Raw genomic sequence first — 57,337 nt, forward strand, 5'->3', positions numbered from 1 at the left:
CCGCAGTACTGACGCGCGTATCCAGACCACTGATCGCCGTCGTGTTGTCCGTGATGCCCGTTTCAGCCGTACCCATGCGGGTGTCCAAGCCGCTGATCGCGGTGGCGTTGGTCTTGATCTCCGTTTCCGCAGTACCGATGCGCGTATCCAGACCGGTGATCGCCGTCGCGTTATTCGCGAGATCAATCTTGTTCTGCGTGGCCGCCTTATCCAGCGCCGCGAGGCCATCGCCGACCGTCGCTACTGCCGTGCCCTGGACCGTGTATTTGGGCCCCGTCACCGCTCCCGTAGCCGATTCGATCGTTGCACCGCCGCCCAGCGCCGCGACCACAGGTGAAAGCTGGCCCACGGTTACAGCGTCGCTCGTCTCCGTGCCGCTCGCCACGTTGACGATCTGGCGGGTACCGATTGCCCCTCCTCCGACGGACAGCGAATTGGCACGGTTGGCCACCGCCCCCTGGCCCAGTGCAACGCTGCCCGCAGCCGTAACCTGGGCGTCAGCGCCCAACGCCACGCCCGACGAAACCGAAACCGACGACGAGTTGCCGATCGAAATGGACCGGGCGCCGTCAACCTTCGCGGCTTCACCGATCGAAATCGAAGCGGCTCCCTTCGTACTTGTAGCTGCGCCAATGGAAATAGAGGAATAGTCCGCACCCAACACGCCCACCGTTGTTGCTCCCGCGCCAATCGCGATATCTCCTGCTGCGGCTGCAGACGCGGTGCTGCTCGACCCACTGTTCACTTTTATCCTTGTGTCGTCCAGGGCGGCGAATGTGCTGATTCCTGCCGCGCGGGTCTCCACAGGCGAACTCTGGACTGGCGTCGAAACGTTGGCCACGTTATCGTCCTGCGCGTACAGGGCGTCGGCCGACAAGCCGCTCGCCGCCATGCCGTTCGCTGCCAGCAACATCTGAGCCGCCTGCATATCCGACGCCGTGTTCTGCCGCTGCCGTTCCTCGGCAACAAGCGCCGCCGTCAGGGACGTGTCGTCCGAGGCGACGGATTCGGTAAGAGTGAGTGGCGCCTCGCCGGCTACGTCCTGAGCCAGCGCTGGCACGAACATCGAAGACATACCGATCGCGACGACTGCGGCCAGTGCGCGAGCACTCTTCGACTTTCCGCGCGATTTCGCATACTCAGCGACTGCGGTCCATGTGTTCGTCGCCGCGTTCCAAATAACTCGATAAGCCTTGTTCATGTCTGCTCCAAAGATAAAGAATCCATGGAACAAGTTTACGATTTGAAAGTTTTTTGAGATACGAGACGCGTCCGAATTAAAAGCCTTTGATAGATAGGACGAGTCCGAAAACAGATCTCATACCTGTCGAACAGCGCTGTCCAACGCCGGGTGGGCCTGGACAAGCTCCAAGAAACGGGTGAGCAGCTCGTTCAGGGCAAGGCAGGCTTTGCGGTTGAGCTCGAGCGCCACTGCTTCCGAAGAGCGGGCCGTCGCGCACGAAAAGCGCGCCCTGCGTGAAATCGACCTGGAGCGCAGCACCCGCCAAAAGAGCGAGAAGCAGGTTGAAGAACTGCGCGCGCAACTCCAGGCAGTCCAGGGTCAACTGAAAGACGCCGCCGTACACCACGCCGAGGAGCTTGCCTCTCTGCGTACCGAACTCAGACTGTCGCAGCAGCATGCGCAGAGCGCCGCGAAACAGCATCTGGCGATAACTGATGAGCTGACACGCACTCGATCGCTATTGCAGGATGCGCAGCAACGGGCCGCACGGGCCGAAGCCGAACTTCAGACCACCAACCGGCGCATCAATGAACCGAAAAAGACGCCGGCAGGACGCGCTGCACCGAAACAGAAGCCGACGTGACGGCGTGACGCCGGCGCAACGAGAAACGAATTGTTCAGGGCCGACGAATTAGCCACGAGTATTGATCGCACCGCAATAAAAATGAGACGTGTCTGATTTCCAGATGAGTTGCCGGCGGGTATCGTTCCCAGCTTCTTCAGGATGGAGGTTCCCGTGCGGAAACATCAAGATGTATCGGATGCTCAATGGCAAGCTGTGGAAACGCTCTTCCGAAACTTCAGAGCGCGGAAAGATCCGCGCGGACGGCCTTCGCATAGCCCACGAACAGTGCTAAATGCCGTGTTGTGGGTTCTGACATCCGGCCGCGCCTGGGCAACGCTGCCAAAGCATTACCCTGACTACCGCACATGCCACCGTCACTTTAAAGCCTAGTATGACTCGGGTGTTCTACGAGAGGCACTACGGGGGCTCTTCGGCGTGGAGGGCATAGCGGTGTACGAGGCAATGACATCGCGGATGCAGACTGCGCGCAGTGACAGGGCTCAGGTGCATGACTTCGGAGTAGGCATTCCAGTAACCTGTACGACCGAAGGCACGCGTTTCATCAGAATATGAGCTCCTTGAGCTCAGGCTGAAATGGCAGGCCACGACTAAGCAAAGCGGCGGACCGAAGTTCGCCCCCTTGGTGAAGTCACCCTCCCGGCGGGAGGACGCACCATCACTTCTGCAGCTGGCAAGAACCGATACGCCATGCTAAGGATGCCTACGCGTGACTCATTTTCCACCCTCGGTTCATTCAGTTCTTGCGGTTCTGCGTTGGCCACCGCTGCGCGGTCGCGGATAAGTTTTTCCCCCTCTTCTCGATAAACCTGAATGCAAAAGAATTCGCCTTCCGGCAATCTTCCGCCATTGTTCGCTCCATCGCGGCGATGGTTCATTTTCGGGTCCGCAGCCGTTGCCGCGGCCGGCCTGGTCGGCCTAGTCCGTCACGGCAGTGTGCCAGGACTGGCCGGTGCTTATGCGCAAAGCGCGAGCGCCAACGAGGCGGATTTCGCGGCATTCATGCGTCTGTCTCAGTACTTGACCGGCAAGACTTCGCTCGATGTCGAAATTGGTCACGCAATCTTCGCGGGCCTCGTCGACGGCGATCCGAAGTTTGCCCAGCAGGTTGCGCGGCTCAACGACTTTGTCGCCAGTTCGAAGACGCCCGCCAACGGCCTGCAGCAGGTGCTCGACAGCAGCCAGCCCGCGCTCGCCAGCGTGCCGAAGCGGGTGATGCCCGCGTGGTATCTCGGCGTGGTCGGCACCGGCACGAAAGCGCGCACGGTCGCCTATGAACAGGCCCTGATGTACCCCCCAATCGCCGACGTCATCGTGATGCCAAGCTACGCGCGCGGCGTACCCGGCTACTGGGCGCAGCCGCCCCGCCTCTCCCATTCCTGATCCAGTCTGAACAGCCATGCCATTGAATAACTCTGCCGACGTCGTGATCGTCGGCGCCGGGATTGCCGCCGGACAGATCGCGCAGAAGCTCGCGAAAGCCGGCATCGACGTCCTGATGCTCGAGGCCGGCCCGCGCATCGAGCGCTGGCGCATCGTCGAGAACTATCGCAACAGCCCGTTCAAGTCCGATTTCCAGTCGCCGTATCCGCCGACCGAACACGCTCCCCATCCGCAGTATTCGCCGAACAACGACTACCTCGTGCAGCGCGGCCCCGAGCCGTACAAGGCCGGCTATCTGCGCATGGTGGGCGGCACGACCTGGCACTGGTCCGCGCAATCGTGGCGTCTGCTGCCCAACGACATGAAGCTCAAATCGATGTATGGCGTGGGCCGTGACTGGCCGATCAGCTATGACGACCTCGAACCGTACTACTACGAAGCCGAAGTCGAGATGGGCGTAGGCGGTCCTGATGAAGGGCTGGGTTCGCCGCGCTCGAAGCCCTACCCACACCCCGCGTTGCCGTTATCCGATTTCGACCAGCGCTTCAAGGAGGTCGTCGAAGCGGCCGGCTACAAACACGTAACCGAACCGGCTGCGCGCAACACCGCGCCGTTCGATGGCCGTCCCGCATGCTGCGGCAACAGCAACTGCATGCCGATCTGTCCGATCGAAGCGCAATACACCGGTGAAACAGCAATTCGCAAGGCCGAAGCGGCCAAGGCACGCTTGCTGCCGAATGCCGTGGTCTACCGGATCGAGCACGATGAAAACGCTCAGATCGTGGCGGTGCATTACAAAGATCCGAACGGCACGTCGCACCGCGTGACGGGCAAGATTTTCGTGCTCGCGTCAAACGCGATCGAAACGCCGAAGCTGATGCTGATCTCGAAGAGCGACAAGTTCGCCAACGGCATCGGCAACAGCTCGGACCAGGTGGGTCGCAACCTGATGGACCACCCCGGCACGACCGTCACGTTCGTCTCCGCCGAGCCAATGTGGCCAGGCCGCGGACCGATGCGCCTAAGCTGCATCAACAACCTGCGCGACGGCCCGACGCGCTCCGAATACTCCGCGATGAAAATCAACGTGGGCAACTATTCGCCGATGCGCGCGGTAACGGATTACCTGCTCGGCAAGGGCATCTACGGCGCCGAGCTCGACGAGAAGATCCGCGAATACTGCTCGCGCTGGGTTGTCGTGAACAGCTTCTTCGACATCCTGCCGGACCCGGAGAACCGCATCACCGCGAGCACCGAGTTCAAGGACAAGATGGGCATTGCACGCCCAGAGGTGCACTACCGCATCGACGACTACATCAACAAGGCGGCGAAAGTCGCGCGCGGGCACTACGCGAACATCGCGAACCTGTTCGGCGGTACCGAAGTGCGTTTCGACGATAAGTACTTCAACAACAACCACATCATGGGCACGCTGATCATGGGCGACGACCCGCGCGACTCCGTGGTCGACAAGGATCTGCGTTCGCACGATCACCGCAATCTCTTCATTGCGTCGAGCGGCACGATGGCAAGCGCCGGCACGGTCAACTGCACGTTGACGCTGTGTGCGCTGTCCATGCGGTTGGCCGATAAGTTGATCGATGAAATGAAGCATGCGTGAGGCGCGGGCAATGAAAAACACACAACCTCAGCGCCGCTTTGCTGCGCTCCTGAAGTGGCTGCAGGCCGCCGCGCTTGCAAATCTCGCGCTGTCCGGCCTCGCACATGCGGACGACACCGCTCTCATCAAACACGGCGAATATCTTGCGCGCGCGGCAGACTGCATCGCCTGCCACACGTCGAACAAGTCGCAACCGTTCGCCGGCGGCGTACCGTTCAACCTGCCGTTCGGCACGATCTATTCGACCAACATCACGTCGGACAATAGGCACGGCATCGGCGCCTTGAGCGACGCGGACTTTATCAGCGCCGTGCGTGAAGGCAAGTCGAAGGACGGCAAGCGTCTGTATCCGGCCATGCCGTATACGTCGTACACGCAGATGACCGACGCGGACATCCTCGCGATCCGAGCCTATCTGCGCACGATCGCGCCGATCGCGAAACCCGCGCCGGAGAACACCCTGTCGTTCCCGTTCAACCAGCGTTGGGCGATGGTGTTCTGGAATCTGTTCAACTTCAGCTCGGGCCGCTTTCATCCCGACACGACGAAAAGCGCGGAGTGGAACCGCGGCGCGTACCTGGTCGGCGCACTCGAACACTGCCAGGAATGCCATACGCCGCGCAACTTCATGCAAGGCCTGTCGAGCAAGTCGCTGGCGGGCGCGCAGCTCGGCAACTGGACCGCGTACAACATCACACCGGCTAAAACCGCCGGGATCGGTGGCTGGACCGACGCCGAACTGATCGCCTATCTGCGCGACGGTGTGGCGCCGGGCAAGGCGAATGCGGCCGGCCCGATGGCAGAAGTCGTCGAGAACAGCACGCGCTTTCTCACACCCGGCGATCTTAAGGCGATGGCGGCTTATCTGCGCAGCGTGCCGGCACAGAACAACGCCGAAACCCAGCCGCGCTTCGCGTATGGCTCACCGATCCAGACTGTCACGCAAATACGCAATCAGGCTCTGACAGTGCTGGGCGGCGGCGGCGTTGCAGACGGTCGCACGTTGTACAACGGCAATTGCGCGAGCTGCCATGGCTGGCAAGGCACCGGTGTGGGCGGCGAGGCGGCGGGCGCGTATCCGGCGTTGCTGCATAACACCGCGGTTGGCGCTTCGACGCCCGACAACCTGACCATGGTCGTCCTGCACGGCGTGAGCCGGCAGACCAATCTGGGCCACGTCGCGATGCCCGCCTTCGCGGATCAGCTGACCGATGCCGAGGTCGCCACGCTGGTGAACTTCGTCTCGACCCAGTTCGGCAATCCCGCCGCCACGACTACCGCCGACAAAGTCGCCAGAATGCGCTGAGCGCGTCACGCAATCAGCGCAAGCATCAGACACAACAGATGAAACAACAAAATACTACCCGCGACGTGCTCCTGAAGACGTTGCTTGCCGCCACCAGCGCGGTGGCGATTCCTGCCTGTGCACAAAGCAGCGTGACGCTGTACGGCGTGGTCGACGATGCGATCGCGTAGGTCAACAACCAGAAAGGACATTGCAACGTTTATCTTCAGCAGGGCAACCTGTATTCATCGAAATTCGGTCTGAAAGGTACGGCGCGAAATCTGAATTTAGAACTTGTCTGATGTTCGTGGCTCGATCTCTCCGGGAAAATTCAAACTTTTGAACCGATCCGGCGCCGGCTGCCCAGGCAGATCGTCGCGCGGCATTGGAGAATGCCATTTAATTACTTTCCGGAGAATCTGCTCGTGCGCCATTGCGACGCCAAACCTGGTCTGTGCCGCCGCGTCGTGTCAGCAGCGTTGCTGTTTTTCGCCTTCGCGCTCGTCCCAGCCACTGCCCGCGCGGCGCACCTGTACGCGTTTGGACAAGGCTCGATCGCGGTGCCATCGAGCGCTCTGCCGGGCACCGTCGTGGCGCGCGACTATTTCACGCCTCAACAGATTTGCGGAAAAAGCGCCTGTGAGGTGACCGACGTCGTACTCAACCCGCGAGGAGCGTTGCAAAGCGCGATCGGCCCGGATATTGAAACGACCGTCTCCGGCTTGTCCACGCGCGTGCTCTTTGACGGCACGCCGGCGACATCCGACACCAGGACGACGATCCGGCAATCCGTGGAAGTCCAGCTGTTCCGGGACGCTCGGACGCCGCAGAACGGCTCGCTGAAGCCGGGCTGGCTCAACTTCTACTATTCCATTAGCACCAAGGCCGGCATCCTGGATCCCAACAAGGGATCCGTCATCTACCTGACCGCGACGACCCAATTCATCAACGGCACCTGCTCGACTCCCGATCAGACCGTCACGATGCCGACCGTTACCGCCAATGATTTCAAAGGCGTCGGTTCGATTGCCGGAGGGAGGATCGTCCAGCTGCAACTGAACAATTGTCCGGCCGGGTTCGCCCGGGTCGGCTATCAGGTCATGCCGCTCGACGGCGCCGTCGACGCAGTGCCGGGGACGATAAAGTTGCGCCCGGGCTCGAGCGCCACCGGCGTCGGCATCCAGCTCTACGACGCGACGAGCGGGCAGCCGTTGCCGTTTCAGAAATCGCAGGCTGTGACGACCTACAACTCGAGCACTGGAGGTTCAGCCACGGTTCCGCTCTTCGCCGCCTATGCGCAAACCGATTCGAGAGTCGGGGGCGGCTCTGTGCAAGCCGCGGTCTCGATCCTGCTCGATTATCAATGACGCGATGGCCGTCGATCCATCCAGTCCGCGTCGATGGCGCCCGACGCGCGGCCCGAAGCCGAGATGTTCTTTACGCTATGTACCTGCATGGTGACGAAATCTAACGCGCGGCAAATGAATCAGGCATTTGCCGCGCGCAAATTGCACCTAAGTTGCTGGTTCAAAGAGACCGAAAAAATTTACGGTTAGATCTTAAACCCCCCTTTATAGGAACAGGAAAGATGACGATGGTTTATCGCGGAATGGACCGTGCCACTCTGGATATGGCATACAACAACACGCAAGCGATCCCCGATTTCGCCGCTGTCTATGCCGATTTCCAGGCGCGCAGCGCACAGTTCTATCAGACGGCCACATGTCGGCGGGACATCCGGTACGGCCGAAACCCACGTCAGCGTTTCGACTGGCTCCCCAGTCAGAAGACCAATGCGCCAACCTGGATCTTCATCCATGGCGGCTACTGGCAGAACTGCAGCAAGGAGGATTTCGCGTTCGTGGCCGAGGGACCGCTCGCACATGGATTCAACGTCGTGCTGGCTGAATACACTCTCGCGCCGCAGGCGTCGATGACACAGATTGTCGACGAAATCGGCAGCCTACTCGACCATCTGGCGGCCGATCTCGACGGGTTGGGAATCAGCCGCGGGCCTGTCTGCCTGAGCGGGCATTCGGCTGGCGGACATCTGAGTGCCGTGCATCGTTCGCACCCTCTGCTCGCGCACGCAATGCCGATCAGTCCATTGGTCGATCTGGAGCCGATCAGCCTTTCGTGGCTGAACGAAAAGCTGAATCTCACGCCGCACGAGATCGACGTGTACAGTCCGTTGCGACACATTGGTAAAGGCGCCCCGATGACCGTCACCGTGGGTGCAGCCGAACTGCCTGAACTCGTGCGGCATGCGAGTGAATATGCGACTGCGGCCCGGAAAGCCGGCGAAACGGTCTGGCACATCGAGGTTGACAACTGCACGCACTTCTCCGTGCTCGAAGATCTGGCACGACCGTCAGGCGTCCAGATTTGCGCACTGGCAAGCGACATGGCCCGCTGAGTCTCCTGCTGTTCGCCGGGGGCACCGCACGTCGGTCTCTCGCGCATGTGCACAAAGCGGCACGCCGTGTGGATGCGCGCGACGATCAGCGTATTGACCTCTTTTGCGGTGCTCGGCCTCGGTTCTTTTACTTTACCTTGGCAATTGCGGCGCGCTGGTGTCGATGTCGGAGAAAACGCGCAAGTAGCCTCTGCGCCGTTATGATGTTTGCGTAGCTCAGGGGCGGCCGGAATTCGTTAATACCTGAAGCTTTGGCTATTCACGAATCCCGGCCAACCCTCTACTCCGGCGACCGGTTCGCCGTCACCGACGCGAAGACCGGCGAAATCCGCGATGCCGAACTGTTATTCGCCGTGCTCGGCGCGGCGAATAACACGTACGCCGAAGCGACCTGGACGCAGCAGTTGTCCGACTGGATCGCTCGCATGTGCGCACGTTCGAATTCCTCGAAGGCGCGCTGGTGGTAAGCCAACCACGTCTCGACGCTCTGATCAAACACGAGTTCGACGTACTGATGACGCGACCAGCGTAGCGTCATCACGAAGAACCACGTCCTGAGCGTGTGACCGGATTCATGCACGAGCGCGAGGCCGGCGCCGAAGTCGACCTGCGCGGCATCGGCCGGCAAGAAGTCCAGAATCGTCGCCTTGCCGCATGCGAACAAGGACTTGGCGGTACTCAAACAATTCGAACCTCCGGTTGGCCATGGGCGCTCCGCTCAAAAAAGAGCGAAGCGTACCCAGTTGGGAAAGTTCGAACCGCGTTCTGCTACACGGTGCAGGTGGCGCCTATACACCGATCATCCTGTGGCGCCATTACGGCGATCATGGACTGGCTCCATTACGCCGATCCTGCGCTCGCGCCTATGCGCCGATCCTGCGCTGGCTCCTATGCGCGATCCGTGACACCGGCTGCTATCATCAGCCAACGCGAGTATCAGGGCCGTAGGCTGCTACCTTTTTCTGCTTTTTCAACTACGGAACCATTACATGACTGTATTTCAGGTGACCGGCGTTCTGTTCGCGGTCGTGGCCATCTTCGGCGTCGTCAACTATCGTTTCATCAAACTGCCTGATACGCTGGGAATTACCGCCGTCGGGCCGGTCACCTGCCTGCTCGTGTCGACAGCAGGCTTCTACTATCCTGCGATGGTCGTTCATGCGCGCAAGATCGTGACCCAGATTGATTTTGCCGATATCGTGTTTCACGGCCTGCTGAGCCTGCTACTGTTCGCGGGCGCACTGCACGTCGATCTGTCGCGTATGCGCACGCAGAGGCGCGCGGTGTTGATGCTGGCCACGATAGGCGTGCTGATCTCCATTGCAGCTGTCGGGCTGGGTTTTTTCTATGTCGCGCAGTGGTTCGGGCATCCGATCAGTCTCCTGTGGTGTCTTGCGTTTGGCGCCCTGATTTCACCCACCGACCCGATTGCTGTGCTCAGCGTGCTCAAGAGCGCAGGCGCGCCGGAGAACCTCGAGACCAAGATCACCGGCGAGGCGCTTTTCAACGACGGCACCGCCGTTGTTGCATTCGTGACACTCGTCGGCCTTGCTACCGGCGAGAGCGAATTTTCGGCCGCGTCCGTTGCGTTCGATCTGTTTCGCGAAGTCGCGGGCGCGCTCATTCTCGGCGCTGGCCTGGGCTTTGGTGCATCACTGCTGCTGCGCGGGATCGACAGTTATCCCGTCGAGATCCTGATCACGCTCGCGCTCGCCACGGGCGGATACAGTCTGGCGGAACTTCTGCATGTGTCGGCACCGCTGGCCGTGGTCATAATGGGCCTGGTGATCGGGAACCATGGCGCGCTGACCTCAATGTCGGAGAAAACCCGCGAGCACCTGTTCAGTTTCTGGGGCCTACTGGATGAGCTTCTCAATCTCATGCTGTTCGGCCTGATCGGGTTGGAGATCATCGCGCTCTCGCTGCATCGGCACATTGTCTGGCTCGGGTTGGCCGCGATCCCCGTCATCCTGATCGCCCGGGGAATCAGCGTCGCCGTACCGCTGCTGGCCCTGCAGAATTTCCGCCGGTTGAACCCGCATTCAGCGACCATCATGACGTGGGGCGGCCTGCGCGGCGGCATCTCGATTGCACTCGCGCTTTCGCTGCCGGAATTTCACGGCCGGGAAATGCTCATTGGCGTAACCTATCTGATTGTCGTGTTCAGTCTGTTGATCCAGGCTACCACGCTGGGACGCCTGGTGAGGCGCTTCTATCCGCGCTAAAGCAGTCCGCGCCGACGTCGCCCCCTCACGTCACCCTCGAACGTACGTTGCAAACCGGATCGAGACCTACCGGTATCTGTTCAAAGCACATCCCTACGCGAAAACCGTCGGCAATTACGAAGCACTGCTGCCGTGAAATGCGGGAACGCCTGAGCGCGACATAACGGCATAACGCATATCAATCTCGTATGCGATCCCCCATGGATCGCATACGTTGGAGGCCCAGCCCTGAACGATCCATTCTGACGACCATCATCCAACAACAGCGGGCCTTAACCCATCCGGTTATATGGAAGTCATGCGCCCTCCGCCCGGAGAGCCTGGATCATGAACGCGGCATCCATGGTTCGCTGCAAGCCGATCCAGATGGTTTTGGCGCCGGGTTCGCCGTCGCTCTTGCGGCCCAGGAAACCACCCAGTGAAGCGATCAGGCGAATCACTTGATTGAGCATGGCTGGCTTCTTTGACGCCCTTGATGCCGAAGCCATCTGCGAAGCGGCAAGCCGCCCTTATATGCGCTTCGTGCCCATCAAGACGCCCGCGCAGCAGAGCGTAATGGTGATCCACCGCATGCGCGCCGGATTCGTCGAAGAACGTACCGCACTCACCAGCCGGCTACGCAGTCTGATAGGCGAGTTTGGTGTGTTCATCCCCCAAGGTATCGAAGTCTTCCGCACCAGGTTCGTTGAAGCGCTCGAGGACGCCTCCAACGAACTCAGTGGTCTTGCACGCACTGCGCTACTGCAGGGCTGGGAACACTGGCAGGCGCTCGACCGGCAGATCACCTCATCGGACGAACAGATCGCCTCACACGCCAAACAGGACAGTCAGGCGCAGCAACTGATGGCCATCGTCGGCGTCGGACCGCTCACCGCGTCCGCAGCAGTTGCCACCATCGTCGACGCCCGGCAGTTCGAGAATGGCCGGCAGATGGCGGCCCGGATCGGCCTGGTTCCGAAACAGGCAAGCAGCCCGCAGACGAATTCGGCCGCCGGCGGAAACCCGCAACCAGTTGAATGTCCGAAGATAGCCGAGACGGAATGCACGCCGCCCTCCCTCCGGCGCGCCGCAATCACGCTCTGACCGGCCCGAGCAGCATTTCCTGGGAGCTTTGCGCGCGTTTCACGACGTCCATGACGCAGCGGATGAACTGCTCGGACGCGCGCGTCAGGATTGCGCCTTCGCGCTGCAGAAGCTGCAATTGCAGCGGCGGATGCGAGCGGACGAAGTCGAGCGTGACGAATTGCCCGGCGATATTAATCGCACCGAGCGCATGCGACGACCACGCGCTGACCACTGCGTCGAAGGTGACCGCGAGGTTGTATAGCAGCGCCTGCGACGTGCAGCGCGTCATTCGGGGGGCGGGCAGGCCATGCTGGCGGAACAGGTCCGCGATGTAGGCTGGATAGATGTCGGTCGTGTCGGCGTGCAGCCATTCCGCATCAGCGAGGTCCGCCATTTTCGTCGCCTTCGCGAGTTCACCGTCGCGCCGGACCGCGAACGCGGCTGGAAACGATAGCAGATCGACGCAGTGAATCGATGCATCGAGGAACGGCTCGCTCGGCGACGCCAGCGCGAAATCCAGCGTGCCCTTGCGCAGGTTGTCGAGCAGCCTGGCGGTCGGCTGCTCGAGAAACTCGACCCGTACCTCCGGGGCTTCGCGGCGGAACTGCGCATACGCGTGCGGCAGGACGGTCAGCGCGGCGAGCGGCATCAGGCCAATGACGATCCTGCCTTCCAGCGCACCTCGCGCCTGCGCCATCTGCTCTTCGGCGCGTGCCAGTTCGGACACGATGAGCCGTGCGCGGCCCAACAGCGAGCGGCCACCCGACGTCAGCGTCACACCGTTGTTGGTGCGCCCGAGCAGCGCGACGCCGATGTCCGCTTCGAGTTCACGGATTGCCTTGGTGATCGCCGGCTGGCTGACGAACAGCACCTTCGCGGCGCCGTTAATGCTGCCGTGATCGGCGACGGCGACGAGGGCGCGGAGCTGATGCAGCTTCATCGACAAGGTAACGACTCCAGGGTAAACGAATATGACCAGCGGTTATTGGGATAAAACTTTATCACTATTTTGTCCCCGATTCGGCCCATAGACTGCATCTCGTCGAATCGCACTGGAAGCCTGACGGGCAGTGTTTTCTGGGATCGCGGTCGCTGACTTTTGCTGGAGAACACGGTGCAGCAGGCAATAAGGATTCCGCGGGAAATTCAGGAACACATTAGCGAATTCGTCGAATTGAGGCGCCGCATTCACGCGCACCCGGAACTGGGCTTCGAGGAGATCGAGACGAGCCGGCTCGTCGCACGGCAGTTGCGCACATGGGGTTATGACGTCACGGAAGGTGTCGGAGGCACCGGCGTGGTCGGCCAGTTGAAGGTCGGCCGAGGCGTGCGCTCGATCGGCATCCGTGCAGACATGGACGCGCTGCCGATCGTCGAGAACACGGGGCTGCCGTATGCGAGTCGCGTTCCTGGCAAGATGCACGCATGCGGGCATGACGGCCATACCGCGATCCTCCTCGCTGCCGCGCATCATCTTGCGCGCACCCGGCGCTTCGACGGCACCCTGAATCTGATTTTCCAACCCGCGGAAGAGGGGCAAGGTGGCGCGCTGCGCATGATGGAAGACGGCCTGTTCGAGCGCTTCCCCTGCGATGGCGTCTATGCCCTGCACAACGCACCGGGATTGCCAGTCGGCGCGTTCGTGGTGCAAAGCGGGCCGATGGCGGCGTCGTCCGACGCCGTGACGATCACGCTGAAAGGCATAGGCGGGCATGCGGCGCGTCCACACGAAAGCCGCGATCCGGTGGTGGCGGCCGCCAGCCTCGTGATGGCGCTGCAGACGATCGTGGCGCGCAATGTGCCCGCCGCAGACACGGCTGTCCTCACGGTGGGCGCGATTCAGGCCGGCGCAGCGCATAACGTCGTGCCTTCGACGGCGCGGGTACTGGTCTCAGTGCGTACCACGCGGCCAGAGATCCAGCAGCAGATTGAGGCGCGCGTACGCGAGATCGTTGAGTTCCAGGCACGTAGCTTCTGCGTCGAGCCAAACATCGATTACCAGCACATCTCCTGCGTGCTGACGAACACGCCAGCGGAAACCGCCTGGGCGCACGCTGCGGCCGCCGACGTCGTCGGCGCCGAAAACGTGCTGCCGCTACCGCCGGGCGAAATGGCCAGCGAGGATTTCTCGTGGATGCTCGAGCGCGTGCCCGGCTGCTACGTCGGCCTCGGCAGTGGGGTGGCGAGCCGCGGCGACTGCCTGCTGCACAACCCGCGCTACGACTTCAACGACGACGCGCTGCCAATCGGCGCCAGCTACTGGGCGCATCTCGTCGAGCGCTATCTCTGCGCATAACCTCCGGCGCGACCGCACGCCCGCGCATCGACGCGGGGCGAGCGGTGCGCCGCCCCCGAAAGCGCGCCGACCGCGGTCCGGTTGGCGTGCGGCTGGAGAACCCCCAGCAGACTAACGAACAGCGTGAACGTATCTCCGCCATGCCATTTTAATGACGTAATCCTAATTAACTGACCGGGCGCGAACCCGACCAGGTAAGCGAGAGCGAGGGGCCGGTCAGGATCAGGCTCCAGAAATCGGAGCACATGTGCGACAAACGCTTTGGGGAGAAGTGAATGAAAAAAGTAGTGGCAGCGATGATTCTGATGACCGCGGGCGCGGCGCACGCGCAGTCGAGCGTGACGCTGACGGGAGTGATCGGCGGCGGGCTCCGGTGGCAGGACGGTGTCAAGGGCGGCTCGCAGTTCGGCTTCGACAACAACAGCGTAACGGCGAACAGCTTCGGGATCCGCGGGAAGGAAGATCTGGGCGGCGGTGTGCAGGCGATTTTCGACCTCGAGAGCGGGTTCTACTCCGGCACGGGTTCACAGTACCTGACAAACACCCTGTTTTCCCAGGCCGCCTACGTCGGCCTGGTGGGCGGCTTCGGCCGCTTGACCTTCGGCCGCCAGTTCAGCGCATTCGAGGATCTCGCGCTGGTGCTCGATCCGAGCCTCGGGCGCGGCAGCGCACCGACTGTGCCCGCCGCGTTCTATGCGACGAATCCGTTCAATTACGACTCACGCTTCAGCAACACCGTGAAATACCGCGCGAAGTTTGGCGGGCTGACGTTCAGTTCCAGCTATTCGCTGGGCGGCGTTGCGAGCGATATACGAGCCGGATCGAGCTGGTCCTTCTCGACGTTGTATCAGTACCAGACGCTGTCGGCCGGCATCAGCTATCAGCACTCCTACAACAGCAATGCTTCACAATGGGCGCAGGCGGTCGAAGCGGGCGGCACCTGGCAACTGGGCGCCGCCCGGCTGTACCTCAACTATATGACGCTCGCCGTCACGGGCGCGTCGGCATTCGCACCGCAGCGGCGCGACAAGATCCCGGCGGGTGGCATTGTTTACCAGGCAACGCCGGCGTTGCAGTTGACCGCCGCGTTCTACGACGATATCGCGGCCAATCTGGGCAACGTATCGGACGCGGGCGGCCACAAGATCACGTCATATCTGATCGCCGAATACTTCTTGTCGAAGCGCACCGAACTCTATGCCGAGGTCGACCACAACGGCTTCTCGGGTGCCTATAAATTTGACCCGGCGAACATAGCGGCATTCAATTTGCGGCCCGGCGCAAGTGGGTCCACGGGCGTCTCGATCGGCGTGCTGACGCAGTTCTGAACGGGCTGCGGGCCCAACATCCAACGCCGGGCCGCGGCGCTACAGAGCCGGCGCGCCCGCGCGACCTGAAACATAGACCGGAGAAACAACGCGATGCATCAAGTCAAATGTCTCAATGTGCTGACGGCCGCCGTGTGCGCGCTCGTCATGACCCACGCCGCAGCCCAAGGGGGCGGGTCGGCGGTTCCCGGCGACATGGGGCAGACCGCCGCGCCGCTCTTCGCTGGTTCGATGCCCGCAAAGGCGCGGCGCGCGGCGAACCGGAAACTCGTGAAGCGTGTCCAGCAGGTGCTGGGCCGGATTCGCAGTTTGAACTCCACGCGCCTCGTCGTGACGGCCGTGGATGGCGCGGTGACGCTGTCGGGTTCCGTGCCGGATCCGAGCCAGATTGGGCTCGCCGAGGAGGCTGCGCGTAAGGTGGACGGCGTGCGGTCCGTGGAGAACCGCATCCGTGTGAGCACGCTGAACTATTGAGCGCGGTTGTTCGACCTGGTGCAGGACAGGCTGGCCTGCGACGGCGGGCCTGTCCTTGTCCGTCAGCGGACGTTCGGCACAACCGGCCAGGCGTGCTGTGCGGGACGCATGGACTCCCAGTGCCGCGCCATTCGCAGGACGCCGAGATCGTCGAAGCGGCGGCCGGCGATCTGCAGGCCGATCGGCAATCCTGATGCAGTGTAGCCGCAGTTGATCGACGCGGCCGGCTGCTCGGACACGTTGTACGGCAACGTGAACAACGTGTCGACGAAAATCTTCCGCTGCGACGGAGAGAAGCACGGCTCTTCGGCGGCAAACGGCGGATGTGCGGCCACGGGCGACAGCACGTAGTCGAACGCGTGCGTGACAGCTACAGTCGCCGCGCGCATCTCAATGATGCGCAGCATTGCCTGGTAAAGGGCCGCGCCGCTGATGTCGCGGCTGTCCTGCGCAGCTTCCCGCAGAATCGGCAGTACCCGCTCGCGATGGGCCTCTGGCAATTCCTTCAGCATCATGTGCATGCGCATCGAGAAGGACGTGACCACCGCTTCGTACATGTCGGGCCTGAGCCAGTTCGGTAGCGGTTCGACGTACGCGCCGGCGTGCTCGAAGGCGCTCGCCGCGTCGCGGATTGCTCGCTCCACTTCCCCGTCGACAGAGTGGCCGCAGCCAGGGTCGAGCCAGAGCCCTATCCGCACGCCGCGCAACGACCGGCTGTCGAGTGTGTTCCAGTCGAGCGAAGCGGGCGGCAGGTTCATGTAGTCGCGCATGTCGGGCTGCGACAGCACGCTCATCATGAGCGCGGCGTCCTCGACGGTGCGCGTCATTGGGCCTGCCACGCGACCTTGGAACGGCGGGTCGATAGGCACGCGGCCAAGGCTCGGCTTGAGGCCAAATATGCCGCAGAAGCTTGATGGAATGCGGATCGAGCCGCCGATATCGGAACCGACGTGCAGCGGGCCGTACCCTGCCGCCGCCGCTGCCCCTGCGCCGGAACTCGACCCGCCCGTGTTCTTCGTCAGGTCCCACGGATTGCGCGTGAGCGGATGGAAACTCGACAGGGCCGCCGCGAGCATGCCGTAGTCGGGCATCGTGGTCTTGGTGACAAACACCGCGCCCGCTTCGCGCAATCGCGCGGCGGGCGGGGCGTCGGCCGTCGCTGGCCGCAACTCGGAAGCGGCGCTGCCGAGCGGAATCGGCACGCCGCGCGTCGCGATGTTTTCTTTGATCGTCACCGGCACACCGTCGAGCGGTCCGAGCGGCGCACCGTCCGCCCAGCGTCGCTCGGATGCGCGAGCCATCACGAGCGCCTGTTCACGATCGAGCGCGTAGGTTGCGTGAATATGCGGCTCCCAGGTCTCGATGCAATCCAGCACGGACTGCGTAGCTTCGACGGGCGAGAGCGTCCGGTCGCGATAGCGGGCGAGCAATGCGGTAGCACTGAGTTCGTTCAGTTTCGTCATGTAGCGTTTCCAGGAGGGAGGGGATGCGGACGGCGCGAGGTTGCGCCGGCGCGATGCGGCGTGCCGCCGTCAGGCTTCGCGGCAGCGCGGATAGAACATCACGGCGACGAGGCTGACCGCCAACGACACGAATACGTACCAGGCGGGCGCGAGCGGACTGCCGGTTTGTGCAATCAGCCAGGTGACGAAGAATTGCGCGGAGCCGCCGAAGATCGTGACGCCGAGGCTGTATATAACCGACATGCCGGTGGCGCGAAATGCCTGCGGCAGCCCTTCGAGCATCAGCGCGCCGCCCGCGCCATAGCCCATCGACATGCAGATGGCGATTGCGACACTCAGCGCAAGAATCAGCGCGACATTGTGCGTCTGCGTCAGGACCAGGAAGGTGGGAAAGATCAGCCCCATGCAGATCAGCACGCTGATGACGGGCAGCGTCTTGCGGCTCTTCATACGGTCACCCAGCCAGCCGAAGCAAGGACCAGTGACGAGGATCGTCGCGCTCGACGCGCACACCGACGCAAACGCCAGGGTACGGGGCATGTGCAGGACCGTCGTCATGTACGTGGGCATGTAGAAGATCATGATGTACATCGATGCGGTCGAGCCCATCATCATCAGTGCACCAAGCGCGACTGTGCGACCGTGTTCGGCGATGAGCCGCCCGGCACGCGGCGGCTCATCGGCGAACACCAGCGTTTCGTCGAGCTGCTGCCGGATCACCCAGCCGACCGGCCCGATTAGCAGGCCAACCAGAAACGGGATGCGCCATCCGTAGCTTTCGAGCTCCGAAGTGGAGAGCGTCGCGGCGAGGACCGCGCCAGTCGCGGCGCCGAGCAACGCCGACGCGCCCTGGCTTGCGCCCTGCCAGCTCACGTAGAAACAGCGCCGGCGCAGCGAGGCTGATTCAAGCAGGAAAGTCGACGCGACGCCGATCTCGCCGCCCGCCGACAGTCCCTGCAACAGACGCCCTACGACCAGCAGGATGGGAGCGGCGATGCCGATCTGCGCGTAGGTCGGTATGAGGCCGATCAACGCAGTGCCGGCCGCCATCAGACCGATCGTGAGCGTCAGTGCCGCCTTGCGTCCGCGGCGATCCGCGTGCAGGCCGATCAGCACCGCGCCGAACGGACGGATGGCAAAGCCCGCACCGAAGGTGGCGAGCGAAAGCAGTAGCGATGCGGTGGGCGATGCGGCGGGAAAGAACAGCTTGCCGATGATGGCCGAGAAGAAGCTGTAGACCGTGAAGTCGTAGACCTCGAGCGCGTTGCCGAGCGAGGTTGCGACAATCGCCCGGTAGCTCGAACGCTTCGGAGCGACGGGATGCGCTTGCGCCAGCGCTGCTTTCGTGAGTTCGGAGGAAGACATATTGACCAGTGCTCGACAAGGGAAACTGCGGTTCCGGGCGGCGCAACGCCATGCAAGCGGAAGGATGCGTTTCGCTACCGGTAGGTGGAGCGATCTTAGGGAGAAAAAAAACACGTCGTGAATCACTTATTCTTATAGCTATAACCGGTGATACGCGTGGGCGCCGCCAACAGGATCGCAGTATGTCCATCATGACCACATGCATGCATCGTCCGCGCAACGGTGCTCACATACGGAAGCCCCGTTGCCTCCTGAAATCTGTTACCGCGGCGACCGCATCCATCAGTTTCTTGTCGAAAAAGCCCCCAAGTTGTGTGGACTTGCTTCCGGTCCACACAGCGCAACCAGGCGTGACACACTTTATTCTCTCGTGACGGACTTGATTCTTTCTGATCACACCAGGTGCCATACAACCGGATCGCCCGAATATTTACTTGACACCTAAACTATCGAAGCCTAAATTACCCCCATAGCGGAATCCACATTGGGGAGCAAGCATGCGCATCGTCTGTATCGGCGGCGGCCCGGCTGGGTTGTACTTCGGCTTGTTGATGAAGGGCCGGAACCCGGCGTATGACGTCACGGTCGTCGAGCGCAATCGCCCGTATGACACGTTCGGCTGGGGCGTCGTCTTCTCCGACCAAACCCTCGGCAACCTGCGCGCCGCGGACGCGCCAAGCGCCGACGCGATCCTCGACGCCTTCAATCACTGGGACGACATCGAGATCCATTTCCGCGGCAAGCAGATTCGCTCGTCGGGTCACGGCTTTTGCGGCATCGGCCGCAAACGTCTGCTGAATATCCTGCAAGCACGCTGCGAAGAACTCGGCGTCAAGCTGGTCTTCGAAACCCAGGTGACAGACGACACCGCCTACCAAGCCGACCTGATCGTCGCTTGCGACGGCGCCAACAGCGCAATCCGCCAGAAGCACGCGGCCACGTATAAGCCGAACGTCGACGTGCGCGACTGCCGCTTCGTCTGGCTCGGCACCAAAAAACTCTTCGACGCCTTCACCTTCGCCTTCGAGGAAACCGAATTCGGCTGGTTCCAGGCGCATGCCTATCGCTTCGACGATCAGACCTCGACTTTCATCGTCGAAACGCCGGAGCGCGTGTGGCGCGCCGCCGGTCTCGACGAGATGAGCAAGGAAGACAGCATCGCCTTCTGCGAAAAACTCTTCGCGAAGTATCTGGACGGCAACGCGCTGCTATCGAACGCAGCGCATCTGCGTGGTTCGTCGCAATGGATCCGCTTCCCGCGCGTCGTCAACGAGGAATGGGTGCATTGGCGCAATAACGCCGACGGCACCCAGACACCGATCGTGTTGATGGGCGACGCGGCCCACACCGCGCATTTCTCGATCGGCTCCGGCACCAAGCTCGCGCTTGAAGATTCGATCGAGCTCGCCAACAGCATCGGCGCCCACCCCGGCGATTTGCCCGCCGCGCTGAAGCACTACACGGACGTGCGCAGCATCGACGTACTGCGTATTCAGAACGCCGCGCGCAATTCGACGGAATGGTTCGAGCATGTCGACCGCTATACGTCATTCGAGCCTGAACAGTTCGCGTATTCGTTGCTCACCCGCTCGCAGCGTATTTCGCACGAGAATCTGCGCGAGCGCGACGCGCGTTACCTCTCCGACTTCGAAGACTGGCTCGCGCGGCGCTCGGGCGTAGAACGCGCACCGGAAAAGCATTCCGTCCCGCCGATGTTCACGCCGTTCAAGCTACGCGGCGTCACATTGAAGAACCGCGTGGTCGTCTCGCCGATGGCGCAATACTCCGCTGAAAACGGCATCGCCGGCGACTATCACCTGATGCATCTCGGCGCTCGCGCGATGGGCGGCGCCGCGCTGGTGATGACGGAAATGACCTGCGTGTCGCCGGAGGCGCGCATCACGCCCGCTTGTCCGGGCATGTATGCGCCGGAACATCTCACCGCATGGAAACGCATCGTCGATCTCGTGCATCGTCAATCGGATGCAAAGATCGGTATCCAGCTCGGCCATTCCGGCGCGAAAGGTTCGACCCGCGTCTCGTGGGAAGGCATCGATCAGCCGCTCGCCGAAGGCAACTGGCCGCTCATCTCCGCATCGCCACAGCAATATCTGCGCGGCGTCAGCCAACACTCGCGCGAAGCGACCCAAGACGATCTGCGCGAGATCGAAGCGCAATTCGTCCGCGCCACGCAAATGGCCAATAAAGCCGGTTTCGATTGGCTCGAACTGCACTGCGCACACGGCTATTTTCTGTCGAGCTTCCTGTCGCCGTTGACCAACCATCGCACCGACGAATACGGCGGTTCGCTGGAAAACCGTCTGCGCTACCCGCTGCAGGTCTTCAAATCGATCCGCGCGGTCTGGCCGCAAGACAAGCCCATTTCGGTGCGCATATCCGCACACGATTGGGTCGACGGCGGCACGACGCCCGACGACGCGGTTGAAATCGCACGCGCGTTCAAGGCAGCGGGCGCGGACATGATCGACGTCTCGTCGGGTCAGGTCAGCAAGGAAGAAAAGCCTGTGTTCGGCCGCATGTTCCAGACGCCCTTCGCGGATCGCGTGCGCAACGAAGCCGGCATCGCGACGATCGCGGTCGGTGCGATCTCCGAAGCCGATCACGTGAACAGCATCATCGCGGCGGGCCGTGCCGATCTCTGCGCGATCGCGCGTCCGCATCTGGCGAATCCGTCGTGGACGTTGAACGAAGCCGCAAAAATCGGCTATTTCGATGTGACGTGGCCCAACCCTTATATGGCGGCAAAGTCGCAACTCGAACGCAATCTCGAACGTGAACGTGCGCAGGCTGCCGCCAATGCGGGCCTGTCGCCACAACAACGCGCGCAACGCGCTGAAGGAACCACGTGAATACGAACACCTCGACGCTGGCAGGACAGCACGCCGTCGTCACCGGCGGCGGCAGCGGCATCGGTGCGGCCGTAGCCGAAGCGCTGCTGCGAGGCGGCGCGCGAGTCACCTTGATGGGCCGCAACCCGCAACGTCTCGATACGCAGCGGGAAAAATTCGCGGCACTGGGTGAGCTCGCGTGCATCAGTGTGGATGTCACCCGCGAAGACTCGGTCGAAAAGGCATTCGCTGAGGCCGGAGCAATCGACATCCTCGTCAACAACGCAGGCCAGGCGCAAGCCGCTCCGTTTGCGCACACCGACATGGCGCTCTGGCAGCGCATGCTCGACGTCAACCTCACGGGCGTATTCCTCGGCACGCGCGCTGCCTTGCCGGGCATGCTCGAACGCGGCCACGGCCGCATCGTCAATGTCGCGAGCACAGCGGGACAGATCGGCTACGCGTACGTCGCCGCTTACTGCGCCGCGAAACACGGCGTGATCGGCCTGACGCGTTCGCTCGCACTGGAAGTCGCGACCCAAGGCGTCACGGTCAACGCGGTGTGTCCCGGCTACACGGAGACCGAACTGCTGCATGCATCGCTCGAACAGATCACCAGCAAGACCTCGCGCACCGAACAGCAGGCACGCGACACGTTGTTGCGCTCGAATCCGCAGCGTCGCTTCGTCAGTCCCGAACAGGTGGCCAACGCCGTGCTCTGGCTCTGCCAACCCGGCTCGGACGCGATCACGGGCCAATCCATTTCCATCTCCGGTGGAGAAGTAATGTGACCAAGTCATCGAACATCAAAAAACTCGCGGCGGCTGAGACTAAACCGCCGCGCAAGGGCATCGCCAAACCTGCGGAGAACGTCGTGGATCTGGAAATGAGCACGGGTGCCGATAGTCACATGGGTTTGCGTTTGTGGCTGCGCATGCTGACCACGACCAACCTCGTGCAAGCCGAACTGCGCAAGCGTCTGCGCAACGAATTCGACACCACGTTGCCGCGTTTCGACCTGATGGCGCAACTCGAACGTCATCCGGAAGGCCTGAAGATGACCGAGTTGTCGCGCCGTTTGATGGTGACGGGCGGCAACGTCACCGGCATCACCGATCAGCTCGAGAAAGAAGGGCTTGTTTCGCGGGATACCGATCCGAACGATCGCCGTTCGATCAGCGTCTGCCTGACGCCCGCCGGCCGCAAGGCGTTCGACAAGATGGCGGTGGCGCACGAGCAATGGGTCGTCGAATTGTTCGGCGGTCTGAGCCTCGATGAAAAATCGCGTACCCATCAGCGCCTCGGCAAGCTCAAGAAACATCTGCTCGACAGTCTGAAAGACTGACCCGCACCGAACCGAGCAACCATCTTGCATGGGACCAGAGTAAGACGCTAAAGCGTCAACTCTGGTCGACACAGGAGACATCCATGACACGATCCAACGCCGACGCGCTACTGGCCGGCAACCGCCTGAAGCTCGCCGGTTACGAGGCGCAGCACTTCGGCTGGTCGGTGGCCGGTACGGTCGCGACGATCACGCTGAACCGGCCCGAGCGCAAGAATCCGCTCACCTTCGAATCGTATGCGGAGTTGCGCGACCTGTTCCGGCAACTTGCGTATGCGACCGACGTAAAAGCCGTGGTGATTCACGGCGCGGGCGAAAACTTCTGCTCAGGCGGCGACGTGCACGACATCATCGCGCCACTGATCGATCTGCCGATGCCGGAACTGCTGCTCTTCACGCGCATGACCGGCGATCTCGTCAAGGCGATGCGGCATTGTCCGCAGCCTGTGATTGCCGCGGTCGACGGCGTCTGTGCCGGCGCGGGCGCGATTCTCGCAATGGCGTCCGACATGCGGCTCGGCACAGCGCGCAGCAAGCTCGCTTTTCTGTTCTCGCGCGTGGGCCTCGCGGGTTGCGACATGGGCGCGTGCGCGATCCTGCCGCGCATCATCGGCCAGGGACGCGCCGCCGAATTGCTTTTCACCGGCCGTTCGGCTAGCGGCGACGAAGGCCATGCCTGGGGTTTTTATAACCGCCTGTGCGAACCGGCGGCGCTCGTTGAAGAAGCACAGAAGCTCGCTTCGGATCTGGTTGCCGGCCCGACTTTCGCACACGGCATCACGAAGAAGATGCTGCATCAGGAATGGAGCATGAGCATCGACGAAGCGATCGAATCCGAAGCGCAAGCGCAGGCAATCTGCATGAGCACGCGCGATTTCGAGCGTGCATACCGCGCGTTTGCCGCGAAGTCGCGTCCGGTCTTCGAAGGAGATTGAGTTGAGCGCCAACGTAGATCTGCACAGTGCGCTGGCGTGGCCGTTTTTCGAGCCGCGTCATCGCGAACTGGCCGCGGGTATCGAAGCATGGTCCCGCACGCATCTCACGCACGTGGAACACGATGACGTCGATGCCACCTGCCGCCACCTCGTCCGCGAACTCGGCGCGGCGGGCTGGCTGAAATACGGCGTCGGCGGCACGGCTTATGGCGGGCATGGCGACACCATCGACACCCGCGCCGTTTGCCTGCTGCGCGAAACGCTGGCGAAGCATTCCGGTCTCGCGGATTTCGCTCTGGCGATGCAAGGGCTCGGTTCAGGGGCGATCTCGCTCGCCGGCACGCATGAGCAAAAGACGCGCTACTTGCCGCGCGTGGCGAACGGCACGGCGATTGCCGCGTTCGCTTTGTCGGAGCCGGAAGCGGGATCGGACGTCGCCGCGATGGCGCTGTCCGCACACGAAGACGGTGACGCCTACGTGCTCGACGGCGACAAGACGTGGATCTCGAACGGCGGCATCGCCGACTTCTACGTAGTGTTCGCCAGAACCGGCGAAGCGCCGGGCGCTCGCGGCATCACCGCGTTCATCGTCGACGCCGACACGCCGGGGCTGGAGATCGCCGAACGCATCGACGTGATCGCGCCGCATCCGCTCGCCCGTCTGCACTTTGCCGGCGCACGCGTGCCGCGCAGCCAGATGCTTGGCGCGCCCGGCGAAGGTTTCAAACTCGCGATGCGTACGCTCGATATTTTCCGCACGTCGGTAGCGGCGGCGTCTTTGGGTTTCGCACGTCATGCGATGGCCGAAGGTCTCGAGCGTGCGTCTTCGCGCAAGATGTTCGGTCAGACGCTCGGCGATTTTCAGCTGACGCAGGCCAAGCTCGCGCAGATGGCGTTGACGATCGACAGCAGCGCCTTGCTGGTCTATCGCGCGGCATGGTTGCGCGATCAGGGCGAGAACGTCACGCGCGAAGCCGCGATGGCGAAGTGGCACGCAACTGAAGGCGCGCAGCAGGTGATCGACGCCGCCGTGCAACTGTTCGGCGGCATGGGCGTGCAGAGCGGCACCGCCGTCGAGATGCTGTATCGCGAGATTCGGGCGTTGCGGATCTATGAAGGCGCGACTGAGGTACAGCAGTTGATTGTCGGCCGCGATCTGCTTAAAGCACACGCCGCTGCTGCGGCAAGGGACAACCCGAACAACAAGGACAACACGAAATGAGCGCGCGATTCGAAAGACCCGTTCGCATCCGCTTCTCGCACTGCGATCCGGCGGGCATCGTGTTCTTTCCGCAATATCTGGTGATGACCAACGCCCTGGTCGAAGACTGGTTCAACGAAGGCCTGCATATCGACTACGCACACATGATCGCGCAACGCCGCGTCGGCCTGCCGATCGTCAAGCTCGATTGCGAGTTTTCGCGGCCGAGCCAGATGGGCGAAACGATCACGCTTTCACTCGCCGTCGCCGCTATTGGACGCCGCTCCATCAGCATCGACATCGTCGGCTATTGCGCCGACGAAACCCGCTTCCGCGCGAAACAGGTGCTCGTGACGACTTCGCTGGAACACGGTACATCGATCGACATTCCCGCCGACATCGCGAGCGCGCTCGCGACGTTCGCCCCACAGCCCGAACCCATCGAGGCGCAACGCTCATGAAAAAAGCTCTTCTCCCCGCCGGTTGGGTCAAGCCGCGCGGTTATGCGAACGGCGTCGCGGCAAGCGGCACGCAAGTGTTCATTGCCGGCCAGATCGGCTGGGACGAGCAGGCGCGCTTTCAGACCACCGACTTCGCCGCCCAGGCCATTCAGGCGCTCAAAAACGTCGTGGCGGTGCTGCGTGAAGCAGGTGGCGAGCCGCGCGATCTGGTGCGCCTCACCTGGTATGTCACCGACAAACGCGAGTATCTGGCATCGCTGAAAGATATCGGCCGCGCATTTCGCGAGCTGATCGGCGACTACGACATCGCGATGAGCGCGGTGCAGGTCGTCGCGTTGATCGAAGACGAAGCCAAGGTCGAAATCGAAGCTACCGCAGTGATTCCCCACTAAGCGCACTTAGCCCGCCGCCCAAGCCAACCGAAGCGCATCAAGCCGGCTCAACACCCGGGAGACCATGATGGAACCGTCAGCACACGTCGATACCTTCGCGCGCGACAATCTTCCGCCGCAGGATCAATGGCCCGTATTCCTGCTCGACAATCCGGACGTTGCCTACCCGGCGCGCTTCAACTGCGCGACGGAATTGCTGGACCGGACCATCGAAGCCGGTCATCGCGATCATCCGGCAATCTGGTCCGAGGTGGACGGCCAGCCTCGCGCCACCACTTACGGCGAATTGCTCGCACTGGTGAATCGCAGCGCGCATGTGCTGGTCGACGAAATGGGTTTGCAACCGGGCAACCGCGTGCTGCTGCGCGGGCCGAACACGCTGCACATGGCGGTGACCGCGCTCGCCGCGCTGAAGGCCGGCCTCGTCGTGGTGCCGACCATGCCGTTGCTGCGCGCGAAAGAACTGAAGCAGATCATCGACAAGGCGCAAGTCGGCGCCGCGCTATGCGACGCGCGTCTAACGGAAGAACTCGCGCGCTGCACCAACCCTCAGGACGAGTTCTATTGCGCGGGCCTCAAACAAACACGCCTGTTCCACGACGACTCCGCCGGTTCGCTGGACACGCTCGCGGCCAACAAGCCGGATCAGTTCACAGCGTGCAACACGGCCGCCGACGACGTCTGTCTGATCGCCTTCACCAGCGGCACCACCGGCGCGCCGAAAGGCTGCATGCACTTTCATCGCGACGTCCTGGCGATGTGCGATCTGTTCCCGCGTCACGTGTTGAAACCGTCATCGAAGGACATCTTTTGCGGCACGCCGCCGCTCGCCTTCACCTTCGGACTCGGCGGGCTGCTGTGCTTTCCGCTGCGCGCCGGCGCGTCGACGGTGCTGATCGAGCGGCTCACGCCCGAGACCTTGTTGCAGACCGTCGAGCGCTTTCACGCGACCATCATGTTCACCGCGCCGACGTTCTACCGACAGATGGCGCCGCTCGTCGCGCACCACGACGTCTCGAGCCTGCAAAAGACGGTGTCGGCGGGAGAAGCGTTGCCGGATTCGACGCGGCTTCTCTGGCACGACGCAACCGGCATCGACATGATCGACGGAATCGGCGGCACCGAGCTGATCCATATTTTCATTTCGTCGCAGGGCGACGAGATTCGTCCGCATGCAATCGGCCGCGCGGTGCCGGGCTACCTCGTACAAGCGGTGGACGACGCGATGCAGCCGGTCCCACCCGGCACGATCGGCAAACTCGCGGTGCGCGGGCCGACCGGCTGCCGCTATCTGGCCGACGAGCGGCAAGCCAGGTTCGTCCGCGACGGCTGGAACCTGCCCGGCGATTCTGTTTATCTGGACGAAGACGGCTACGTGTTCTACCAGGCGCGCGCCGACGACATGATCGTCTCCGCCGGCTACAACATCTCCGGGCCGGAGGTGGAAAGCGTGCTATTGCAGCATGAAGCAGTGGCCGAATGCGGCGTGGTCGGCGTTCCTGACGAAACACGCGGGCAGATCGTCAAGGCGTTCGTGGTGCTGAATCCCGGCTACACGCCGGACGACAAACTGGTCGCGCAGCTGCAGGACTTCGTGAAAAATAACGTGGCGCCGTATAAATATCCGCGCGTCATCGCTTTCACCGACGCGTTGCCGCGCACCGAAACCGGCAAGCTCAAACGCTTTGCGTTGCGTACGATGACGTAGCCCCTCTCTATGACTGGATGCACTATGCCGAAGGCTCGGCGATGAGCGGCAAATACGAGCTTCTGAGCTGAGCGTAGCTGCGCCGCAAAGCCGATGCCGGGCGACCAGGAATTCGTAGTTGTAGCCCGGAACTAGCGGGTGCTAGAGTCGAAAATCTCTATTTCGATCAACGAGTTGCCGACGTCTCGCGACGCAGCGGCGCGTCCGGCGTCCGGTTGAGCATGGCAAAGGAGTCGCCTGCATGACCCATTCCATCCACGGCAGCAAACGCTGGCTGGCGCTGATCGTTCTGTGCATGGGCGTGCTCATGATCGTGCTCGACACGACGATCGTAAACGTGGCGCTGCCGTCGATCGCGGCGGATCTCGGCTTCAGCGAGACCGCGCTGGTTTGGGTGGTCAACGCTTACATGCTGACCTTCGGCGGCTGTCTGCTGCTGGGCGGCCGGCTCGGCGATCTGTACGGGCACCGCAAGCTGTTCCTCGGCGGCATCACGCTGTTCACGCTGGCATCGCTCGCGTGCGGCATGGCGAACTCGCAAGCGGTGCTGGTGTGCGCGCGCGCCGTTCAAGGTTTGGGCGGCGCGATCGTCTCCGCCGTTTCACTGTCGCTCATCATGAATCTGTTCACCGAGCCGGGCGAACGCGCGAAAGCGATGGGCATCTACGGTTTCGTCTGCGCGGGCGGCGGCAGCATCGGCGTATTGCTCGGCGGTCTGCTCACTAACCTGCTGAGCTGGCACTGGATCTTTCTCGTCAATCTGCCTATCGGCATCGCCGTTTACGCGCTATGCGTCGCGCTGTTGCCGTCGGCGCGCGGCCACGCGCACGGCGAACGGCTCGACATCGCCGGCGCGGCGACGGTCACCGTTTCGCTGATGCTGGCCGTGTACGCGGTCGTGAACGGCAATGAAGCAGGCTGGACTTCCACGCAGACGCTCGGCCTGCTGTTCGCGGCAGTGGTGCTGCTCGCCGTGTTTCTCGTGATCGAAGCGCGTGTGCAGCATCCATTGATGCGCTCGGTCTGTTCCGCTTGCGCAATGTCGCGACCGCGAATGTGGTCGGCGTGCTGTGGGCGGCGGCGATGTTCGCGTGGTTCTTCATCTCCGCGCTCTATCTGCAGCGCGTGCTGGGCTACCGGCCATTACAGGTCGGGCTCGCGTTTCTGCCCGCCAATCTGATCATGGGGTTCTTCTCGCTGGGCCTGTCAGCGCGCGTGGTGATGCGCTTCGGTCTGCGTGTGCCGCTCGCCGCCGGGCTGCTGGTCGCGGCGATGGGACTGGCGCTGTTCGCGCGCGCGCCGGTCAACGGCAGCTTCGTGCTCGACGTGCTGCCCGGCATGATCCTGCTCGGCTTCGGCGCGGGCATTGCGTTCAATCCCGTGCTGCTGGCTGCAATGAGCGACGTCGATCCGAGCGATTCGGGCCTTGCGTCCGGGATCGTCAATACATCGTTCATGATGGGCGGCGCACTCGGTCTTGCGGTGCTCGCGAGCCTCGCTGCCGCACGCAGCGGCGCCGCGCAGGCTTCCGAAAACGCGGCGACGGCGCTCAACAGCGGCTATCACGTCGCGTTCCTGTTCGGCGCGATCTTCGCGGCGGCGGCTGGCGTCCTGGGTGGTGTGCTGTTGCGCGCCGGCCAACAGGCAGGCGCAGACGCCCATGGCCAGGACGAGTCGGCACAGGCACATTCGCGGCCCAAGGAGAATAAAGCGGCCACGCAAAACTACTGATCAGCTCGGGGTGCATACAAAATACGAAGGCAGCGTCGCTTGAGCGAGGCTGCACGGCGCCTCGCCGACGGCGCATCGGACATTCTGGCGGTGGCGCTCGACGCCGGATACGGTTCTCACGAGGCATTCACGCGCGCGTTTCGCGAGCAGTTCGGGCTGACGCCCGAAGCGCTGCGCGCGCGGTCATCTCGACAACCTGGCCATCGTGGAGCCGATCAAAATGGACCAAACCCTTCTCACCCATCTGGAACCACCGCGTTTCGAAGACGGCAAACCGTTTCTCGTCGCCGGCCTGAACGAACGCTACACCTGCGACACCAGCACAGCCATTCCATCGCAATGGCAGCGTTTTGGCGACTACTACGGCAAGGTGCCGGCGCAAGTAGGCGGCGTCGCCTACGGCGTAAGCTACAACGCCGACGACTCGGGCAATTTCGATTATCTGTGCGGCGTCGAAGTCAGCGACTTCTCCACACTGCCGGCCGAGTTGAGCCGCGTACGCGTTCCCGCGCAGCGTTACGCGGTGTTCAGCCATCGCGAGCATATCTCGACGATCCGGCGCACCTGGAACACGATCTGGAATCAGTGGCTGCCGGCGTCGGGACATGTGCCCGCCGACGCGCCGAACTTCGAGCGCTACAGCGAGCAGTTCGATCCGGTCAGCGGCATGGGCGGACTCGAAATCTGGTTGCCGTTGAAGGCTTGATTTGCATCTTTGCAGGCCGTCAGTGCCATCACGGCGCCGCACGCGTCGGCGGTCGTCAAAAGCGGGCGGCTGACGGACGGCCGCACCATATCGTTCGCCGCCACCCCAGGCTACGAAAGCTATCGAGGCCTGGGATGGTACGGCGTAGTCGTGCAAGCAGCGCAGGCTTAAGCCTGATCACCCGCTGCTCGACGCGATAACACAACGATGTTGGACCGAACGGGAGAGAACGCGATGACTCTGTTGGCGAGTCATCGCTTTACCAGGCTCAGTGACCAAGACCGCTCCTGGCGATCTGCTGCTCCACGAATTGGGCGAACAGCGTATGCGTACGCGTCGTCGGATGAAGGTCGTCGGCGAACATGTACGTTTGATCGGCATTGGCCGTCACGTAGGTACTCGGCGAGCATAGCAATGCCGTCGCATGGGGCGTTTTCGCAGGGTCGCAGGCGACGCTGGTGTTTGACACGGCGAAGCCATTGGCCTGAAAGTTCGCGATGATCTGATTCACCCATGTATAAGAATCGATCTGGATGACCTTGCCTTGCAGGCCATTGGCCTGCAAGGCAGCGTTCAAGCTATCGTTGAAAATTTGCGATAACTGGGTCAGGTTTGCCCCGCCGTCGGGCGAGGCGATGCCTTTGGGCGATAGTCCGACATTCGGAACATTGATCACCACGACGTGAGTGGCGCCGTTCTGGACGATCTGTCCGACCACTTGAACCAGGGTGGTTGCCGCCGTCTGCACGGTCTGCGCCGCGGCCGGCAGCGCCCCGGCGCGAAGCACGTCGTTCGAGCCAACCCAGACCAGCACCAGTTGATTGGAGCTGAAGTTCCCGTGCACGGCCAGATAGCTCGAAACCTGCTGATTGACGGGCATTTCGATGTTGCCGATCACGTCGGCAAGAAAATCGTACAGGTTTGCGGGCGTCGCCACCGTGGCGCCGCCCTCCGCGTAGCCGAGTCCGCTTTGCGCACTCAATTTACGGGTGATGTCGATCGTAAATGCCGCGCTTAGCGTATCGCCGTAGTATTGCGCGACATCTTGAGTCCACACTTGCCCTGGGTTGGTCGTGAAACGCCCGCCGCCCACCACGCTCGCGATCGGCGCATAGGTCCCGACGTCCGACAGGCTGTCGCCGAACGAGACAACTTGCAGATGAATGCCGCCCGCCGGGGTAGCCGCGCCACTGCCGTTACTCGAGCCGCCTCCATGCCCGCCGCACGCTGTAAGCAGTGCAATTACCACGGCAAGAATTGCAGCACATACCTTGTCATTGATTCCTTGCATAGCTCCTCCCCCGCTCGTCGGCCGGGCAGTTGCACTCACGTGGCGGGCTTATCGCCAGCCTGCATATCGTTCTTGCGTTGAGAGCCTTCGTTAAGCATTGACGATGATCGTCCCGAATTCACGATTCCTGCGGGGGATTGAAGCTGCGCCAGAGCTGCGAAAAATTATCGAAGATGAGTGCGTAGATGCAGCCTGCCTTGCTACAGATTAGCCTACCTAATTTGGGGCGCAAGGACGTAGCGTCACGATTCCGAAGACGCCGCCGCCGCTCAGGCCGCAATTCTGGGGCGCCGTGCTTCTGCAAGCGCATACATGCTCTGACCGCTCTTATGCATGCCCCATGCCACGTCAATAGAGGGGGGACGCCGCGTGATGCACTGGCATCCGTAACGAATTTTTCACACAAATGCGGCTGCCGCGACCTAGTGTGTTTCTGTAGGTGCATCTCTCGGCGGGCGGCAGCAAGCGTTGGTTTTGCGGTGGGGCAAGTCGTTTTCGCACATGGATCATCACAGTGCGAGAGTCATGGTGCCGGTGATGTACAGCCGGCAGTGCAAAGGCGTTTTACCCTTTTTCGCGAGGCACAGAATGAAATCCATTTTCAGACGCCTATCCCGTTTTGTTTCCCAGGGCATCGCAGGCGGCGGCGTCATCGCGCTCACGTGCGCAATCGGCCCAGGCGCCCAGGCGCAAGTGCTCGGCCCGCTCGTCCAGGGTGGCCGCGGGCGATCCATTCAGCGGATGCACTGCCGACCAGGTACACGCGCAGGAGTCCGCATTCGGGAGCGTCCTTTTTCCAGCCACGTCGATCGAGCCATGGGTGACAGCCGAATTCACCCGCCAGATCTCAGGATTGCCGTGAGCGCCACCGGCGGCGAATGGAGGTCGCCGCCCAGTCCTCCGGGACGCGCCTGGTCGGCGACGCCCATCACAATAACGCGCGCGCCCACTCGACCCAAACTTTGACTTGCCCCCTCGCATACACTAGATTCGAACCACGCTACTCGTCGCGGAGCACAAGGAGAACAACCATGACTCCCTGGGAAATCCAAGGCACCGAACTTGTCAACTGCAATTGCTCATACGGTTGCCCGTGCCAATTCAACGCACTGCCGAACAACGGCTTCTGTGAAGCGATGGGCGCCATCTCGATCAGCAACGGTTACTACGGCGACGTGCGACTCGACGACCTCAACATCGCGGTCGTGTTTCAGTGGCCGGGACCGATCCACGAAGGCAAGGGCAAGTGCCAGCCGATCGTCGACGAACGGGCCAGCCCGGAGCAACGCGAAGCCATTCTGAAAATCATGACGGGGCAGGACACCGAGCCGTTCGCCACGATGTTCTCCGTATTCGCATCGACGCTCGAGCAGGCATTCGAGCCGATTTTTACGAAGATCGACTTCGATGTCGATGTCGATGCCAGACGCGGCCGGATTCATGTCGAGGGCGTATTCGACGTCGTCGGCGAACCGATCCGCAATCCGGTGACGGGCGACGAGCATCGCGTTCGAATCGACTTGCCGCACGGCTTCGAATACGAGCTTGCCGAGATCGGCTCCGGCACCAGCCGCTCACACGGAAACATCGCACTGGATCTCAAGGGGACTTACGCGCAGTTCGCGCGACTGCACTTGAATAACAAAGGACCGATCCGGCATCGCGCTGCCGCATGAGCAGCGTCGAAAATTTCCTCGGACGTGAGCGCGTCATCACCGCGCTCGGCATCGTCGCCGTCGTCGCGTTGTCGTGAGCCTACTTGTGGACGGGCGCCGGAATTGGCATGTCCGCGCTCGAGATGACGGCCGTCGCGCTGTTCCCGCATCGACTAACGACCCGTTTGCGCCACTCGGTTAAAGTGCGTGACCGTCCGTTCCCAGGTCGACAGGCGACTCTATTGCTATTCCGCGCCGACGGACTGTGGATCTGCACGACGCCTTAGATCTTCCGTAGTTTCCCCTTTGCTATCTGGCCGCCAGCCGGGTGGCTTCACTACATAGCCATATACCTCGCGTATGGACCGCGCGGATAAGAGATCGCGCCACAACGCGCGCCAGTGTTCGAACTCGATGGTCAGCACGTTATAGGTCATCATCGGCCGGACCAGACCGAAGCGACATGGCACGTCGTGCCTTTCTGCGATGTAGGTATCAAATAGCCGATCGAACACGATAAGCACGCCGCCATAGTTTCCATCAAGGTATTCGATGTTAGAGGCGTGGTGCACGCGGTGTGCGGAAGGCGTGTTAAGAATCCATTCCAGCGGTCCGAGGCGTGGAATCCAGGCTGCGTGCAGCCAGAACTGATAGAGCAGGTTGATCGAGAGCAACGTCAGCACTATCTGCGGCGGCATGCCGAATAGCGGCGCGAGCACGAAGAACATAGTTGAACCGGTAAGACGGCCAGTCCAACCGAAACGGTACGCGGCAGAAAGGTTGAGTTGATTCGGCGAATGGTGGACGGCGTGGTTGCACCAGAACCAACGCGTCCGATGCGCCGCACGGTGGTACCAGTAATAGCAGAACTCCTGACCAACGAAGCACGCCAGCCAACCGCTCCAATGATTCATCGGCAAAGTCCAGAGCCTGTGGCGCCAGAACCAGTTCATTGCATCGCTCCAGAACGCAAGCGGCAGCAACCAGCGCAACGGATACTCACGAACGAGGAAATCGACCGCCGACACTCTGGCCGCCCTCCAGTCGTAGCCGCGCCAGCCGCGTCGGACAGAAAGCACCAGAGCCTCGGCCAATGAGGACACGAGGACCAGGACGACAGCGAATTTGAGTATTGTGAGCAACACAGCCATGGCCGGACCATCCATATGGTGATGCCAGCCAGCGTAGTTTGACGCCCTTTGAGCCGCAATCGAACTGGGACGAGTTGGGCCTGCCGCGGGGCGGATCGGGCGATCTGCGCTATTGCCGGAGGCGTTGCATCAGCGACTCCCGATGCGCCCGGCTGCAAGGCACCTCCATGCCACTGCGCAGAACTACCGTGGCATCGCCTTTCCCCTAAAAGCGGCTTCGTCCTCACCCAACTCCGGTGAGCGTTGGCTATGGTAGTCGCAAAAGTTCATCCGGTCCAGGATGGACTCAGGCCTCCCGTCGACGGTCGGTTAATGAAAAGGCCAAGCCTCTCTCATGGACGAAACGCACGATCAGGGCGTCCAGCGATAAACGGTGATGCTGGAGCCCTTGACGTTGTTCTTCGTGACCACGTACTCGCCCGTTGATCGAAGGTATGCCCTGATGCCGTACATCGAATCAATGGCGCTGCTGGCGTCCACGGTACCGTTACTGGTGTTGACCAGCGTGGCGTCGAGGTTGCCTGTAGCGAGATTGAAGGCGTCGATGTTCGGCCAGGCCTGCCCGCTGCTGCTGAACCAGTAGCCGACGAAGAGATAGCTGCCGGCCGCGTCAATCGACTTGGCGCCGGCGTGGGTGAGGTTGATCACCGGATTGGGTGCCGTGGTGTTGCCCGCGCTCCAGCCGTGATACACCTCGATCCGCGTGCCTATCGACGTCCAGTCCGTACTCCCGACGATGCCCTGTCCGAGAATCATGGTGTCGCTGTCCGCGAGATAGACGATGCGCGTCAGCGGCTGGATGCTCGCGGGAATGCGGATGGGGATACCGGGTCCCCATGTTGGCTTGCCGCTGGCGTCGAAGCCGGTCAGCGGGTAGTGGTAGATGTAACCGGTCTTGTCCAGGCCGGCCCACACGCCCCCCTTGCTGTCGATGCAGAATCCCTCCCTGACCGATGCGGTCGTATTGAACGCCGTACCGGGAAGCGTGGCGTCCGGTATGGCGATGTGGCCATTCGCAGCATTGAAGTGGAAGAAGTAGAAGATATCGGGATTCTGGCCGGACGCCACGAGGATGCGGTTGGCGCCGACGGTGGCAAGTTGACCGAAGTGCTCATCCCGTGAGCGATCGTTGATGTTGATGCGTGGATCGGATGGATAGTCGATCGGATCGACAGTGTTCGCTACGAAGGTTCCCCCAGCGGTGCCGGTGTAAATGTTGGTGCCTCCATAGAAGTAGGCGCCGTCGGTACCCGGGTCCGGAGCGGCGACCCCCTCGAAGTTGAGAGACTGAAGCTTCCATTGCAGGTTGCCGGCACTGTTATACGCATGAATGTCGGTGCCGCCGTTGCGAGCGAGGTCCCAGCCGCCGCCCCACGGGTTGTTGAGCACATAGAGGTTGCCGGCGGTGTCCTTGCCGATGCCAGCGACGCGGGTGAAGCGCTTCGCGCCGACCTGGCCTTTGATTCCCGTCGTGGTGTCGAGATAACCGCCCTGAATGCCGAATGTACCGGCCAGCGTCGGCGTGCCCGAGAGCTTGTAGCGCTTGATGTTCATGTCGGGGCCCTCGTCCCCGACCATGAGCTGCCCCGATGACGCATCGAAATAGAGCGCCGACGGCTGCGACTCGCCGGGCATCCGGATGGTGTTCAGCAAGGCGCCGGTTGGACTGAACTCGACGATCGTGCCCGCACTCTTCTGTGCGACCCAGACGTTGCCTGCGCCATCCAGGGCGAGCGCGCCCGGACCCGAGACGTTGATGTCCCGCTGCCAGACACCGTCGGTGGTGAAGATCCGGACGCGATTGCCATAGAAGTCGCTCGCATAGAGGAGCGAGCCCGCCGTGGCGAGTCCGGTGATGACGTCGACCCGAGGCTGGTTGTTCAACGCGCTGACCTGAATGAAAAGATCGCGAGTCCCGGTGGTGCGGTTGTAACGTCCCACCGCGCCGCTTCCATACGACGTGTTGTACTGCAGCGCCGCGAAAATCGACTTGGCATTACCTGTAATGGCGCTGCCCTGAAACTCGCCGTGAATGCCGATGGAGCCGGCGCTGCGGCCGTTCTGGTAGATTGCGACGCCGCCCTCGTACTCGTCCCACATGGAGGCCGTATAGATGACGCCTTCGGGCGCGACCCACATGGAACGCGCGGCGTTACCCACGTGAGTGGCGAGGGTGCCATAGGTGTTCGCCAGCCAGTCGGTGGTGTTTTGCGCCTGACAGGCCGGCGCAATCGTGGCGATCGCTGCGGCGAGGAGCGCAGCACGAATTCGTTTTTTTCCGACCATGACTGATGCTCTCCTGAATGTAGCGATCATTCACGTGAATGGTCGGCCAGCCAGATTTCTTGAAATGCGCCCACATATGAACATAGGCAACTCATTGCGCCTTTACAAGCCCATCGCGACTTTGCATGCGGACGTGAATTGCAGTCTTGAGCGAAGCTCGACCGTCTCCTGTTGGCCGGTCCCTGTCTCATGCGACTGGCATATCTCGTTTAGGGTTGCTCGATGCTGAATGAATAAGACGGTCCGCCGCAGGTCGGCCTGTGTCAGGCACAAGTCGATCCGTTGCTGCCTGTCGTATCGTTACAGCGAATGTTGGCTTAGGATCCGTGGACTGGACGCTCGCGGATGCCGGTTGCGGCGCAGATGGCGGAGGGACGGATAACTGCCAGGCATGGGATACTACGCAGCCGATCGGTCACGGTTCAATCAAGATGCTTCGTCTTCTTTCGCTGTCTGGCAGCCTGCGCACCGCGTCGTCAAATACGCACACACTCTTCGCGGCTGCCCTGTTGCTGCCGCCAGGCGTTGTGGTCGAACATTACGATGAGATTGGCGAGCTGCCCCACTTCAATCCGGATCTCGAGGTCGACCTTCCCGAGAGCATCGTTGACTTACGCACTCGAGTGGGTCAGGCAGACGGCCTCCTGATTTCTTGCCCGGAGTACGCTCGCGGAATCCCCGGGTCCTTCAAGAACATGTTGGATTGGCTGGTAGGAAGCCTGGATTTTCCCGGAAAGCCAGTCGCCCTTTTCAACACCTCGCCTCGAGCATCTGCTGCCCAAGCCGCCTTGAAGCTGGTCTTGGAAACGATGTCTGCGACGCTCATCCAGGATGCTTGCGTCACTCTTCAATTGCTGGGCAAGCAGACCGATCCGGTTGCCATAGCGAACGATCCCGTTAGCGGGGAAACACTACGGCAAGCGATTCAGGCAATCGTCGACCATATCGTGACGGCATCATCTGAGATCCTGCGGACGGAGCGATAATGCATCACGTCATTTGTCAGCTTTGATCGATGTACATGCATTCGCCATACGCCGACGACGGTCCTCGGTAGCGGACCTTCGCAAACCGGCCGTGAGAGGCCGTTCCTGGCCGGGTACGGTCCGACACCGAACATGCCCGTCACCGGACATTCACCGACATCGCCTTACCGCCGCGAACGTCGCCTTCGGCCGACTTTCGGGCGCCCACACCAACCGCTTGATACTTCCATCTGGCGCACGCGTTTGAAATGGCCACCGATACCCCCGCTTATGACACGGTGGCCACTGTCGTATGGAAAGCGCTGCGGATGGCGGGGGTGGATACGGCGCCGTTGGCAAGTTGGGGACGGTTGTTTAGCGACGTACGGTAGCGGAAGATCACCCGTCATGGATTCAATCGCGCGCGGGCGGCAGTGCAGCCAACCGCAAACGCTCGACACCCTCCGCCATCGCAAGCGTCGACTGCTGTCCATCGCGCATGCGAATGCTGATCGTCCGGTCGCGCTCATCGCGCGAACCCACTGCGACCAGAATCGGCACCTGCTTTTCGCGGGCATCGACGATCTTCTTTTCCAGCCGCTCGGGCCGGCTGTCGAGCAGCGCTCTGATACCGGCGGCATCGAGCGCTTGCATGAGCTGTTGCGCGTAGGCCGTATTCGCATCGCTTATCGTCGCGACCACAACTTGCTCCGGCGCGAGCCACACAGGCAGCCATCCTCCGTGATGTTCCAGCAGCATTGCAATGAAGCGCTCCATGCTGCCCAGCACCGCGTGATGAATCATCACGGGACGCTCGCGTGCGTTGCGTTCATTGACGAACTCCGCATCGAGCCGATCCGGCAGCACGAAATCGAGTTGAATCGTGCCGCATTGCCAGCTGCGCGCGCGGCTGTCCGTTAGATGAAACTCGAGTTTCGGCCCGTAAAAAGCGCCCTCCCCTTCGAGCACCTCGAATTCGAGATCCGCCGCGCGCGCGGCGTCGGCCAATGCGGCCTCCGCGCGATCCCACGTTTGATCGCAGCCCGCGCGCAGCGCAGGCCGCGTGGCAAGCGCTACCTTGAAGGCCGGAAAGCCGAGGTCCGCATAGACCGTGCGCAACAGCTCGCAGAAGCGGCCGACTTCGGCTTCGATATGCGTCTCCGTGCAGAACACATGCGCGTCGTCCTGTACGAAGGCACGCGTGCGTTTCAGACCTTCGAGCGAGCCCGAAGGCTCGTCGCGATGACAAGCGCCGAACTCGCTATAGCGAACCGGCAACTCGCGATACGAACGCACGCGCTGATTGAACACCTGCACATGGCACGGACAACTCATCGGTTTCAGGCATAGCGCGCGTCCTTCTTCCGCGTCGGCCTGAGAGTACATCGCCGCGCCGAACTTCTCCCAATGGCCGCTCCGCTCCCACAACGAGCGCGCGAGCAATTGCGGCGTGCGGATCTCACGAAAGCCCGCACGACGCATGCGGGCGCGAATGTAGTCTTCCAGCACGCGGTAAAGCTCCCAGCCGCGCGGATGCCAGAACACCATGCCGGCGCCTTCTTCCTGTTGATGGAAGAGGTCGAGTTTGTTGCCCAGTACACGATGATCGATGTCGTTCACAGTCACGCTCCGTTTGATTGATACCGCGGATGGATGCCGCAGATTGATGCCGCAAACGGAGGTCCAGAAACGTCAAAGGCCCCGTCCGCTTCCGGCGGGGCCTTTGGTGGTTTGCCACTGCTTCGTGCTTCTAGCGCGTGCAACCTCCAGACGACCCGCCTGTGAAGGTGGTCGTCGTGGTGGTGACGGCAGCAAAGGGAATCGAGTGGAGGTCCATGGATGGACAGTAAACGATTTTGCAATGACGCGTCAATCTTGCTTGTCACTTGCGGCGTGCTTTCAGCATTACTGTCGACCGCAGCCGATACCCCCTTCCTGGCAGTGCAATTGCTCGTCGAGCAGTTTGGTTTGCGCTTGCATCAGACGGCGCAACGATTTAGTGAGAGTTGATAGGATGCGTTCCTGCAATCTATATTCTCCGCACGAGCCATACCGCTCAACCATAGGCACGTCACGGCCAGAATCGACACACGCTTCATTGGACAACCTCACGCGTTAGATTGCTGAATATCATTTACAGATATGCCGCTCGCATATTCGGGTTCAGAAAATTCACGCCGCTTCACACTTACTGACATTGAACGGCTGGCCGATTCATCTGAAGTTTCGTAAAATCGCGCAGAGCGCGGTCGCTCGGTCAGCCAACAAGAAGAGGCGGTATGGGTGCGCAGGACATAATCAGGGCAATAACTGGCGGACTCGTCCAGAGTGAGCGCCTGCTGAAGCTGGATACTTCACTGGGAAATAATGTCCTGGTGCCTCAGCGGGTCGTTGGTCACTCACGAATCGGCCGCCATTACGAGTTCACCGCTGATGTCGTTTCCACATCCGGCACGGTTGAGCTCAAGACGCTGATTGCCCAGCCCGTCACATTGTGGATCCAGCAGACCAACCGGTCCTATCAGCCCCATCACGGATACGTGCACACTGCCCGCCGCCTTGGATCGGATAGCGGACTCACGAGCTACCAGATCGCGTTTGGCTCGTGGATGCACTTCCTGCGTTTTCGCAAGGATGCGCGAATCTGGCAGGACAAGCCGGCCGACGAAATCCTCACTGATGTATTCAACATGCACCCGCAGGCTCAAGGTGCATTTCGCTTCGCCCTGAGCAAGCCGTTGCCCTCGCGTTCGTTCTGCGTGCAATACGAGGACGACTGGAATTTCGTCCACCGACTGATGGAAAGCGAGGGACTGTTTGGCTATTTCGAGCAGGCGAGCGACGGGAAATCCCATACGCTCATCGTCACGGATAGTCTCGACACGTTCAAGCCACTTTCGCCGCAGACCGTTGAGTTTTACCGCGCGGGCACAAACAGCGAAGCCGATGCCCTGGTGCAGTGGTCGGGCACGCGAACTCTGCAAAGCACGACGCTGACCACCCGCACCTTCGACTACAAGGCACCCGCTTCGCCAGCCAATCCGAAGGGCACAAACGTCCCGACGCTGCCCACGCAGGGGAACCTGCCCCAGCAAGCTGAAGTGTATGAATACGCCGGCGCCTATACCTATGGCAAGCAGGACCGGGGCGATCAGCTGTCGAAAATCCGCATGGAAGAGTGGGAATCGCGGGCCAAGCGGTTCTTCGGCTCAGGTGGTGTGCGAGGTGCGAATGCCGGCCACTGGTTTCAACTAGACGATCATCCTGAGCACGCCACGGATAGTGCCCAGAACCGGCAATTTGCGATTATCGAGACCGTATGGTTTGTTGAAAACAATCTACCCGTATCCAGCCAGGTCGCGGATTTTCCCCATAGCCTGAAGGGTGACCTTGCGACCATCAGAACGAACTACGCCGCTGAAGAAGGACTGAAGGTCACACACGCCGATGGCAGTGAAGGCTTTTTCCTTGTCGAAATTGAAGCGCAACGCAAGGTCGTTCCATATCGCAGCCCGTTTGAGCATCACAAGCCGGATATGCATTTTCAGTCAGCGATTGTCGTTGGCCCTGCAAACGAAGAGGTCTACACAGATTCGCTGAACCGTATCAAGGTGCGTTTCCATTGGGACCGGCTCAATACCGGCGATGAAAAAGCGTCGTGCTGGGTGCGCGTCGCCGTGTCTGATACGGGTGGTGGATACGGCGGCGTGCATGTGCCGAGGGTTGGCGAAGAGGTCCTGATCGACTGGGTGGACGGCGATTGCGATAGGCCACTAGTCACGGGTCGGGTCTATAACGGTTCAACGCAACCGCACTGGCATTCCAACGGCTTGCTGTCCGGCTACAAGTCCAAGGAATATCAGGGCAGCGGCTACAACCAGATGGTGATGGATGACTCGACCGGCCAGAACCGCGTTCACCTTTTTTCCACAAGCACCAATGCACAATTGCATTTAGGTTACCTGATTGACCAGAGCGGTAACACACGCGGATCATATTTGGGGAGCGGCTTTGACCTGAAATCCGATGCCTATGGTGCGATCCGTGCGGGGCAAGGGCTTTATGTTTCCACTCATGCTAAACCGGCGACGGGTCAGCAGCTTGACGTGCGCGAGGCGAATCAGCAACTGGTGAGCTCCGAAAGCGTGCTGGAAGCGATGTCGGATGCCAGCACGACGCATCAGGCCGGAAGTCTCAAGGATGGACACGACTCGCTGAAGGCATTCACCGACGCGACACAGAACAGCGTGTCGGGCTCGTCATCAGGCGGAAACACAGCAGGCGGTGGAACAGGAAGTGCGAACGCATTCAAGGAACCGGTCATGCTGTTTGGCAGCCCGTCCGGCATCGCCCTGTCCACCCAGAAATCCGTTCACATCGCCAGCGATGCTCAGACCAATCTCGTAAGTGGACAAAGCATGCATATTGCAACCGGCAAGTCGCTGATCGCAAGCGTTGCCGAAAAGCTCAGCCTGTTTGTGCAGAACGCCGGGGCGAAGCTGTTTGCAGCCAAGGGTAAGGTGGAAATTCAGGCCCATTCGGACAACATCGAACTCACGGCACAGAAAACCGTGAAGTTGCTGTCTGCAACAGAAAAGATTGAAGCGGCGGCGAAGCAGGAAATCCTTTTGACATCCGGCGGTGCATATATCCGCATCAAGGACGGCAACATTGAGATTCATGCGCCTGGCACGATCGATATCAAGGGTAGCCAGCATTCGTTCGCTGGCCCGGCCGCACAAGGTTACGTGCTGCCGGGATTACCGAATTCTGGCGCGGTGTCACGCTACCATGAACAATTCCGCCTACTCGACGATGACGAGACCACTCCCCTGACCCACACGCGTTACGAGATTGAGAGTGAGTCGGGTAAGAAGTGGTCCGGTTACAGCGACGGTGAAGGACTGACTCAGCACGTATACACGGATCAACCGGAAAGGCTCTCTCTGACCATCTATAAGCAGGTGGACGAAAATGACCCAACCGAAGAAGCATAAGCACCATGTTCGACACGTCAAGCACGCGTCGACAACGACGGCAAACGACCAATCACTTGTCAAGGTCGTGATCCAGAGCGACACCGGTGAATGGGTGCGGCCGGCGACAGGCGAAAAATTTTATATCGACGAGACACCAAAATTCCCGTCAATCGTCTTCGAAATCAAGACGGACGCCCCGCCCCCCTATCAATGGAAATGGACCATCGTATGGGATGCGCAAGTTAGCGGGCTGCACGAAAGTGCGAAGCGCGGAAAGAAGTTGAAGACGTTTTCTGATACCGGCGCGTTCACGAGCAATGACAAGTCGTGGGAAGCAAACCTTGAAAATAAGATCATCGGCGGCAAACTGTCCGTCGAAGTGAGTGCGGGCGGCACTGAGTTTCGGCGCACAGTGTTCGTCTTGGGAAAAAATCCGGCCAAAGAAGACGTGGTCGCCTTTGTTTCGACGTTGCCCGACACCATTGGCTTTGACAAGGTGATTGATCAGGAAAGCCACTTCAAGAACTTCATAAACGCTGACAATGAGCCCGTGGTAGCCGGCGATTCTGGCTACGGCCTGACGCAGATGACGAATCCCGCGCCCAACTATGAGCAGGTGTGGAACTGGAAGGAGAACGTTAAGGTTGGCGTGACGTTGTTCCAAGACAAACAGTCAACAGCAAAAAAGCTTCTCAAGGCGCACCCGTATACCTCGGAGCAACTAACAACCGAAACTTTTGGGTTGTGGAACGGCAGCAAATACTACGAGTGGAACCCTCAAACGCAGACGTGGGAACGCAGCGGCAGTGTTATGTGCGATCCTGCGACCTCAAACGTTGGATGGGACATGTCAAACTCGAAAAATGCCGGACAGACTGCGGATCAATTGCACGAGCGCGACAAAGAAACCTACAAGAAGATGAAAGCTGGTCGTGATAAAGATCATGTCTGGATTTACTCAGGAATGTGCTATGCGGATCACATCGTTGGTAATTAAAAAAATGGCTTTGGTTGCGGCGTTGAGTGCCAGCAGCGCAATTGCGCTTGCGGAAGTACCGTCGCCCATACAGGTCGACCTGGCAGGCGGACGCCTAGTGCAGCAGAAAGACAGTCACCTTTTCGCGGTCGACGCCGTCAAACACAAGGTCTCGGTCATACAGGTACCCCCTGCACTTAAACGTGCCCTCAAGACCTCGTCGAGCATTGCCTTTCCGGCTGACCACTCGCGTTTGATCGACGGGAACGAATACGTTCTGGTCGTCGTGAACCAATCGTCGAGCTCCAACCCGACGGGGTACTGCGGTGCGGGTGAAGAGGGGACGCTTTATGCACTCGAATTACACGGCAGTGCCGCTGTGCCACGCTTTTCCCTGCCGGTTCAGAGTTGTTTAAAAGATCTCGATTTAGCGAGCGATTCCAATCAGAAATCGGGATACTTGGCAATTACGTGGAAAGACGCTCCGGTAGGTATCCAGGTGCGTTGGGATGTCTACGGCGGCAAGAGCGACGTTTCACGCTTCTATAAATACCAAGACGGTCAGTTTATAGAGGCAACGCAGTGAATCTGTTGCGACATTAAAGCCGTGGACGGGGTCGACTAGTCGATAAAGCAAGACTGTATCGATATAGCGATTCCCCAAGCGCGTCAGGGACATTATGAAACGATATCTGATTTTGAACGGCGACAAGACGACAGCTAACGGCACGGTCCAGGCTACGGCGACCACGATTCAACTGAGCGGGAAGGATGTTGCACACGAAGGCGATAGCGTGACCTGCCCTGCCTGCAACACGACAGGCAAAATCCAGTGCGACGGGCCTCGCCAGATGATGACCGCACCGGATGGAAGACATGCAGCCCTGAGCGATGATCTCTGCATCTGCGGTTGCCATCCGCCGCCGAAGTTGATTGCGGCGCAGAACATGATGTCTACTGAAGCGTAGTGTTGGGGCTTCACTGCATTTGAATCGGACCCCGCAGTGTCCGGGGTGAAGGGCCGGCGGCCGATGACGTTGACGCACCTTTGACGGCCGGAACCCTTGCTGTATAAGGTCGTGTCCAAGGTGTCCAACGTGCCCAGGGAAATTTCGATGTCTTTCAGTCAGCTTGTGGAGGGCGCCGCGCCTCTGGAACACCTCTATAAATACTCACCGTTTCGAGCCAAGCCGACCGAAGACCACCGCCACTTTGGTAAGTGCTTGCACTCACGGCTCGGAATTTTACCGGCCACGAGAGAACCCCACGAGACACGATGTGAATGACTGCTTTCGCGCTCCGAACGGTGGTTCAGTGCGCCGGGGTCGTTTAACGACCCGTTTGCTGGCCGGGACGACAGGATAAACGATACGATGCAGGATTGATCCGAAGCCGGCGCTTCGAAGCCGATGCCTACGAGCGAAACTTCAATCGACATTCCACATCGACCGAGCACCTTACCTTGACTATCCACATCCGGCCCGCCCACACATCCGACGCAGCTCTGATTCTGCGCTTCGTCACCGAACTCGCGGTGTACGAGAAAGCGGAGCACGAGGTTGTCGCCACCGTCAAAGATATCGAAGCAAGTCTGTTCTCGGTGGAAGCCACCGCGAAGGCTTTGATCTGTGAGATGAACGGCGAACCCGTCGGCTTTTGCGTCTACTTCTTTTCTTATTCGACGTGGCTCGGCAAACAAGGGCTTTATCTGGAAGACCTGTACGTATCGCCGAAATCGCGCGGCAGCGGCGCGGGCAAACAGATGCTGCGCCACCTCGCGCGCATTGCATGCGACATGGGCTGCGGCCGCTTCGAATGGAGCGTGCTCGACTGGAACGAGCCGGCCATCGGTTTCTACGAATCGATCGGCGCGAGCGCGCAAAGCGAGTGGGTCCGCTACCGGCTGGCGGGCGACGCGCTCACGGCTTTTGCTGATGGCAAGGCGTGAGGGTTCGGCCAGCGTGACTCACGATTCGACTCGATCAGAAACGCAGCCAGGTGCCCAGTGATACGAGCCTTGTTTATCTGCAGCAAGAATCGCCTGCGCAGCCCCACGGCCGAGCAGGTGTTCGCCAGTTGGCCGAACGTCGAAACCGATTCGGCCGGTCTTGGCGCGGATGCCGCGGTGCCGCTTTCGCCGGAGCAGATTCGCTGGGCCGACATCGTCTTCGTGATGGAGAAGGCTCATCGCGCGAAGCTGTCGGAGAAATTTCGCGCGTGTCTGAACGGCAAGAAAGTAGTCTGCCTCGACATCCCCGACGACTACGCATTCATGCAGCCTGAACTCGTCGCGCTGCTGGAACAGAAGGCGGGTCAATTTCTGCGGCAAAAGTAATGGAGGGAGCAGCGGCCGGCAAGATACAGACACGCTCCACCCCGCCAACTATTCCATCGCGCCGCTCGCCACTGGCGCGACTTCGAACGCGTCGCCGGTGGCAAAAAACGTCCCGCCCGCCACGTAGTGACACGTTCGCAGATCCGGATCGTCGCCGAAGTGCCAGCGGTTATTCGAATACACGCGGCTATCCGCGTACGCCGCCACGACTTCGCCAATGATCAGATCGTGCCGCTGGCTGTCGTCTGGAATCACCTTGCATTCCATCCACGTAATGCAGCCGGCCAGCATCGGCACGTCGATGTTTTGCGCGGGAAACGTTTCGAGGTCGAAGGCGGCGAACTTGTCGAGTTCGGCGCCCGCGTTCGAACCCACCGCCAGCGTCTGCGCGGCAAAACCGCGGCTCGGCAGTTGCAGCCCGAACACGCCGCTCGCTTCGATCAGTTGCCGCGTCAGCGTGCGGCTGTCGACTACCACCACGACCTTCGGCGGATTGAAATCGAGCGGCATCGCCCACGATGCGGCCATCACGTTCGAACGCCCGTCGTGCGCGCTGGTGATGATCGTGACCGGTCCATGATTCAGTAACTGCGTCGCCCGCGGCAATGCCACGGCTTCTCGAGTGCCTTTCATACGTCCTTTCCGCGTCAATGAACGACGTCGATTGTAGCGGGGTACATGCGGCGTTGTTGACACCGCCATCACGGACGGCGCTCGAACGGGCCCCGCGCACGGACCACGACGGGCCCGTCAGACTCGACATGCCTGAGCCGTTTCCAGGCGAGAATGCAACACCATTAAACGCGTTGGAGTGACCGTGCGCATCGTCTGCTTGCATACCGCTGACAGCAATATCGCCGTGTTCGACGCGGCGGCCCGCGCCGCCGGGCGGCAGTCGCTCGACTTGCCATCGATAGGGACATCGGCAAACTGGCTGCCGAAGCGTTGAAGCGGGGCTAAAAACCCCGGCGGATTCAAGGCGGCAGCTGCCAGGCCGCCGCCCGCGTTTGCATCAATGCGGCGCTTTGCCGTTGGGCAGCGCGTCCAACGGTTTGTGCTGTTCCTCGCCGAGCCCCGGGAAGAACGCGTTCCAGGCGGCACGCACGCCTTGCGCCGCGGTGGCCTCCGCGCCGATCGATTCCGACTCGCCTGCGGGAACGCTCGCCGGATCGGCGGACAGGCCGCGCCAGTGCGTGAACACCAGCAACGGTTTTTCGGTCCATACGCCATCGCCAAATTTCGCAAATGCCGTGTCCCCGCTCGTCAACTGCACCTCGTACCAGCCTTCACGAACGGGCGTATGGACGGCAAGCTCAAACCACGCGGTCGGTTCGATTTCCTTCATGTCTTCTCCGGTCGGAAAAATCGTCATAGATAACCACAAAGGCATGCTTCATGCCCGCGCCCGGCAGCGGCCCGGCATACGCGCGCATCCTTTCCGCGATGTTGCAGCGCGACGCGCGCTGAGCATGACCTGCGGGCGATTCGCCAACCTCGCGCACCTGGCAAATCGCCGCGCATAAACGACACGATAGCGCGACATCGGCTGCGCGGACAAACGTAAAAACTTACGCGACGCGTGTCCCCGCGATTTCGCCCGTCAGGCCGGCCAATACGCCGATGGCGGGCGCCAGTTGTTCGGCTGGCGTACTGCCGTAGCCGATCACGAGGCCATTCGTCTCGTCGCGAGGCTGCAACGCGAAACCGGACAGCGCCCGAGGATTGAGCCGCTCGGCAAGCGCGCATTCAGCGAGCAGTCGATCCGGGATACAAGGCGGCAGACGCAGCGTCAGATGCATGCCGCAATTGCCGCCCAGAATCTGCGACGGCTCGAAATGCGCGCTCAGCGCATCGCGCAGCGCCTGCTGCCGTTCCCGATAGAGACGCCGCATGCGGCCCAGATGCCGTCCGAACTCCCCGCTGTCGATGAAATGCGCCAACGCCAGCTGCTCCAGACGATGCCCGCCGCGCAGCATCTCCTGCAACGCGACCGCCGCGTGCTCGGCGATCGCGCCCGGCAGCACCACGAAGCCGATGCGCAACGCCGGAAACATCGTTTTGCTGAACGAGCCCACGTACAACACCGGCGCGTCCGGCACCAGCCCCTGCATGCTGGCGATCGGTTCGCCGGTGTGGCGGAATTCGCCGTCATAGTCGTCTTCGATCAGCCACGCACCGCTGCGGCGCGCCTGCGCGATCAGCTCCAGCCGCCGCGCCACCGACAGCACCGAACCGGTCGGATACTGATGCGCGGGCGACGTGTAGATCAGCTTCGGCGGATGCGCGCGCCACGCGTCCGCCGGCACCGCAATGCCTTCGAGATCGACCGGCATCGGCAGCGTGGTCAGATCGCCGAGATTGAACGCCGCCTTCGCGCCGCGATAGCCGGGATCCTCGACCCAGGCGATGTCGCCCGGATCGGTGAAAAGCCGCACGCACAGGTTCAGCGCTTCCTGCGCGCCTTCGGTGATCACCACCTGCGAGCCGTCGCAGCGCACGCCGCGAGACACGCGCAGATGTGTAGCGATCGCGTTGCGCAGCGCCGACTCGCCGGCCGGCGCGCCGTAACCGAGCGCAAGCGGCAATGCGCGTTCCATCGACCGTTCGAGCGCGCGCCGCCACGCGCCGAGCGGAAAGCGATCCAGCGCGGGCGTGCCTGGCGTCAGCGGCAAGGTGTTGTCGGCATGCGTGCGTGTGGCGGCGAATTGTCCGACGCGCGCGGCGTAGACAGCCTCGGGCGCGGTGGGCTGCGCCTGATGTTCGCCGCGCGCGGCTGGGCTGGAGAGCGGGCTCACGCGCGTGCCCTTCTTGTCGGCGACGACATAACCGACTGCGGCGAGATGCTCGTAGGCAATCACGACCGTATTGCGCGACACCCCCATCTCCGCCGCCAGCAAACGCGACGACGGCAGCAGCGAGCCCGCCGGCAGACGCCCGGTCAGAATCGCCTGCTGCAAGCGCTCGATCAGCTGCTTTTGCAGCGGCGCCGGTTTTTCGCCGGCGGCGGCAGTGCCGGTACCCGCACCACTCGCGGCGGACGGCGAGGTGGCTGGCGCAGCGCCGGAATGAATGAGCGGACCAATGATCTCGATCATTGATGCTGGACCTATTAAATATGGCGGGGCTGGATCTTTTTAACATACCACGTTTGCCGTATTGTTCTCCCAGACAATCGACCGGGTGAACAAGGAGAGCAGACATGGAACCCAGACGTAACGCGTTCGACCAGCCGATCGGCGCCCCGGTGCCGGGCTGGAACGGTGCGCGGGCGCCCGGCCGCGAGCCGCTGGTGGGCCGCTATTGCCGGATTGAAGCGGTGGACGTCGAACGTCACGCCGAAGACCTCTACGACGCATACAGTTTGGCCACCGATGGCCGCGACTGGACCTATCTGTCGGTCGGGCCGTTCGAGAGCCTCGCCGCGTATCGCGAGCATCTGACGCGCGCGGCGGCGTCGGCCGATCCGCTGCACTATGCGGTGATCGATCTGGCGACCGGCAAGGCCGTCGGCACCCTGGCGCTGATGCGTATCGACCCCGCGAACGGCGTGATCGAAGTCGGGCACGTCACGTATTCGCCGCGCCTGAAGCGCACCCGCATCGCCACCGAAGCGATGTTCCTGCTGATGAACCACGTATTCGGCGACATCGGCTATCGCCGCTTCGAATGGAAATGCGACTCGCTGAACGGTCCGTCACGCACGGCGGCGCTGCGCTATGGATTCACGTTCGAAGGCATCTTCCGCCAGGCGATCGTGTATCGCCAACGCAATCGCGATACCGCGTGGTTCTCGATACTCGACGGTGAATGGCCCGCGCTGCGTGCGTGCTATGCACGTTGGCTCGATGCCGGCAACTTCGACGCGCGGGGTCAGCAGATTGAACGGCTGGCGGATCTGATCGCGCAACAGCGGGCGGCGGCGAGTGAGGATGGTCAATAAGCCGACAGTTGGCCGCGGCATACGAACAGCCCGGCGCGCGACGATTCAGGCTGCGCCTGCCGTGCGCCGCAAGACGATGGTCGGCTTGCCTTTGTACGTCGTGCGAAGCCGCTCGCGATAGCCGCATTTGTGAGCGACGCGCAGCGACGGCAGATTTTCCGGCGCGATGATGCAGGCGGTTTCGGCGTCCGGCCACTGCAGGTCGGCCCAACTCAGCGCGGCGCGCACGGCTTCGGTCGCGTAGCCGCGGCCATGCACGGCCGGATCCAGGGCCCAGCCGATCTCCGGCGTGCCCATCAGCGAAGGTTCGATCTCCCGGTGATAGTCGGCAAAGCCGACTTCGCCGAGGAAGCGGCCGCGCTCCTTGTCCCGAACCACCCAGTATCCGTAACCCAGCATCGCCCAATGCCCGGCGTAACGCAGCAGGCGCGCCCAGACTTCCTCACGCGTGAAAGGCTGGCCGCCGATGTAGCGGATCACCTCGGGATCGGACCACATCGCATAGCTCTCGAGGAAATCGTCGCGCGTGTGCGGACGCATGATCAGACGGTCGGTGGTGAGGAGCGTGGGGTGGGTGGACATTGAAGGAGCGAGTGGTTGGGGAGGGATGCTTTGCGGCGCTGAAGCGTAGAAGGGGTGCGTGGGATGATCGCAGATTTTTTGCAATGACATGGTTGTCTTTTAGCACGCCAAAAACCAGATATAGCAACACTCAAACGATGACGCAAAGTTCGTCATCTTCCAGCATTCCCGTCTTTATCTCGTTATTGCGGCCCCCTAAATAATGATATCTTTACGATCTATTCTGGCGGAGGTTTAAGAACCTCTTTCAGGAACAATCCAATCTAACCATTCCGCAACCTGCACCTCATACGCTGTCCTGGCGCTGGGGAAACGCATGCTCGCGGTGACATGCTGGGAGGCCGATAACTAAGATGATCGTCGAAAAACACACTATCGATATTTTGGATCGCTACACCGACGTCGCCCCGTTTGTTTCTTCCGTCATCGAGGCGGCGGACAGCGATAAAAACGCCCTTGGATTCTTTCCGTTACGCGTCTTTAAGGACTTCGCTCGCAAGGAACAACTCTTCGTAGCGGTGGAACGTCATGCAAAAGGCATGTCATATGCGGGTCACTTGCTATTTGAAGCAAAGCATCCGAAGGGACGCGTGCTGCAGATGTTCGTTGCACCGAGATTCAGAAAGCGTGGAATAGCAACTCACCTGTTGGACCATCTCAAGAAACACCTGACAGACCATGCTTTCATTTCCATGTACGCGCGAGTGGCAGAAGATCTCGACAAAGCCAACAAGTTCTGGGAAAGGCAGGGCTTCTATGTACAGTGCATCAGCAGAGGAGGGGAGACAAGAAACCGAACGATCCTTGTTCGCAGCCATGAGCTCAATACACCGCAATTGTTCGCCCCGAGCGGGCTCAGCGCTGCCGACCCTCTCGGCCTGGATTCGACATATACGGCGGAGACTCCGCTTTTCCTGCTCGATCTGAACGTACTGTTCGACCTTGGCCCACGCAGACGCAGAAACGAGGAAATCCTCGACCTATTTCGAATTGAAAGGACTGGTTCCTGCCAACTTGCGTTAAGCACGGAGATCACCGCTGAACTCACCCGGACGGCGAGTGTTGGCGTAACGGATCCGATGCAGGCATACGCCCGTATTTTCCCCTCCTTCCCTGCCCCGAGTGCGGAGGAATGGAACGCACTCTCGCCGGAGCTTGCATCCATTGTGTTCCCGGAACGGCATCGATCCGATGCGCTCAGCAGCAACGATGTTTCGGACCTGCGACATTTGGCTACTGCCATTCAGAACCGGCTTGCTGGCCTGGTCACAAACGATACTTCGATACTCAACGCGTCCGCCAAGCTAAACGAGAAGTACGGCATCCAGGTTTTTGCACCTGACGCTTTTAAAGATCTGAATGCCGGTGAGGCAAGAGAGGAAGTATTTGAGACTGGTGCAAACGACTCGCTCTCGATAGCGCCCGTCACCGGAGTTGAAGAACCCGAAGTTCATCGGCTCCTATTCCGACTCAAAATCCCTGCATCAGCGATCGTTGCCGCATGGGCCGCGATCGATTCGAACGAGCGAGTCTGCAATCGATATGGCGTCTGGTCGGAAGGTGTTCTGGTGGGATATCTGATGTGGCCCAAAACAATGACGGGCAGCGATTTCACCGCGCGCGCGGCTGTCGACGAAACCCAAGCTGGCGCGATACATGCAGCCCGCCTCCTGCTCGGGTATCTAATTGAGCAAGCCGCGACGGCTGGCACTTCGCAGATCCGACTCACATTTCCTCCGCAGCAATCCCAGATACGCGAGGTAGCTTCAGCGCTAGGCTTTGGCGGCCTGACGGGTCAAACGTCCCTGACCAAGCTTGCCTTGGGAAACATCGTCACCACATCAAATTGGGTGGACCGTGTAGACAGCCTTTTCCGAGCCGGCCGCGTGCGCCTCCCAGATGCCCCGCCGGTCTACAGAAATGTCGATCAGCAAATTCGCCTCATCCGACCCGATGGAAACGTCGGACATGTCTCCTTGATGACGTTAGAAACGCTGCTCTCGCCAGCGCTCTTTTGTCTGCCCGGAAGAACGGCGGTCATTTCGCCCGTGCGGCGCGACTTTGCTGAGCGTCTGTTAGCGCACTCGCCTCAGAAAAGCCTGCTTCCGCATGCCAGAGCCAAACTGTACAAACAGCGGCACTATTTGAGCGGCGCCGGAACGCTCAGGCACTTTAAGCGTGGTAACCTGATCTTGTTCTACGAGTCAGCCAAGAACCGAGGTCTCGGCGCCATTGTTGCCATCGCGCGCGTGCAGTATGCCTACTTGAAATCCCAACAGGCAATGGAGAAGTCAGACCTCGATCCGTCAGTTCTTGACTTCTCGGGACTCGAAGCGATCGGTCGTTCCAAGACAAAAACCGTAACGGTATTTGACAACATTATTTGCCTTGAACGTCCGGTTCCACTTGCCACACTTCAGAAACTGGGCTGTGGAAGTCCGCAAGACCTGATTACTACGCATGCAATCGATAACTCACAGCTTCAAGGAATCCTCGCGGAAGGGTTTGCCCATGGAACATCCGGAACACGTACTCATCTCACTTGAAGAGCGACACGCCGAAAACATATTTTCGGGTACAAAGCATGTGGAGCTTCGGCGGCGAGCAATGAACGTGAAGGCGGGTACAGTCGTCTGGATTTATGTGAAGTTACCCGTTGGCCGCGTCGTCGGTTATGCCAAGGTGAGCGCTGCGCATTCGCTCGCACCCGCCACCTTGTGGCGACGGTTTGCGAATGTATGCGGCATCACGCGGCGGGAATTTTTCGACTATTTCGATGGCGTATCTAAAGGCTTCGCCCTAGGGTTGCATGAGCCGCAGCGACTCGCTGGCACCGTTTCGCTCACGGAATTAAGAGAGGTGTCGGCAGGATTCCAACCTCCGCAGTTTTTTATTCGTATTGCGCCTGACAGCCCTCTTCTCCACGCCATCGAAGGCAAGTGCGTATAGGCGCGCAGCGTGTCGCGGCCTCAAACCAACTCAAGAAACCGCGCCAGGAACGGATTTCGGTTCGCCGGCGACCACACCAGCACCTGCTCGATCAGCGGCGCATCGACGAGCGGTGTGGGGCACCGGCGGCGATATCGGCTTCACGCGCGACGGCACGCACGCCGAGTTCATCAAGATTCCGCTCGGCGCGCTGTCGCGCAAACCCACGACGCTCAGCCACGCGCAGGCTTCGGCAATCGGCGTGAATTTCGTGGTCGCCTGGTTCGGCACGGTTGAATACGCGCGCTTGCAAGCCGGCGAAACCATCGCGGTGATCGGCGCGGGCGGCGGGGTCGGCGGCGCGGTGGTGCAGATCGCGAAAGCGCGCGGCGCGCGCGTGATTGCCGTCGACCGTCAGCCACTTGCAGCCGATTCGCCGGCGGGCTGGCTGATCGACGAGTACGTTCCCTTCGACGAACACGCGACCGAGCGCGTCAAGGCGCTGACCGGCGGCGCGGACGTGGCGTACGACACGGTCGGCGGTGTGGCGTTCGAGACCGCACTGAGTCTCGTCAAAGGCCGTGGCCGCGTGCTGGAAATCAGCGGAACCGGCAAGCGCCGCGTCGAGTTCGACCTGATCGATTTCTACCACAACGAAACGCAACTGCTCGGCGTGGACAGCGCGAAACTGGGCGTTGCCGAATCGGCACCGTTGATGACCGTGTTGGTGGAAGGCTTCGAGAGCGGCAAGCTGCAAGCGCCGGCTATTGCTCAGCAGTTCACGCTGAAGCAGGCGCGCGAAGCGTACGAAGCGGTGGCCGCGGGCACGCGCGGCCGTGTCGTCATCACGATGCAGTAACCGGAACGGCTGGCGGGCGCGGCTGTGTGCGTCCGCGTCCACCTTGCGCTACCGCAACGGCAATACCTTTTCCATCCCTGAGCGCCTCACGCTAAGATTGAGGCCTCCGGAAAATCTCGCCGCACCGGCGTCGATGCCGGCGCCCGGTTCGCATCGGCGAGCGCCGTCCGGAATACAACAAAAGCTTTGCCTCGGAGAATCAGATGTCTGAAGAATATGAAGTGCACGGCCCGCACGACCACGCGGTCGAACATGCCGGCCACCACGACGCCGATCCTTTCGCGAGCCGCATGGCCGTGATGACGGCGATCCTCGCGACAATCGGCGCGCTGTGCGCGTACCAGAGCGGCAATAGCGAAAATCTGGCGCTCTACTACAAGAACGAAGCCGCCATCAAGAAGACCGAGGCGTCGAATCAATGGAGTTACTACCAGGCCAAGGGCGAGAAGCAGAATCTCGCTGAACTCGGCGCGGCGCTGTCGGCCGGCAATACGGAAGCGCACGCCAAGTTCGTCGCCGACGTCGAAAAATACACGCAGCAGAAAGAGCCGATCCGCGCGAAGGCTGAAGAGCTCGAAAAAGAAGTCATGCAAAACGACGCTAAGAGCGAGGCGCTTCTGCATGGTCATCATCGCTGGGCGCAGTCCACCACGCTGATCCAGATCGCCATCGCATTGAGCGCGATCACGTTACTCACGCGCAAGACATGGCTGCGCAATCTGTCGTTCGGCGTCGCGGCGGCAGGCGTGCTGATGGGCGCCTGGGCGTTTCTCTCGGCGTGATGCACGCCGCTCAATGCGCCATCTCGCGCGCACGCGCGAGCAACAACTCCCGCTCGCGCGCGTTGCGCGTCATCGCCGCGGCGCGTTCGAATTCGGCGCGCGCCTCGGCCACGCGTCCGAGCTTGGCCAGCAGATCGCCGCGCACGCTCGGCAACCAGTGGTAGTTCGCGAGCGTCGCGTCGGCGGCGAGCGCATCGACGATGTCCAGACCCGCGGCCGGCCCGAACGCCATGCCCACCGCCACCGCGCGATTCAACTCCACTACCGGCGAAGGCGCCACCTGCGCCAGCGCGTCATATAGCGCGACGATCTGTTCCCAGTCGGTGTCCTCGGCACGCCGGGCGCGCGCATGACACGCGGCCAGCGCCGCTTGCAGCGCATACGGTCCGCTCGCGCCGCCGAGCGCGTGCGAACTGCCAAGCGCGGCCAGCCCGCGGCGGATCAGGAGCGGATCCCAGCGGCTGCGGTCCTGGTCGGGCAACAGCACCGGACGGCCCTCGGCATCGGTACGCGCATGCGTGCGCGACGCCTGAATCTCCATCAACGCGACGAGGCCATGCACTTCGCTTTCGTCCGGCACCAGACCGCTCAGCACGCGCCCAAGCCGCAGCGCTTCCTCGCACAGCGCCGGGCGCATCCAGTCGTCGCCGGCGGTGGCCGAATAGCCTTCATTGAAAATCAGATAGATCACTTCGAGTACCGACGCAAGCCGGGGCGCACGCGCATCCGCTTGCGGCACTTCGAACGGCACCTTGGCCGCGGACAGCGTGCGCTTGGCGCGCACGATGCGCTGCGCGATGGTCGGCTCGGGCACGAGGAACGCGCGCGCGATTTCCTCCGTGGTCAGGCCGCCGAGCAGGCGCAGCGTCAGCGCGACGCGTGCATCGGTGGACAACACCGGATGACAGGCGGTGAAGACCAGCCGCAGCAGATCGTCGCCGATATCGTCGGCACGTGCTGCATCGAGGGCATCGACGAAATCCGGCACGAGGTGAGCCTCCTGTGCATCGAGATCGTGACCCAGCTCCTCGCGCTTGCGAGCATGCAACGCTTCCTGGCGCAAGCGGTCGAGCGCGCGGTTCTTCGCGGTCGCCATCAGCCACGCTCCGGGGTTATCGGGCACGCCCGCGTCGGGCCAGTGTTCGAGCGCGGCCACCAGCGCGTCCTGCGCCAACTCCTCGGCCAGCCCCACGTCGCGCACCATCCGCGCGACGTGGGCGATGACCTTGGCGGATTCGATCCGCCAGACCGCCTCGATGGCACGATGCGTGGCCGTCGTCACGGCCTCAACCCGCCGCGTTGGCGTTCGGGTCCATATAGATCAGCTCCCAGATGTGTCCGTCGATATCCTCGAAGCCGTGCCCGTACATGAAGCCGTAGTCCTGCGGCGCGCGCGGCGCCGCGCCGCCGGCGGCGATCGCTTTCGCGACCAGCGCATCCACCTCGGCGCGGCTCTCACATGAGAGGCCCACCAGCGCCTCGGTGCTTTCTTGCGGATTGCAGAGCGTCTTGCGTGTGAAGGACTTGAACAGATCCTTGACCAGCAGCATCGCGTAGATGTTTTCGCCGAGGATCAGACACGCCGCCTGTTCGTTGGTGAATCGCGCTTCGAAGCCAAATCCGATCGCGCTGAAAAATGCCTTCGAACGTTCGAGATTGTCGACGGCGAGGTTCACGTAGATCTGCTTATGCATGATGGAGTCCATTCATCGGGTTGTGTGCGGGCTGCACGGGCGCCAAGGTGCGCCGGATTTGCAGCGCCGTCAGCTCGCCTCGGCAAGCGTCTTCAGATTGCTCAGGCCGTCTTCGAAATCCTTGCCGACCATTTTGTCCATGCTGATGAAAACCTGCATCAGCTTCGACAGAAATGGCGCCGGTCCGTGCATCGCCCACGTGACCTGAGTCGCATCCGCATCGGGCTTCAACGTGAATTCGGCGATGTTGTGCGCCTCGAACGGCTTGATGAAATCGAGGTTCATCGTCACGCTCGACGGCGCCGCGGTATCGGCGATCTCCATCTGCCCCACGCCGACCTTTTCGCTTCGCCACGCATAACGCGCACCCTTGCCGCTCGCCGAGCCGCTGTACGTGCCTTGCGTCGCGGGGTCCTTGCGCAGGAACGGATATCGGCGCTTGAATCGGCGCGCCGATCGGCGTCGGGATCAACGCTTGGCCGCGTTCAGTTCGCGAAAGCGTTCCACTTCAGGGCCGGGCTCGAAGTCTTCGAGTTCGAACAGTTGCCGCACTTCGATCTCGCCGTCGGCCTGCTCGCCGAATGGCGCCGGAAAGCGCCGCGCCCATTCCATCGCTTCTTCACGTGAGCGAACCTGGATCAGCGTGTAGCCGGCGACCAGTTCCTTGGTCTCGGCAAACGGGCCGTCGACCACCGTGCGCTTGCCGCCGCTGTAGCGGATGCGCCAGCCCTTCGAACTCGGTTGCAGGCCGGTTGCGTCGAGCAGCACACCGGCCTTTGCCAGCTCTTCGTGGTATGCGCCCATCGCGGCCATCAGGGACGCTTCCGGCATGACGCCGG

The 57,337-nt window shown here is 61.5% G+C and carries 50 protein-coding genes and 8 pseudogenes (1 of these 58 cut by a window edge); 39 read left to right on the forward strand and 19 right to left on the reverse strand.

Translation table 11 applies throughout. The annotated features are described in order from the left end of the window. Window positions 1-1,201: ESPR-type extended signal peptide-containing protein (locus tag AC3WLT_RS28485; RefSeq protein ID WP_492595003.1), on the reverse strand; the 1,201-nt coding region annotated here is incomplete at its 3' end. A gap of 178 nt (window positions 1,202-1,379) precedes the next feature. On the opposite strand from AC3WLT_RS28485, the gene AC3WLT_RS28490 reads away from it, so the two are divergent. From AC3WLT_RS28490 to AC3WLT_RS28525, 8 genes and pseudogenes are all read left to right on the forward strand, one after another. Continuing rightward, a complete protein-coding gene (locus AC3WLT_RS28490) occupies window positions 1,380-1,826 on the forward strand; it encodes a hypothetical protein (protein ID WP_492595004.1) in 447 nt (148 codons plus the stop codon). Window positions 1,827-1,967: 141 nt separating this feature from the next. After that, complete coding sequence (locus AC3WLT_RS28495) at window positions 1,968-2,198, forward strand: transposase (protein WP_492595005.1); 231 nt, start codon at window positions 1,968-1,970, stop codon at window positions 2,196-2,198. Window positions 2,199-2,639: 441 nt separating this feature from the next. Next, window positions 2,640-3,209, forward strand: a complete 570-nt coding sequence (locus tag AC3WLT_RS28500; protein WP_492595006.1) for a sugar dehydrogenase complex small subunit — start codon at window positions 2,640-2,642, stop codon at window positions 3,207-3,209. A 16-nt stretch (window positions 3,210-3,225) separates the two neighbouring features. After that, a complete protein-coding gene (locus AC3WLT_RS28505; RefSeq protein ID WP_492595007.1) occupies window positions 3,226-4,830 on the forward strand; it encodes a GMC family oxidoreductase in 1,605 nt (534 codons plus the stop codon). Window positions 4,831-4,840: 10 nt separating this feature from the next. Continuing rightward, the gene (locus tag AC3WLT_RS28510) at window positions 4,841-6,136 is read left to right on the forward strand and encodes a cytochrome c (RefSeq protein WP_492595008.1); all 1,296 of its coding nucleotides are present in this window, start codon (window positions 4,841-4,843) and stop codon (window positions 6,134-6,136) included. Window positions 6,137-6,174: 38 nt separating this feature from the next. Continuing rightward, window positions 6,175-6,384, forward strand: a pseudogene (locus AC3WLT_RS28515) (porin); the annotation flags it as partial. Between the two features lie 321 nt (window positions 6,385-6,705). Continuing rightward, window positions 6,706-7,482: a fimbrial protein gene (locus AC3WLT_RS28520; RefSeq protein ID WP_492595009.1), complete on the forward strand. Its 777-nt coding sequence runs from the start codon at window positions 6,706-6,708 to the stop codon at window positions 7,480-7,482. 221 nt (window positions 7,483-7,703) lie between these two features. Then, a complete protein-coding gene (locus AC3WLT_RS28525) occupies window positions 7,704-8,531 on the forward strand; it encodes an alpha/beta hydrolase (protein WP_492595055.1) in 828 nt (275 codons plus the stop codon). A gap of 280 nt (window positions 8,532-8,811) precedes the next feature. Here the strand turns inward: AC3WLT_RS28525 and AC3WLT_RS28530 are convergent, their stop codons facing one another. Next, a complete protein-coding gene (locus AC3WLT_RS28530; RefSeq protein ID WP_492595057.1) occupies window positions 8,812-9,213 on the reverse strand; it encodes a hypothetical protein in 402 nt (133 codons plus the stop codon). Window positions 9,214-9,535: 322 nt separating this feature from the next. On the opposite strand from AC3WLT_RS28530, the gene AC3WLT_RS28535 reads away from it, so the two are divergent. Beyond that, complete coding sequence (locus AC3WLT_RS28535; RefSeq protein ID WP_492595010.1) at window positions 9,536-10,756, forward strand: cation:proton antiporter; 1,221 nt, start codon at window positions 9,536-9,538, stop codon at window positions 10,754-10,756. Window positions 10,757-11,052: 296 nt separating this feature from the next. On the opposite strand, the pseudogene AC3WLT_RS28540 reads toward AC3WLT_RS28535, so the two are convergent. Further along, window positions 11,053-11,190: pseudogene (locus tag AC3WLT_RS28540) on the reverse strand (IS4 family transposase); the annotation flags it as partial. A 16-nt stretch (window positions 11,191-11,206) separates the two neighbouring features. Here AC3WLT_RS28540 and AC3WLT_RS28545 point away from each other — a divergent pair. Continuing rightward, entirely contained in the window at window positions 11,207-11,839 is a 633-nt protein-coding gene (locus tag AC3WLT_RS28545) for an IS110 family RNA-guided transposase (protein ID WP_492595011.1), read from the forward strand. Here the strand turns inward: AC3WLT_RS28545 and AC3WLT_RS28550 are convergent. Further along, on the reverse strand, window positions 11,829-12,761 hold the full coding sequence (locus tag AC3WLT_RS28550) for a LysR substrate-binding domain-containing protein (protein ID WP_492595056.1): 933 nt from the start codon (window positions 12,759-12,761) through the stop codon (window positions 11,829-11,831). The genes AC3WLT_RS28545 and AC3WLT_RS28550 overlap by 11 nt on opposite strands. 174 nt (window positions 12,762-12,935) lie before the next feature. Between AC3WLT_RS28550 and AC3WLT_RS28555 the strand changes: the two genes are divergently transcribed. From AC3WLT_RS28555 to AC3WLT_RS28565, 3 genes are all read left to right on the forward strand, one after another. Next, entirely contained in the window at window positions 12,936-14,117 is a 1,182-nt protein-coding gene (locus AC3WLT_RS28555; protein WP_492595012.1) for a M20 aminoacylase family protein, read from the forward strand. A 275-nt stretch (window positions 14,118-14,392) separates the two neighbouring features. Beyond that, complete coding sequence (locus AC3WLT_RS28560; RefSeq protein WP_492595013.1) at window positions 14,393-15,445, forward strand: porin; 1,053 nt, start codon at window positions 14,393-14,395, stop codon at window positions 15,443-15,445. A 93-nt stretch (window positions 15,446-15,538) separates the two neighbouring features. Continuing rightward, window positions 15,539-15,919 carry a BON domain-containing protein gene (locus tag AC3WLT_RS28565; protein ID WP_492595014.1) on the forward strand — a complete coding sequence of 127 codons (381 nt, stop codon included), beginning with the start codon at window positions 15,539-15,541 and terminating at the stop codon, window positions 15,917-15,919. A 62-nt stretch (window positions 15,920-15,981) separates the two neighbouring features. On the opposite strand, the gene AC3WLT_RS28570 is transcribed toward AC3WLT_RS28565, so the two are convergent. The 3 genes and pseudogenes from AC3WLT_RS28570 to AC3WLT_RS28580 all read right to left on the reverse strand — a co-directional run. Continuing rightward, a complete protein-coding gene (locus tag AC3WLT_RS28570; RefSeq protein WP_492595015.1) occupies window positions 15,982-17,382 on the reverse strand; it encodes an amidase in 1,401 nt (466 codons plus the stop codon). Window positions 17,383-17,451: 69 nt separating this feature from the next. Next, complete coding sequence (locus AC3WLT_RS28575; RefSeq protein WP_492595016.1) at window positions 17,452-18,747, reverse strand: MFS transporter; 1,296 nt, start codon at window positions 18,745-18,747, stop codon at window positions 17,452-17,454. Between the two features lie 161 nt (window positions 18,748-18,908). After that, window positions 18,909-18,998: pseudogene (locus tag AC3WLT_RS28580) on the reverse strand (M20/M25/M40 family metallo-hydrolase); the annotation flags it as partial. A gap of 246 nt (window positions 18,999-19,244) precedes the next feature. Here AC3WLT_RS28580 and AC3WLT_RS28585 point away from each other — a divergent pair. From AC3WLT_RS28585 to AC3WLT_RS28630, 10 genes and pseudogenes are all read left to right on the forward strand, one after another. Continuing rightward, on the forward strand, window positions 19,245-21,617 hold the full coding sequence (locus tag AC3WLT_RS28585) for a bifunctional salicylyl-CoA 5-hydroxylase/oxidoreductase (protein WP_492595017.1): 2,373 nt from the start codon (window positions 19,245-19,247) through the stop codon (window positions 21,615-21,617). After that, entirely contained in the window at window positions 21,614-22,387 is a 774-nt protein-coding gene (locus AC3WLT_RS28590; RefSeq protein ID WP_492595018.1) for an SDR family NAD(P)-dependent oxidoreductase, read from the forward strand. Before AC3WLT_RS28585 ends, AC3WLT_RS28590 begins: the two co-directional genes overlap by 4 nt. Further along, window positions 22,384-22,941 (forward strand): MarR family winged helix-turn-helix transcriptional regulator, encoded by a 558-nt coding sequence (locus AC3WLT_RS28595; RefSeq protein WP_492595019.1) that lies wholly within the window; start codon window positions 22,384-22,386, stop codon window positions 22,939-22,941. Before AC3WLT_RS28590 ends, AC3WLT_RS28595 begins: the two co-directional genes overlap by 4 nt. An 83-nt stretch (window positions 22,942-23,024) precedes the next feature. Beyond that, window positions 23,025-23,876, forward strand: coding sequence for an enoyl-CoA hydratase family protein (locus AC3WLT_RS28600; RefSeq protein ID WP_492595020.1), 852 nt, complete (start codon window positions 23,025-23,027; stop codon window positions 23,874-23,876). Between the two features lies 1 nt (window position 23,877). After that, window positions 23,878-25,098 carry an acyl-CoA dehydrogenase family protein gene (locus AC3WLT_RS28605; protein WP_492595021.1) on the forward strand — a complete coding sequence of 407 codons (1,221 nt, stop codon included), beginning with the start codon at window positions 23,878-23,880 and terminating at the stop codon, window positions 25,096-25,098. Next, window positions 25,095-25,538 carry an acyl-CoA thioesterase gene (locus AC3WLT_RS28610; protein WP_492595022.1) on the forward strand — a complete coding sequence of 148 codons (444 nt, stop codon included), beginning with the start codon at window positions 25,095-25,097 and terminating at the stop codon, window positions 25,536-25,538. Before AC3WLT_RS28605 ends, AC3WLT_RS28610 begins: the two co-directional genes overlap by 4 nt. Beyond that, window positions 25,535-25,930: a RidA family protein gene (locus tag AC3WLT_RS28615; RefSeq protein ID WP_492595023.1), complete on the forward strand. Its 396-nt coding sequence runs from the start codon at window positions 25,535-25,537 to the stop codon at window positions 25,928-25,930. Before AC3WLT_RS28610 ends, AC3WLT_RS28615 begins: the two co-directional genes overlap by 4 nt. Before the next feature lie 67 nt (window positions 25,931-25,997). Then, a complete protein-coding gene (locus AC3WLT_RS28620; RefSeq protein ID WP_492595024.1) occupies window positions 25,998-27,638 on the forward strand; it encodes an AMP-binding protein in 1,641 nt (546 codons plus the stop codon). Window positions 27,639-27,879: 241 nt separating this feature from the next. Further along, window positions 27,880-29,369 (forward strand): annotated as a pseudogene (locus AC3WLT_RS28625) (DHA2 family efflux MFS transporter permease subunit). Window positions 29,370-29,396: 27 nt separating this feature from the next. Continuing rightward, a pseudogene (locus tag AC3WLT_RS28630) lies at window positions 29,397-30,075 on the forward strand (GyrI-like domain-containing protein); the annotation flags it as partial. A 268-nt stretch (window positions 30,076-30,343) separates the two neighbouring features. Here the strand turns inward: AC3WLT_RS28630 and AC3WLT_RS28635 are convergent. Then, a complete protein-coding gene (locus AC3WLT_RS28635; protein WP_492595025.1) occupies window positions 30,344-31,366 on the reverse strand; it encodes an SGNH/GDSL hydrolase family protein in 1,023 nt (340 codons plus the stop codon). A 1,031-nt stretch (window positions 31,367-32,397) separates the two neighbouring features. Here AC3WLT_RS28635 and AC3WLT_RS28640 point away from each other — a divergent pair. Then, window positions 32,398-33,042, forward strand: a complete 645-nt coding sequence (locus tag AC3WLT_RS28640; protein WP_492595026.1) for a DUF1326 domain-containing protein — start codon at window positions 32,398-32,400, stop codon at window positions 33,040-33,042. Further along, window positions 33,039-33,197 (forward strand): annotated as a pseudogene (locus tag AC3WLT_RS28645) (DUF2182 domain-containing protein); the annotation flags it as partial. The gene AC3WLT_RS28640 and the pseudogene AC3WLT_RS28645, both read left to right, overlap by 4 nt. A gap of 69 nt (window positions 33,198-33,266) precedes the next feature. Here the strand turns inward: AC3WLT_RS28645 and AC3WLT_RS28650 are convergent. Then, on the reverse strand, window positions 33,267-34,172 hold the full coding sequence (locus AC3WLT_RS28650; RefSeq protein ID WP_492595027.1) for a sterol desaturase family protein: 906 nt from the start codon (window positions 34,170-34,172) through the stop codon (window positions 33,267-33,269). A 351-nt stretch (window positions 34,173-34,523) separates the two neighbouring features. Continuing rightward, window positions 34,524-36,458 carry an SMP-30/gluconolactonase/LRE family protein gene (locus AC3WLT_RS28655; RefSeq protein WP_492595028.1) on the reverse strand — a complete coding sequence of 645 codons (1,935 nt, stop codon included), beginning with the start codon at window positions 36,456-36,458 and terminating at the stop codon, window positions 34,524-34,526. Between the two features lie 326 nt (window positions 36,459-36,784). Here AC3WLT_RS28655 and AC3WLT_RS28660 point away from each other — a divergent pair, with 326 nt between their 5' ends. After that, window positions 36,785-37,444, forward strand: a complete 660-nt coding sequence (locus AC3WLT_RS28660; RefSeq protein ID WP_492595029.1) for an NADPH-dependent FMN reductase — start codon at window positions 36,785-36,787, stop codon at window positions 37,442-37,444. Window positions 37,445-37,671: 227 nt separating this feature from the next. Further along, window positions 37,672-37,815: pseudogene (locus AC3WLT_RS28665) on the forward strand (maleate cis-trans isomerase family protein); the annotation flags it as partial. A gap of 22 nt (window positions 37,816-37,837) precedes the next feature. Here the strand turns inward: AC3WLT_RS28665 and thrS are convergent. Continuing rightward, complete coding sequence (gene thrS, locus AC3WLT_RS28670; RefSeq protein ID WP_492595030.1) at window positions 37,838-39,043, reverse strand: threonine--tRNA ligase; 1,206 nt, start codon at window positions 39,041-39,043, stop codon at window positions 37,838-37,840. A 659-nt stretch (window positions 39,044-39,702) separates the two neighbouring features. Here thrS and AC3WLT_RS28675 point away from each other — a divergent pair. The 6 genes from AC3WLT_RS28675 (at window position 39,703) to AC3WLT_RS28700 (ending at window position 45,713) form a co-directional block, all read left to right on the forward strand. Beyond that, window positions 39,703-42,420, forward strand: a complete 2,718-nt coding sequence (locus tag AC3WLT_RS28675; protein ID WP_492595031.1) for a type VI secretion system Vgr family protein — start codon at window positions 39,703-39,705, stop codon at window positions 42,418-42,420. Further along, window positions 42,398-43,399 (forward strand): hypothetical protein, encoded by a 1,002-nt coding sequence (locus AC3WLT_RS28680; protein ID WP_492595032.1) that lies wholly within the window; start codon window positions 42,398-42,400, stop codon window positions 43,397-43,399. Before AC3WLT_RS28675 ends, AC3WLT_RS28680 begins: the two co-directional genes overlap by 23 nt. Further along, window positions 43,374-43,964: a hypothetical protein gene (locus AC3WLT_RS28685; RefSeq protein ID WP_492595033.1), complete on the forward strand. Its 591-nt coding sequence runs from the start codon at window positions 43,374-43,376 to the stop codon at window positions 43,962-43,964. Before AC3WLT_RS28680 ends, AC3WLT_RS28685 begins: the two co-directional genes overlap by 26 nt. A gap of 94 nt (window positions 43,965-44,058) precedes the next feature. Then, window positions 44,059-44,346: a PAAR domain-containing protein gene (locus AC3WLT_RS28690; protein ID WP_492595034.1), complete on the forward strand. Its 288-nt coding sequence runs from the start codon at window positions 44,059-44,061 to the stop codon at window positions 44,344-44,346. A 494-nt stretch (window positions 44,347-44,840) separates the two neighbouring features. Further along, window positions 44,841-45,326 (forward strand): GNAT family N-acetyltransferase, encoded by a 486-nt coding sequence (locus AC3WLT_RS28695; RefSeq protein WP_492595035.1) that lies wholly within the window; start codon window positions 44,841-44,843, stop codon window positions 45,324-45,326. 57 nt (window positions 45,327-45,383) lie between these two features. Next, window positions 45,384-45,713 (forward strand): low molecular weight protein tyrosine phosphatase family protein, encoded by a 330-nt coding sequence (locus AC3WLT_RS28700; protein WP_492595036.1) that lies wholly within the window; start codon window positions 45,384-45,386, stop codon window positions 45,711-45,713. Between the two features lie 48 nt (window positions 45,714-45,761). On the opposite strand, the gene AC3WLT_RS28705 is transcribed toward AC3WLT_RS28700, so the two are convergent. Then, on the reverse strand, window positions 45,762-46,346 hold the full coding sequence (locus AC3WLT_RS28705) for a flavin reductase family protein (protein ID WP_492595037.1): 585 nt from the start codon (window positions 46,344-46,346) through the stop codon (window positions 45,762-45,764). A 178-nt stretch (window positions 46,347-46,524) separates the two neighbouring features. Between AC3WLT_RS28705 and AC3WLT_RS28710 the strand changes: the two genes are divergently transcribed. After that, the gene (locus tag AC3WLT_RS28710) at window positions 46,525-46,662 is read left to right on the forward strand and encodes a hypothetical protein (protein WP_492595038.1); all 138 of its coding nucleotides are present in this window, start codon (window positions 46,525-46,527) and stop codon (window positions 46,660-46,662) included. Between the two features lie 63 nt (window positions 46,663-46,725). Here AC3WLT_RS28710 and AC3WLT_RS28715 read toward each other — a convergent pair whose 3' ends face one another. Together AC3WLT_RS28715 and pdxR are read right to left on the reverse strand one after the other, a co-directional pair. Continuing rightward, window positions 46,726-47,058 (reverse strand): hypothetical protein, encoded by a 333-nt coding sequence (locus AC3WLT_RS28715; protein WP_492595039.1) that lies wholly within the window; start codon window positions 47,056-47,058, stop codon window positions 46,726-46,728. Window positions 47,059-47,281: 223 nt separating this feature from the next. After that, window positions 47,282-48,808: a MocR-like pyridoxine biosynthesis transcription factor PdxR gene (pdxR, locus tag AC3WLT_RS28720; protein ID WP_492595040.1), complete on the reverse strand. Its 1,527-nt coding sequence runs from the start codon at window positions 48,806-48,808 to the stop codon at window positions 47,282-47,284. A gap of 104 nt (window positions 48,809-48,912) precedes the next feature. On the opposite strand from pdxR, the gene AC3WLT_RS28725 reads away from it, so the two are divergent. Next, complete coding sequence (locus AC3WLT_RS28725) at window positions 48,913-49,653, forward strand: GNAT family N-acetyltransferase (RefSeq protein ID WP_492595041.1); 741 nt, start codon at window positions 48,913-48,915, stop codon at window positions 49,651-49,653. A 45-nt stretch (window positions 49,654-49,698) separates the two neighbouring features. On the opposite strand, the gene AC3WLT_RS28730 is transcribed toward AC3WLT_RS28725, so the two are convergent. Then, on the reverse strand, window positions 49,699-50,235 hold the full coding sequence (locus tag AC3WLT_RS28730; protein WP_492595042.1) for a GNAT family N-acetyltransferase: 537 nt from the start codon (window positions 50,233-50,235) through the stop codon (window positions 49,699-49,701). A 353-nt stretch (window positions 50,236-50,588) separates the two neighbouring features. Between AC3WLT_RS28730 and AC3WLT_RS28735 the strand changes: the two genes are divergently transcribed. From AC3WLT_RS28735 to AC3WLT_RS28750, 4 genes and pseudogenes are all read left to right on the forward strand, one after another. Further along, a complete protein-coding gene (locus AC3WLT_RS28735; protein WP_492595043.1) occupies window positions 50,589-52,781 on the forward strand; it encodes a GNAT family N-acetyltransferase in 2,193 nt (730 codons plus the stop codon). After that, window positions 52,747-53,184 carry an ASCH domain-containing protein gene (locus AC3WLT_RS28740; protein WP_492595044.1) on the forward strand — a complete coding sequence of 146 codons (438 nt, stop codon included), beginning with the start codon at window positions 52,747-52,749 and terminating at the stop codon, window positions 53,182-53,184. Before AC3WLT_RS28735 ends, AC3WLT_RS28740 begins: the two co-directional genes overlap by 35 nt. A gap of 43 nt (window positions 53,185-53,227) precedes the next feature. Continuing rightward, window positions 53,228-54,022 (forward strand): annotated as a pseudogene (locus AC3WLT_RS28745) (quinone oxidoreductase family protein); the annotation flags it as partial. Window positions 54,023-54,225: 203 nt separating this feature from the next. Further along, the gene (locus AC3WLT_RS28750; RefSeq protein WP_492595045.1) at window positions 54,226-54,804 is read left to right on the forward strand and encodes a DUF4337 domain-containing protein; all 579 of its coding nucleotides are present in this window, start codon (window positions 54,226-54,228) and stop codon (window positions 54,802-54,804) included. Between the two features lie 10 nt (window positions 54,805-54,814). On the opposite strand, the gene AC3WLT_RS28755 is transcribed toward AC3WLT_RS28750, so the two are convergent. The 4 genes from AC3WLT_RS28755 to AC3WLT_RS28770 form a co-directional block, all read right to left on the reverse strand. Next, window positions 54,815-56,086 carry an RNA polymerase sigma factor gene (locus tag AC3WLT_RS28755; protein ID WP_492595046.1) on the reverse strand — a complete coding sequence of 424 codons (1,272 nt, stop codon included), beginning with the start codon at window positions 56,084-56,086 and terminating at the stop codon, window positions 54,815-54,817. 4 nt (window positions 56,087-56,090) lie between these two features. Further along, window positions 56,091-56,498: a VOC family protein gene (locus AC3WLT_RS28760; protein ID WP_492595047.1), complete on the reverse strand. Its 408-nt coding sequence runs from the start codon at window positions 56,496-56,498 to the stop codon at window positions 56,091-56,093. Between the two features lie 69 nt (window positions 56,499-56,567). After that, window positions 56,568-56,822 carry an SRPBCC family protein gene (locus AC3WLT_RS28765; protein WP_492595048.1) on the reverse strand — a complete coding sequence of 85 codons (255 nt, stop codon included), beginning with the start codon at window positions 56,820-56,822 and terminating at the stop codon, window positions 56,568-56,570. Window positions 56,823-56,966: 144 nt separating this feature from the next. Next, window positions 56,967-57,337, reverse strand: the 3' portion of a protein-coding gene (locus tag AC3WLT_RS28770) for a YciI family protein (protein ID WP_492595049.1). 43 nt of this gene lie beyond the right edge of the window; the window shows 371 of its 414 coding nt (coding positions 44-414); its start codon lies off the right edge, out of view — the gene reads right to left on this strand; the stop codon is at window positions 56,967-56,969.

This window comes from Paraburkholderia sp. FW306-2-2C-D06C (assembly GCF_058781505.1).

Coding starts and splice junctions, on each gene's coding strand:
- AC3WLT_RS28495 (WP_492595005.1), top strand. CDS start 1,968: ATGGAGGTTCCCGTGCGGAAACATCAAGATGTATCGGATGCTCAATGG.
- AC3WLT_RS28500 (WP_492595006.1), top strand. CDS start 2,640: ATGCAAAAGAATTCGCCTTCCGGCAATCTTCCGCCATTGTTCGCTCCA.
- AC3WLT_RS28505 (WP_492595007.1), top strand. CDS start 3,226: ATGCCATTGAATAACTCTGCCGACGTCGTGATCGTCGGCGCCGGGATT.
- AC3WLT_RS28510 (WP_492595008.1), top strand. CDS start 4,841: ATGAAAAACACACAACCTCAGCGCCGCTTTGCTGCGCTCCTGAAGTGG.
- AC3WLT_RS28525 (WP_492595055.1), top strand. CDS start 7,704: ATGACGATGGTTTATCGCGGAATGGACCGTGCCACTCTGGATATGGCA.
- AC3WLT_RS28545 (WP_492595011.1), top strand. CDS start 11,207: ATGGCTGGCTTCTTTGACGCCCTTGATGCCGAAGCCATCTGCGAAGCG.
- AC3WLT_RS28550 (WP_492595056.1), bottom strand. CDS start 12,761: ATGAAGCTGCATCAGCTCCGCGCCCTCGTCGCCGTCGCCGATCACGGC.
- AC3WLT_RS28560 (WP_492595013.1), top strand. CDS start 14,393: ATGAAAAAAGTAGTGGCAGCGATGATTCTGATGACCGCGGGCGCGGCG.
- AC3WLT_RS28565 (WP_492595014.1), top strand. CDS start 15,539: ATGCATCAAGTCAAATGTCTCAATGTGCTGACGGCCGCCGTGTGCGCG.
- AC3WLT_RS28570 (WP_492595015.1), bottom strand. CDS start 17,382: ATGACGAAACTGAACGAACTCAGTGCTACCGCATTGCTCGCCCGCTAT.
- AC3WLT_RS28575 (WP_492595016.1), bottom strand. CDS start 18,747: ATGTCTTCCTCCGAACTCACGAAAGCAGCGCTGGCGCAAGCGCATCCC.
- AC3WLT_RS28585 (WP_492595017.1), top strand. CDS start 19,245: ATGCGCATCGTCTGTATCGGCGGCGGCCCGGCTGGGTTGTACTTCGGC.
- AC3WLT_RS28600 (WP_492595020.1), top strand. CDS start 23,025: ATGACACGATCCAACGCCGACGCGCTACTGGCCGGCAACCGCCTGAAG.
- AC3WLT_RS28610 (WP_492595022.1), top strand. CDS start 25,095: ATGAGCGCGCGATTCGAAAGACCCGTTCGCATCCGCTTCTCGCACTGC.
- AC3WLT_RS28615 (WP_492595023.1), top strand. CDS start 25,535: ATGAAAAAAGCTCTTCTCCCCGCCGGTTGGGTCAAGCCGCGCGGTTAT.
- AC3WLT_RS28620 (WP_492595024.1), top strand. CDS start 25,998: ATGGAACCGTCAGCACACGTCGATACCTTCGCGCGCGACAATCTTCCG.
- AC3WLT_RS28635 (WP_492595025.1), bottom strand. CDS start 31,366: ATGCAAGGAATCAATGACAAGGTATGTGCTGCAATTCTTGCCGTGGTA.
- AC3WLT_RS28640 (WP_492595026.1), top strand. CDS start 32,398: ATGACTCCCTGGGAAATCCAAGGCACCGAACTTGTCAACTGCAATTGC.
- AC3WLT_RS28650 (WP_492595027.1), bottom strand. CDS start 34,172: ATGGCTGTGTTGCTCACAATACTCAAATTCGCTGTCGTCCTGGTCCTC.
- AC3WLT_RS28655 (WP_492595028.1), bottom strand. CDS start 36,458: ATGGTCGGAAAAAAACGAATTCGTGCTGCGCTCCTCGCCGCAGCGATC.
- AC3WLT_RS28675 (WP_492595031.1), top strand. CDS start 39,703: ATGGGTGCGCAGGACATAATCAGGGCAATAACTGGCGGACTCGTCCAG.
- AC3WLT_RS28680 (WP_492595032.1), top strand. CDS start 42,398: ATGACCCAACCGAAGAAGCATAAGCACCATGTTCGACACGTCAAGCAC.
- AC3WLT_RS28685 (WP_492595033.1), top strand. CDS start 43,374: ATGCGGATCACATCGTTGGTAATTAAAAAAATGGCTTTGGTTGCGGCG.
- AC3WLT_RS28690 (WP_492595034.1), top strand. CDS start 44,059: ATGAAACGATATCTGATTTTGAACGGCGACAAGACGACAGCTAACGGC.
- AC3WLT_RS28705 (WP_492595037.1), bottom strand. CDS start 46,346: ATGAAAGGCACTCGAGAAGCCGTGGCATTGCCGCGGGCGACGCAGTTA.
- AC3WLT_RS28715 (WP_492595039.1), bottom strand. CDS start 47,058: ATGAAGGAAATCGAACCGACCGCGTGGTTTGAGCTTGCCGTCCATACG.
- pdxR (WP_492595040.1), bottom strand. CDS start 48,808: ATGATCGAGATCATTGGTCCGCTCATTCATTCCGGCGCTGCGCCAGCC.
- AC3WLT_RS28725 (WP_492595041.1), top strand. CDS start 48,913: ATGGAACCCAGACGTAACGCGTTCGACCAGCCGATCGGCGCCCCGGTG.
- AC3WLT_RS28730 (WP_492595042.1), bottom strand. CDS start 50,235: ATGTCCACCCACCCCACGCTCCTCACCACCGACCGTCTGATCATGCGT.
- AC3WLT_RS28735 (WP_492595043.1), top strand. CDS start 50,589: ATGATCGTCGAAAAACACACTATCGATATTTTGGATCGCTACACCGAC.
- AC3WLT_RS28740 (WP_492595044.1), top strand. CDS start 52,747: ATGGAACATCCGGAACACGTACTCATCTCACTTGAAGAGCGACACGCC.
- AC3WLT_RS28750 (WP_492595045.1), top strand. CDS start 54,226: ATGTCTGAAGAATATGAAGTGCACGGCCCGCACGACCACGCGGTCGAA.
- AC3WLT_RS28760 (WP_492595047.1), bottom strand. CDS start 56,498: ATGCATAAGCAGATCTACGTGAACCTCGCCGTCGACAATCTCGAACGT.
- AC3WLT_RS28765 (WP_492595048.1), bottom strand. CDS start 56,822: ATGGAGATCGCCGATACCGCGGCGCCGTCGAGCGTGACGATGAACCTC.